Genomic DNA, 56,783 nt, shown 5'->3' on the forward strand with positions numbered 1-56,783 from the left:
GGCATCCTGATCCTGCATCACCAGGGTCTTGACCACTGCGTGCTCGTCCAGCCCCAGCTGGCGCGCTGACTCTTCAGTGCCGCCATGCTCCACATAGTCATAGGGGTGCTCGGTGAACTCCACCTTGTGGGCCCTGAGCATCTGCGTGGCTGGAGTCTCGCTCACATGGGCGTTTTTGTCTTTTTTTGCCATGATTCAATTTTGATAGCTAGTGGCGCATGCCCGATATGGGCCATCCGCCATTCTCCCTCAATAAAGCGATCAGACAGCGGGATCGCGCATCTCCCAGCGGATGCGGTCGATTTCGGCCAGCAGCTCGGCAGACAGCTTGGTTCCCCAGGCATCGAGATCCTCGTCGAGCTGGGCTACCGAAGTCACACCGATGATGGTGCTGGCCACCTGCCACTTGGTGTAGCAAAAGGCCAGTGCCAGCTGCGTGGGAGTGAGGCCGTGCTCGCGCGCCAGCGCGTTGTAGCGGCGCGCGGCGGCCAGCGCATCGGGGCGACCCCAGCGCTGTTTCTGCACGGATTCATACCTGGCAATGCGTGCCTCCTTGGGCGCACCGGCCTCGGTCGGTGCAAACTGATCGAACTTGCCCGTCAGCAGGCCGAAAGCCAGCGGCGAATAGGCCAGCAGCGACACCTCGAGACGGTGACAGCTTTCGTCCAGCCCGTTCTCATAGCTGCGGTTGATCAGGCAGTAAGGGTTCTGGATCGCAGCCACACGCGGCAGTCCATGCTGCTCGGCCAGGCGCACGAACTCGTGCACGCCATAAGGCGTCTCATTCGACAGGCCGATGTGGCGGATCTTGCCCTGCCTGACCAGACCGGCCAGTGCCTGCAACTGCTCGTGGATGGGCGTGAGCGAGCTTTCCTTCTGCGGGTCGTAATACATGGTGCCGAAGGCCGGTACATGGCGCTCGGGCCAGTGAATCTGGTAGAGGTCGATCACCTCGGTCTGCAGGCGCTCAAGGCTGGCGTCGCAGGAACGCACGATGTCCTGCGCCGACATGCCCGAGCCTTCGCGGATCCAGGGCATGCCGCGCGAGGGGCCGGCCACCTTGCTGGCCAGCGTGATCTGCTCGCGCATGCCGGGGCGGGCCTTGAGCCAGCGGCCGATAATGGATTCCGTCGCGCCAAAGGTGGCCTCACGGGCGGGCACGGCATACATCTCGGCCGTGTCGAAGAAATCCACGCCGCGCTCCACGGCTCGGTCCATGATGCGCCAGGCTTGAGCCTCATTGACCTGCTCGCCGAAGGTCATGGTGCCCAGACAGATGGGGCTGACGCGCAGATCGCTCTGCCCCAGAGCGACGGGATTCATGGAAAGACGGGAAGTGGATGCAGCAGAAGTCATGCTTCCAAGTTTAGAGCCTGACAGTACAAGATCAGGGCAGACTTTTTGTTTTTGCTGACACAGCTGTCCCGTGCACGACGGGCCATGCTGCAAGCGCAGCAATAATCAAAACAACGGAGACAATATGACAACGCACAACCCCACGCTGACCGGCCAGCTCACCGATATCCCGCCCTATCAGCCGCGCCGCCAGTGGCGCTCACAGATGCTGCCCGTGCGCAATATGCACTACCACCAGCGCAGCTGGGAGCCCGAGCCAGTTTCGGGAATCGATCCCGAGTTGCCCGTGCTGGTGCTGGCCCATGGCTGGATGGATGTGGCCGCCTCCTACCAGTTTGTGGTCGACGCCTTCAGCGACGCCTTTGTGCAGGGCCGCCGTATCCTTGCTCACGACTGGCGCGGCTTCGGCCTGAGCCGCAGCGCCGAGCCCTGCGACAGCTACTACTTCACCGACTACCTGGCCGACCTGGACATGCTGCTGGAGCAGATTTCGCCCGATCGGCCCATCGACCTGGTCGGCCACAGCATGGGCGGCAATATCTCCTGCATGTATGCGGGCGCGCGGCCCGAGCGCATACGCCGCTTTGTCAATCTCGAGGGCTTCGGCATGGCGCCCACAAGGCCCGACCAGGCCCCCGGGCGTCTGGCCCAATGGATGGATCAGCTGCGCGAGCAGCGGGCGGGCGCCATGGGTCTCGCCCCCTACGACAGCGTGGAGGCCGTGGCCAATCGCCTGCAGAAAACCAATCGCCGCCTGCCCCGCGACAAAGCCCTATGGCTGGCTCATCACTGGTCGGCCCCCGATGCCCAGGGTCGCTGGCATATTCTGGGCGACGCCGCACACAAGCTCTCCAACCCCTATCTGTATCGCGTGGATGAAGCACTTGCCTGCCTGGCCGCCATCAGCGCACCTACCTTGTCGGTCGAAGCCTCGGACGACAGCCTGGGCCATTGGCACCAGGGCCGTTACACGCTGGAGCAATACCACGAACGCATTCGCCACATCCCGCAATGCGAGATCGCCCGCGTGCAGGACGCCGGCCATATGCTGCACCACGACCAGCCCGAGGCCGTGGCCAGGCTGATCGAGGACTTTCTGCGCTGAAAGACTGCTACTGCTGAGACTACGACTACCGCTTGCTATCTATACAGGAGCTTGTAGCGCATACATTCATTGATTTTCAATATTATTTAAATATGAAATCAATATTACACATGCGCTACAAGCTCACTTATTTATAGCTATTCACGCCCTGTCCAGTCTGCAGTTCCAGCACATGGCGCCAGCGCCTCGGCTGCATTTGCAGCTTTCGGTAGCGGCCATCGGCCCACTCCGCACTCATGTCCGCATAGCGGGCCGACAGCGCCAGCCCGCTCTGCCCGGTCTGGTAGATGAACTGCGAGGACTCCGGATCGCCGAGGTCGTAGATGGCGCGCAGCGAGGGCGCATGGCGGCTGACAAAGCGCCCTCCCAGCGGACCTTTGGCATCGGCGGGCGACGGGTTGGCGTTGTACTGCCCGACGTTGACGCTATAGGTGTCACCGCCCGAGGCCACACTGACATTGAACACGCCGGCCAGCGCCGCCACCGCGCCCAGCGGCTTGTGCGCGCTGAGCGCCGGGTGCGCAGCGCCCCAGCGCCATTGGCGCGGATCATTGCCATAGGCCGACTGCAGCTTGTCCAGCGTGCGGGTCAGCGCCTGCCCTGACTGTTGCTCGCAGCTCAGCGGCGCGCACCACCAGGCGTCATTGCGCGCGAGGATTCCCTCCAGCCCGGCACGGAAGTCACGCTTGCCGTAGCTCATGGCAAAGCGCTGCTCGCCAATGCGCGCAATCACCAGGCCGCGCGTCAGCTCGTCGACCCATACCGAGAAGATCAGCGGCTCGGGCCTGTCCCGCTCCATCTGCCCCTCAAAGCCCGCCAGCAGTTGCTGCGCCTGCTCTGCCAGGGCGTGGCTCGATTGCGCCTTGCGCAGCACGGGCAGCAAGGCCTGGGTGGCCAGGGACTGCACATCGTTCTGAATCGCCGCCATGCTGGCCACGTCATGCTGGCTGCCTGCCGCCAGCAGTTGCTCTATGCGCTGGTGGCGGTAAGGCAGGCTCCAGTCCTGGGTCAGAAAATGCGCATAGCCGGCATCCGTCACGCGCTGGTTGGCCGTGGCCACAAAGCCGCGCGTGCCGCCATCGTCCTGCGGCGTCTGGTCGTATCCCAGCCAGCCCTGCCAGTCATACCGCGCATCCCAGCCGGGCGCCGGCGCCACGCCGCGCAAGTCATTGCCCGGCGCACGCACAGGCACCCTGCCCGCAGCCTTGAAGCCGATATGGCCCTGCACATCGGCCGCCACAATGCTTTGCATGGGCGAGTGGTAGATGGAAAATGCCTCGAACAATTCGGGCACGGTCTGCGCCCCGTTGGCTCTGAGGCCGGCCTCCACCGTGCGGTTGTCCGTGTCCAGCGCTGCCCAGCGCAGGGCCAGCGCATAGCGATCGGTGTTGATGACCTTGCCGTATTGCTGCTGCGCGTCGCTGATCACCGGGCCGTGGCGCGTGCTGCGCAGCGTCACCCTGACATCGCTCTGGCCCTTGACCTTGAAGACTTCCTCGCGCACGACAAACTTTTCCCAGCCCATGGGCGTGCGGTACTGGCTGGCATCGGTCGGGTTGATCTGCTCCAGATACAGATCCTGCACATCGGGGTTGGTGTTGGTAAAGCCCCAGGCCACCTGCGCCGTACGGCCCAGCACCACGAAGGGCATGCCGGGCAAGGTGGCACCCGTTACATCCAGCGCGCTCAGGACGCTGCCGTCGCCGGCCCGGCCCTCTGGCGACTGAAGACGCGCGAAGTACCAGATGGCAGGAGCGCTCAGCCCCAGATGCGGATCGTTGGCCAGCAAGGGCTTGCCGCTTCGGGTCTTGCTGCCGGCCACCACCCAGTTGTTGCTGCCCAATCCGTCGTTGCTGCCCATGTCCCTCGCCATGGAGGCCGCCCATTGCTGCAAGGCCGACTGAATCTGCCCGTCCGGTGCCGAGACCTTGGGCTTGGCATCCTCTTGCCGGTAGACACCGAGCTGCCGGTACAGACTGGCGAGGTCCAGCGCCGTCGCGGGCTGCTCGCCCGGATAGGCAGGCATCAGCTGCCACAGCTGCTCGGTGCTCAGGACCTGCAGCAGATTCAGCCGTGCGAACTCGTTGCCCCAGTTGCCGCCCAGATCCAGCGCCATCATCAGCGCCCAGCCCACGGTGTCTTCAGGCTCCCAGGCCGATGACCCTCCTGCTCCGGCCCTGGTGCCCAGCAGCAGGAACTCCGGCGCTGCAGCCTGCGAAGGCCTGGCGTAAAAGGCGGCGATACCCTGGCTATAGGCCTGCAAGGCCTCCTGCACCGAGGGCGGCAGCGCCGCGTACTGGCGACGCGCCGCGCCATGAATATCGAGAGCACGCATCAGCTTGTCCAGCTCCAGCGTAGCTGGCCCCAGAATCTCCGACAGCTGCCCCTGCATGAGACGGCGGTTGAACTCCAGCTGCCAGCCGCGCTCCTGCGCATGGACAAAGCCCAGGGCCCGCCAGACATCCTGCGGCGACCGGGCGCTGATATGCGTGATATAGGACTCGTCGCGCCTGACCCACACGCTGCGCTCAAGCCCGGCGAGGACCAGCTTGCCATCCATGCGCGGCTGGGCCCGCACGCCATAGACCGCCAACGCGGCCCCTGCCAGCAAAACCAGCCCGGTGGCCGCAGCCGCCAGATGCAGTGTGCACCTGAGCCAGGGACGGGCAGAGGGCTCTGCCGCCGAAGTGATGTCTCCCATATCGCCTCTTGTCATGCGTCCGGTGCGCAACATCCACATGCTGATCGCGTCCAGCCATGGGCGACAATACCTGTTTGGGCCCCGGCCCGTAGAACGTGTTTACGATCTCCTCGCGCCGCGACAGTGGCTTTGCGGGATGGAATGCTAGGCGCGATACCGCAGCAATAGCTCTGCTATTGCGAGGATTCGCAACAACGCAGACCGCCCCTGACCGGGCGTCCGCAAAGACACTGTCCCGAAGGGTTGGAGCGAAATCGGGCGATTTACTGCGCGCTGTCTCTTGCTTGCACCCCGGTGCAAGCGGCGAGCCATCGCTTCGAACTCATCCCGATTGCGCTCCAACGCGGCTGCGTAGAGATCGTAAACACGTTCTTAGTAAAACGACTTACGCAGATTCGGATCAGGCATGGCGCTCCATGCCTGTCGTGCTTCCCTGTTCGCGTCAGTCCCAAGGAATTCAACGCATGTGGCCCTTCAGTCTGCTCAAGAAACTCAGCCAGGACCCCGCCGTGGGTCAGACCCGGGGCGACTATATCGGCTGCTATCTGCTGGGCACGCATACCAGCGGGCGCGACGAGGACATCAGCTATATCTCGCTGGCCACCACGCGCGAGCAGCTTGAGCTGGATGCGCGCCAGTATCTGCAGGAGTTCCTGGAGCAGCATCCGCAGTTGACCGAAGCGGAGCGCCTTGCCCTTCAGGATCTGCTGGAGCACTGGAATGCGCGCGCCGATGCCCATCTGGCCAAAGCAGCCGGCAAGCCCAGTCAGCCCCTGGCCGTGCAGGGCGGCAGCGAGCTGTTCCTGCGCACCGGCATGCGGGCGCGCAAAAAGGAAAAAGGCGTCTATCTGGAATAGACGCCGGGGCGGCGGCGGCCCGGCGGCTGCCGCTACTGCGTGAAATTCATGTCGAAGCCGGCTTCTGTCAGGCGCACCTCGTCGCCTTCGGCTTTTTCCAGCCAGCCCTTGTCGACGGCCCAGTCCAACGCAGACTGGCGCTCGCCTTCGCCGATGCCATGCTTTTGCAGGTCGGCGGCAAGCGCTTTCTCGCTCATTCCTTCGCCGGCACGCAAGCTTTGCTCCACCACCAGGATGTAGACCATTTTGTGGGCTGCGATCTGAATGCTCTGCTCTGTCATGTTCACAAGTCCTTGTTCTTGAATGAAGGGAAAGCCGGGTGCCCGCCAGGCTCCAGGCCTTGCGCCCTGGCCTGCTGCTTGTGTTTTATGCCGCGAGCCATACCCACTCTGGCAGTGAGTTTGTAGCCATCTCTCTAGTATTTCCGATGCGTTTCCTCTGCTTGCCGGCTCCGCAACATGGTGCCGGCGCTTCAGTTTCAGAACTGTGTTTCAGGGAGGTCATCATGGCTCGCCACACGCCCATAGAACGCTATCGCAATATCGGCATCTCCGCGCATATCGATGCCGGCAAGACCACCACCACCGAGCGCATACTGTTCTATACCGGGGTCAACCACAAGCTGGGCGAAGTCCATGACGGCGCTGCCACCATGGACTGGATGGAGCAGGAGCAGGAACGCGGCATCACCATCACCTCGGCGGCCACCACGGCCTTCTGGTCGGGCATGGAGCACAACTTCCCGGCCCATCGCATCAATATCATCGACACACCCGGCCACGTGGACTTCACCATCGAGGTCGAGCGTTCCATGCGCGTTCTCGACGGCGCAGTCATGGTCTACGACTCCGTGGGCGGCGTGCAGCCACAGTCGGAGACCGTCTGGCGCCAGGCCAACAAGTACAAGGTGCCGCGCCTGGCCTTCGTCAACAAGATGGACCGCGTGGGCGCCGATTTCTTTCGTGTGCGCCAGATGATGGTGGACCGCCTCAAAGCCCACCCGGTTCCCATCGTCATCCCCATCGGAGCCGAAGCCGACTTTCATGGTCTGGTCGACCTCATCAAGATGAAAGCCATCTTCTGGGACGACGAGTCGCAGGGGGTGAAGTTCGAGTACCAGGAGATCCCCGCTGCACTTCTGGCCAGCGCACAGGAATGGCGCCAGAAGATGGTGGAAGCCGCTGCCGAGGCCAATGAAGCCCTGACCGAGAAATACCTGGACAGCGGCGACCTCGGTGCCGAGGACATCATCACCGGCCTGCGCCTGCGCACCATCGCCACCGAAATTCAGCCCATGCTCTGCGGCTCGGCCTTCAAGAACCGGGGCGTGCAGCGTCTGCTCGATGCGATTGTCGAGCTCATGCCTTCGCCGCTCGATGTCCCTGCCATCGAAGGGCATAGCGAGGACGACAGCGCCAGCACCACGCTGATACGCCATGCCAGCGATGACGAAAGATTCGCCGCCCTGGCCTTCAAGCTCATGACCGACCCCTTCGTGGGCCAGTTGACCTTTGTACGCGTTTACTCGGGCGTATTGGCCAAGGGCGATCTGGTCTACAACCCGACCCGCGGTAAAAAGGAGCGCATAGGCCGCATCGTGCAGATGCATGCCAACGCACGCCAGGAGATCGACGAAATCCGCGCCGGCGACATTGCGGCCTGCGTGGGCCTCAAGGACGTGAGCACGGGCGAGACGCTGTGCGATCCGCAAGCACCCATCGTGCTCGAAAAAATCTCTTTCCCCGAACCCGTGATCGCCCAGGCGGTGGAGCCCAGGAGCAAGGCCGACCAGGAAAAAATGGGCCTGGCACTGGCGCGCCTCGCGGCCGAAGACCCGTCCTTCAGAGTCAGCACCGACGAGGAATCGGGCCAGACCATCATTGCCGGCATGGGCGAGTTGCACCTGGAAATCATCGTCGACCGCATGAAACGTGAATTCAATGTGGCCGCCAATGTGGGCAAGCCCCAGGTGGCCTACCGCGAAACCATTCGCAAAATAGTCAGCGATGTGGACGGCAAGTTCGTTCGCCAGTCCGGTGGCAAGGGCCAGTACGGCCATGTGGTGCTGAGCGTGGAGCCGCTGGAATCGGGCAAGGGCTTTGAATTTGTCGATGAAATCAAGGGTGGCGTGATTCCGCGCGAGTTCATCCCCGCCGTGGAAAAAGGCCTGCGCGAAGCCATGAACTCGGGCGTTCTGGCCGGCTACCCGGTGGTCGATGTGCGGGTGCGGCTGACCTTCGGCTCCTACCACGAGGTGGACTCCTCGGAGCAGGCCTTCCGCATGGCCGCCATCCTGGGCTTCAAGGAAGCCTGCAAGAAAGCCGACCCGGTGATCCTGGAGCCCATCATGGCCGTCGAGGTGGAGACGCCCGAGGAATACGCAGGCGCCGTGATGGGCAATCTGTCCTCGCGCCGCGGCGCCGTGCAGGGCATGGACGATATCGCAGGCGACGGCAAGACCATCAGGGCCGAGGTGCCGCTATCGGAAATGTTCGGCTATGCCACGCATCTGCGCTCCATGACTCAGGGCCGCGCCACCTACACCATGGAGTTCAAGCGCTACGCACAGGCCCCGCAGCAGGCAGCAGCCGCGGCGACCGCGACGACCGGTCACCGAAAACAGGGCTAGGCGGATCCAGGCAACTCTGTCGCGGCTCGGCGGCAGAGTTGCCGGGCGGGTTCAGACAGACGACTCAGGCCGCATGCAGCCACTGCATGGCCATGGCATCTTCGGTAAAGGGGAAATGCCTGACCTCGGCATGCGTGATATGCCTGCCGACGAACTCGGCCATGCCCGCCAGATGACTGTCGGTCACCAGAGCGATCTGCTCCACCTGATGGCGATGATCTCTGACAAAGCCCATATGGGCGCTGAAGCCGGCCCAGTTTTCCCAGCCTGGAAAGTCCTTGGACTGAATCATCACCCCATGCAGTTTGGGATGCTCGGCCAGGAATTCGTCCACATCCTGGCTGACGCCGTCGAAATCCTGCTCGGTCAGGGGCCCATGGGGCTCCAGCAGCAAGATGCCTTCGGGTTTCATGAGGGAGTAATTAAGCATATGCAACTCCTGCAGCGAAACTTCACTGTACGCCTGCGCTCACTGGAATGCAGCCCTAGACAGCACCCGCAGCACAGGTTTTCTCTGCCCTTGCCGCCGCTCTGTACGGACTTGCTGAAACGCGACTGATTCGCTTACTGGCAGCCCATGGCCCGGCTCAGGCTCTGCATCTGCTCGCCCAGCGCGACACGCAGATCGGCGTGCATGGCATCGCGTGTCAGCAGTTCTTCGGCATAAAGTGCCGCCCAGTCAATCCCCACGCCCAGCACCACACCGGCGACCGCTCCCGCCACCGCCCCCACTGCCGTGCCGACACCGGGAACGACAGAGCCCACAGCCGCACCGGCTACCGCTGCCCCGGCCTTGCCCAGACCCTGCTTGGCAGCCGCCTTGGCCAGCACCTTGCTGGCGGCCTTCATCGAGGCCTTGGCCATGGCTTTGCCCGCGACGGCCGCGGCAAAAGCACCGCCCCCCGTGCCCACCAGGGCACTGGCCGTCAGACGCTGGCGTGCATCGCCCAGCAGCTCCAGCGCAGGCAGGCTGGCAACCTCGGCACGCACCAGACATTGCTCGGGACTCAGGGCCAGATGATGACGCGCCAGGGTTTGCTCGATGCGCTGCTGGCCCTCGGCCAGAGCGGCACCGCTGGTCAGCGCCTGTTTTTGCAGGGTCTGCACCCAGCCCTCCAGCCCTGGCGTGGCTCCCAGGGTTTCGCTGAGCTTGTTCTGCAGAAACTGACTCACATCGCCCGTGAGCAGACTGAGGATGCGGCCCCACTCCGCCCCCAGACTGAAATACCAGTCCAGATAGCGCTCGACGGCGGCATCCAGTTGCTGGTTCATCTCCGGGATGCTCTGGCACAGGGCCTGTCCGGCCTGGGCCCGGCCCAGCAGCTGCAGAACCTGCTGGCGTGTGGCCTCCAGCGTGCCGAGGCTGTAGAGCTGCTGCCCGATGCGCTCGCACTCGGGCAGGCGCTTGAGCGCCAGCGGGCTCTCCTGCGCACGCGCCAGGCCGTCAAGGGCTGCCGTGGTCTGCACCAGAATGCCCAGCACCAGCACGGCAACCAGGGCCAGCAAAGGTGCGGCCGGCGAAGGCACGTCATTGCGCACTGACCCCGAAGGCCTGGCCTGCAGCAGCAGGGCCGAGGAAGCCGATGCCCCCTGCATGGCGCGCCCCAGGCACAGCAGCACGCCTACCGGGCCGAACAGCGCCAGCAGCAACAGGCGCAGCATGGGCAACTGGGGCAGGTCGGCCATGGCGCCACTCGCCAGCTGCACGGCCAGCAGGGCATCCAGCCCCCAGCGCACCAGCCCCGAGGGCGCAGCATGAATCTGGGCCAGCGCATGATTCAATGCCTCGGGCTCCATGCCGGGGGCCAGCCCTCGCCCCAGATCCTGCTGACTGGCCATGGCGCATAGCCAGCTGCCGCCCCAAAGCACCAGCAGCAGCCAGGTGGCAGCGCGCTGGGTGAAGGCCCAGGCAAAGGCTGACGATGAAAACTCTCGCTTCAGGCCCGCCTGCATGCCACAGGCCAGCAAGGCATAAAGCAAGGGGGCCAGCGCCAGCAGCGCCCATTCCCAGGGCGCCAGAAACCAGGCCTGCCAGAGTGAGCTGGTGCACAACAGCAAGGCCAGTGTCAATGCCTTGCAGGCCGGCCACCAACCGCCGCCGAGCCATCGACCGATATGCCCCTGCGGCGCGAACTGCAAGCGCAGCAGCTTTTTGCGCAGCATCAGGAGCAGCCAATGCCCCCAGGCTGGCAACAGCACCAGCAGCAGGACTGCGAGCAGCCAGCCCCAGGGCGGCAGGCGCGTCAGCAGATGAGAAAAGCCGGCCAGGGCCGCCAGCCACAGCCAGCCCAGCAGTACCGCGCGCAGCAGAGTCCGCGGCCGGGTCGGCCCAAGCTCGGTCGCTGGCGCGCCAGCACGGTTCATGGTTCGCGGCTCTTGCCCGCAGCCCCCCGGCCTGCAGCAGCAATCCCCCTGGCGATGCGAGCGTTGTAGACCGTGAGGCGGCTAAGGCCCAGTTGCTCGGCAATCTTGGCGTCGGATGCGGTGCCAAGCAAGGCCACGGCCTCGTCGCTCCAGTCGAAAGCGCTGCTGGCAGCAGCTCCTGTCATCGAGTCAATACCGAGCTCGGTGCGCTTGGCCACCACGCTGGCCTTGCTGATGCCCAGCTGCTTCGCCACCTCGGCATCGGCCTCCCGGCCCAGCAGAGCCAGCGCTGGCTGCGTCCACTGGAAATGCCCGAAGGCGGGAATGCCCAGCGCATTGCGCTTGAGGTTGACCGTCTTGGCCGATGTGCCCCAGCGCTCGGCCAGCACGGCGTCTTTTTCCTGGCCCAGCAGGGCCAGCATTTCCTCGGTCCACGGCAGTGCAGCCTTGCCCATGCGTGCGTCCTTCCCGATCTCAAAAATACAAACCAGATTGGCACTCAGCCTATATTCAGTCTACGTTAACAGCTATTAAAACTGAATCATCTTAGGCACAGACACGAGGCGCAAGCCATGCTGGCGGCTCAACCTCAGCGGCAGTCTGCCGTCAGACATGTCCCCAGTAGATCAGCGCATCCCGCCCTTCCACAGACAGCGATACCTGCGCGCCCACGGGCAGCAGCACCTTGGTGGGCACATGGCCGAAGGGCAGGCCTTGCAGCACGGGGCGCTTGAGCTGCATGCGCAGCCAGTCGACAACGGTCTGCAGCTTGAAGCCCTTGTCGTGGGTGGTGAGTTTGAAGTCGGTGAACTGGCCAAAGATGATGGCTTTTTGCTTTTGCAGCACGCCCGCCAGCAGCAGCTGGGTCAGCATGCGCTCGATCTTGTAGGGGTGCTCTCCCACGTCTTCGATGAACAGAATGCCGCCGTCGACCTGCGGGAAGTAAGGCGTGCCCAGCAAGGACACCAGCACCGCCAGGTTGCCGCCCCACAAGGTGGCCCCGCCAGGAACATAGAAGTCCTTGAGTTGCGGCTTGCCATTGGGCAGCTCGCCAATCCTGGGCATCTGCCAGCCCGCGCCCTCGCCCTGGCCGCTGAGCAGGTCCTCGAAGCAGTCCAGCATGATGTCGTCCACGGGCTCGCCGGTCTTTTTGCTGTCCACACCGAAGTCGGCGTTGAGCGCGGGACCCGCCCAGGTGACCGAACCGGTCTGTGCCAGCATGGCCAGCTGAAAAGCCGTGAAGTCGCTCAGGCCGACAAACTTGGTGCCGCCCGCAATCGCCTTGGCCACGGTCTTGTACTTGATGCCCGGCAGAATGCGCGTGAGACCGTAGCCGCCGCGCGAAATCAGCGCCACGTCGGCTCCGCTGGCCGCTGCACGGTGGATAGCAGCCAGACGGGTGGCGTCGTCACCCGCAAAGCGCTGGCTGCTGGCCAGCGCATCGGCATCGACCTCCACCTCGTGGCCCAGGGCCTCCAGCTGCTTGATGCCGCGTTTGAAGGCTGCCTTGTCGCGCACCGCCCCCGAGGGCGAATAGATATAGACATGCTTGCCGCCATGGCTGTGATCATGGCCGCAGCAGCTGCCATCGGCGCTGTGCACATGGTCGTGATGATCGTGGTGACCGTGCTCATGGCTGCAGTGCTCGTCATGCACATGAGCCTGGTGGTCCGGCTCCTGCCCGTGCGAGTGGGCGTGGTGGGGATCTTGCTGCTGGGGCGCTGTAGTGGATCCAGGGGATTTGCGCGAGGTTGCCAAAGCCTTTTCATGCGGCCATCGGCCGCATGCTCCGTGAAAAGTGGGTGAATCCGCAGATTCAGAAGTTCATACGACTTCCGCAAAACAGGTTCAGGTCGGGCGACTGCCTCAGAAGGCGAGCCCTTGTTGCATTCTTGTTTGCGTAAGTCCTAGTTCAAATTCTTGCTCCGCCGGTCTGACCGATCGGGCTACGGCGCAAAGTATTCCACAGCCGCTGCACCACCGCCCTGCTGTGCTGCAGGAACCGGAGCGCCAGGCCGGGTTTGCCGCCAGACCCTGGCCTGAGCCGCCAGCTGCGGCACGGCCTGCAGCCAGGCTGCCTGCCATTGCACAGCAGACACGGGCTGCTGCGTGGCTGCGGGCTGCAGCCACAGCCTGCCGGCCTGCGCCCATTGCTGCAGCAGATCGGCGGGAGGCGCAGCCAGCTCGGTCTGCAGACGCGGCCAGGCCTTGAGTGCGGCCCGATGGCCGGGCTGCGCAAACGGTGCATTCCACGCGCGGTCCTCTTCGGCATTGCTGCGCCCTTCCAATTCGGCCATGGCCCTGGCCACGTCCCAGCCGGGCTTGCGCGCTGCCTGCTCAAACCATTGCTGACGCTGCTCTGGCTGCGCATTCAGCGGCCAGGTATTGATCAGCCACGCGCCGGCAAAGCGCTCTGGCAGGGCTTGCGCTGCAGCCAGACCCAGGCGGCCACCATCGCCCTGCCCGATCAGGACCAGCCGCCGCAGGTTGAGCGCTTCGATCAGCTCGGCGATAACCTGCAAATGCCACTGCGCGCTGTGCCGTTTGTCTTTCTTGGGTTGGTCGCTGCGCCCGAACCCTGGCAGATCGGGCACCACCACACGATGACCGGCGGCCAGCAAATCGGGCAGCAGATGCCGGAAGCCATAGCCCCAGCCTGGGCTGCCATGCAGGCACAGCCAGGTCAGTGCTGCATCCTCTGGCCCTTCATCGACCACTGCCAGACGCAGGCCCTGCAGCGCCGGCAGGTCGCTGCGCCACTGCGGCCGCCAGGGCCAGGCGGGAAGGTCGGCAAACGCCTCATCGGCATTGCGCAGCGCCCAGTCCCTGAGCGGATGCGGCTGCTGCGCCTTTTTTTCCTGGCGTCGCTGCTGGAAGAACTCGGCCATCAGCGCCGAGCATTGCGCGGCCAGCACGCCGCGCAGCACCCGCGTCTGGTGGTTGATGGCGGGGTAGCCGAAGACATCGAGCACCGAACCGGCGGCGCCGGTCCTGGGTTCGGCCGCGCCATAGACCACGGCATCCACACGCGCATGCAGCATGGCACCGCTGCACATGGTGCAGGGCTCCAGCGTCACATACAGCGTGCAGCCCTCAAGCCGGTAATTGCCCAGAGTCCGAGCTGCTTCGCGCAGGGCCAGCACCTCGGCATGGGCCGTGGGGTCCTGGGCAGAGAGCGGACTGTTATGACCGCGGCCTATGACCTGCCCGTCCTTGACGACCACGGCCCCCACCGGCACCTCGCCACAGGCAGCGGCGCGGCGCGCCTGCTCCAGCGCCTGGCGCATGAAGTGTTCGTGCACGGAAGCATCAGAATCCATAGCTATATGTGCCTGACAGACAAAGGCTTGGCAGATATTCCTTCAAGAAACACCGATACCGCTCAATGACCGCTGATCACCAGTTCCTTGCGCTCGCCAGAGTCATAGCCGTAGAGCGTGACCCGCGGGCTTTGCAACTCGCCCTGCGAATCAAAGGCAATCGTGCCCGTCACCCCTTCGTAGCGCGTCTGGCGCAAGCGGGGCAAATAGGCCTCGGCCTGGGCTGAATCGGCACTCAGCATGGCCCTGGCCAGCACCATGGTCGCGTCATAAGCGTAAGGGCTGTAAACCTGATATTGGCCGGGAAAATGCTGGTCGTATTTCTGCTTCCAGAGCAGACCGCCTGGCATATTGCCCAGGGAGCTGCCGCTCATCACGCAAACCACGTTTTTGAGCGCTGGCACCTTGTCGGCCATGGCAGGCAGGCGCTCCGAACATTGCGCATCACCGCCCAGGAATTTCACCTGATTCATGGCCAGCTGCGACATCTGACGCAGCATGAGACCGGCCTGCGCATCGAGCCCGCCGAAGAAGATCGCATCGGGCTTGCGGCCTTTGATGGCCGTGAGAATGGGCGAAAACTGCGTGGCCTTGTCGCTGGTGTACTGCTTGTCGACAATCTGCACATCGCGCTCGGCCGCAGCGGCTTCAAACAGCTTGACGATGCCCTGTCCATAGGCCGTGCGATCGTCCACGATCGCGATGCGTTTGACGCCCTGGTGCTTGACGGCATAGTCCAGCAGAGCATTGACCATGGCCCGGTCATTGGCGATGACGCGGAAGGTGTCGTCATAGCCTGCCTCGGTAATCGCGGGGTTGGTGGCTGCGGGGGTGATATTGGGAATGCCACAGTCGTTGTAGATCTTGGCAGCCGGCAAGGTCGTGCCCGACTGAAGATGCCCCACCACGGCCGCCACCTTCCTGTCGCAGAAGCGGCGTGCCAGCGCCGTGGCCTGGCCGGGGTCGCCCACATCGTCACCGGCCTCCAGCTTCCAGTGCACGGGACGGCCGCCCAGTTGCAGCTTGCGGGCGTTGAGCTCGTCAATCGCCATGCGCACGCCGTTCTCCTCATCCTTGCCCAGGGCTGCGATAGGACCGGAGACCGGGCCGCCATGGGCAATGCGCACCACCAGAGGCTTTTCCGCATCCGCCGCGTAAGCGGACGACAGGGATGCGGCGACCAGGGCCAGGCTCAGGGCAGACGAGGTGCGAACACAGCGGCTCTGGGCCGAGCGATCAGTCATGGACATGCTTTCTCCTTGATGAAGCGGAAGGCTGTGGCACGCAAGCCTACGCCAGGCCAAAGCCTCAAGCGTAGCGGCAAAGCCTGCGATACCAGCTCGATGTGCAAGCGAAGGGGCAAACCCTGGAGTCTAGGGACCAGAACTCCATTGGAGCAATTGCTAGCAAGCCCGAGCAGGCCCGACTCTTCCTGCGTTGAGCACAGACTCCGGCTGCTGGGGATATTTCGGATTTCGGCTGAAGCTGCCGACCATGCTCTTGCACCATCGCCGACTCAGCGTCTTGATTGTGCCGCGTTGACAGGGATGGTGCACGCTGCGCCGGACTTTCCTGGCTGCAGGGAAAGCCTTTTTTTGAAGGCCGGCAAGTTCACCACGGCCACAGGCACCCGCAGACCGTGCAGGCCCGGTACGGCTTTCGCGACCTCCGCGGTAACAATCAAGGATCTGTGACCTGCCTGCACGGTGTGAGCAGGTCCCGCGATGGGGAGCATGACCACGCGCAATCTATCGGGCCAGCACCTGATTCAGCGCATAAATCGATTGCGCCAGCGCGCGAATATCAGCCTGCTGATGCAGTCTTTCCAGCCAGTGCGCAGGAATGCCGCTGCGCCCCCAGAACGCCCCCGCGATCTGGCCGGCAATGGCCGCTGTGGTGTCGGCATCGTCACCCAGATTGGCCGCCTCCAGAACGACGGCTTCAAAGCTCTCAAGCCTGTCAAAACACCACAAAGCTGCTTCCAGACTGTGCACCACATAGCCCGAACTCTGGATCTGCTCGCGGCTTTTGCCGCGCCAGCTGCCTTGTGCAATCTCGGCAATGCGTGGGCTGCCAAACGGCAGCGCGGCAAGATCCAGCACCTGCGCCTTGTTGGCGCCCAGCAGGGCGCGGCTCAATATCACGGCAAACAGACGGCAGGCATCCAGGCACTCCGCAGCGGCATGTGTGGTGCGGGAGCTCAGCGCCGCCATCTCCTGCACCTCTTGCTCGTCATGGGCATACGCCATGGCCACCGGAGCCAGCCGCATCAGCGAGCCATTGCCAGCGCTGCGCGCATCTTCACTTCCCGCCAGCGCATTGCCGGTGCGCAGATAGTGCTGTATCGCCTCGCGTGTTGCCATGCCGATATCAAAGCAGTGACCGGTGGAGCTCCAGTAACCCCACTGATACCAGTTGGCGTAGCGCGTCATCTGGTCCCCAGGGTCGCAACCTCCCTTGACGACCAGGCTCTCGGCCAGGCACAAAGCCATGGACGTGTCATCCGTCCATTGTCCGGCCCTCAGTGAAAACGGCCCGCCCCCCACCATATCGGTCAGCGGCGCAAAGCTGCCGCGCGCCCGGAACTCCAGCGTCGTGCCCACGGCATCGCCGCAGGCCAGGCCCAGCAGAGCGCCTTCAAAACGGTCCAGCGTGTTCATTGTCCTGCCCTCAGCTGTGCACGCGCGGCCATCAGCGCGAAACCCAGCAGGTTCTGTCCGCGCCATTTGCGCGGCTGCTCGGCGTCGGGATTGGCCGCGCCCATGCCGATGCCCCAGATGCGGTCGCGCGGACTGGCCTCGACCAGCACACGCTCACCAGTTCTCAGCAGAAACTCCCCCATGGCAGGGTTCTGCGAGAACTTGGCCACACTGGCGCGCACCACGATGCCGAAGCACTCCGCCTTCCAGCGTGCCTCGTCAAAATTGCGCACGCTGCGCCCTATCTGCTTGGCACTGGCCGGAGACGGCGCAGCCAGCACCTGCGTGCGCGCGTCTTCATCCCCGAACAGCCGCGCCTTGGCTGCCATCATGAAATGCTCTGCCGTGGCAAAGCGGTCTCCTTCGACGGTAAATGGAGCAGAAAACCACTGGCTCAGGCAGCCTTTGCCCACCGAGCCATTCTTTTCGGGCTGATGGCCCCAGAAGCAAAGGAATTTGGGGCGGTAGCCTTGATCGAGCTGGACCAACAGGTCCGTCAGGGATCGAATTTCGTAATCTCGGTTCATGTCTGTTCTTCTTGATAATGGTTCAGCCACCAACGGGAAAAGCCCGCCAACGTGGCGTGAGTGGAGTCAATAGCCTGCAGACCCGGCCCGGTATTGGGCGACCCGCCTTGCTCGCGCAGCACCAGTGCCTTGTGAATCCGCTCGCCCACGCCTTCGAAATACGGCAGAAAGTCATCGACAAATGCCAGGGGCTGCAACTGGGCCAGGGCTTGAGCCTTGGGGCTGAGGCCCGGATCAGTACGGCTGCTGGTGGCGATCACACGCGATATGGGAAAGCCCAGCTTGCGCAGATTGGTCTGCCGAGCCTCGGCGAACTGCGGCTTGATCGCCGACACACAGACCAGCTCGTAACCGGCGGCGCACAGCTGCTCGCAAGCCTGTATCGCACCTGCAATCGCTGGAATGCCGGACCAGAACTGCGCATCAAAGCTGGCGCGGAAACGATTGAGAGCCTCGCCCTGCAAGTTGGCAACACCCCATCGCTCCATGGCCCAGTAGGCGTCAGGCTGCTTCAACACCGGACGCTCGCCAAATACCCGCTCCCAGGCTGAGGCATAGGCGAGGTTGTAGTCCAGCAGCACGCCATCTGCGTCGATAGCTATGATTTTTGAAACTTTCATGACGGCAGCTTCAGCAGATACCGGGCCGGGACGACATCGGTCAGCCACACGCCGTTGTCGGAGCGATAGAACACATGGCCCTCGCCCTGCATACGCGCGGCGTCCACCTGCAGCAAGGCCAGCTTGCCGTGACGACTGCCGACCTGAGCAGCCACTGCCTGGCTTTCCGACAAGTGGACATGATGGCGTGACTGCCGGTTCAGGCCCTCATGAAAGATCGCATCCAGAAAACGCGTGGCCGTGCCGTGGTAGAGCACTGCCGGAGGGCGCCTTGCCTCAAGACCCAGTTCTACCTTGATGGAATGGCCCTGATTGGCGCGTATGCGCTTGCCATCTGCGCTGAAGGAATAGCGTTGCTTGTTGTTGTCAGCCACCATGGTCTGCAAATCCTCCAGACTGGTGGGTCGGCCGGAGCGCGCCAGACAGGCCAGCAGTTCATCGGTCTGAGCCCAACCCGCATCGTCGAGCTTGAGGCCTATGGTCTCGGGACTGTGTCTCAGCACCAGGCTGAGGAATTTGCTGCGTGCGGTGGTGTTTTGATTTTTCATTTTCTTGTTCTCTTTGTTTGAAGCTGTCGACCTGGCTCATGACAGGTTCTAGCGCTGCCCAGCGCCCGACCTTGGCGTACTTTCCACGGTGCCACAGCCTGGTCGCAAACCCAGGCCCGGCTTTGTCGGCATGCGTCTGCATGCTTGGAGCGGGCTCCAGCTACAGGATATAAGTTGCATTGAACAACTTAAGCAAGTTGTACAATACAACCCATCATTCATCCCGTCAAGCCTGATTTATGAGCGTTACACAGCGTCACTCCAAGCCAGCGCCGGACTTTCCTCGCCCCTACACCACGGTGGATGTGGTGATCTTCACGATTGCGCAAGGCCGCTTGAATGTATTGCTGGTGCAACGCCCAGGTCACGACGATGATCCATTTCCCGGCCTCTGGGCCTTGCCCGGGGGGTTCGTGAATGTGGATCTCGATGCCGATCTGCAGGCCTGCGCCGCGCGCAAGCTCAAGGAGAAGACGGGTGTGGACAGCCCTTATCTGGAACAGCTTGGCAGCTGGGGCGGCGCGGCACGTGATCCGCGTGGCTGGTCGGCCACCCATGTGTACTTTGCGCTGATTCCCGCCCATGAACTGCAACTGACCAAAGGCGCCAATGCGGCCGATGTGGCCTGGTTCGAAGTGGATGAATTGCTGCGCCGGCCTGCACTGGCGTTTGACCATGGCAGCATCTTGCAGGCGGCGGTGGAGAGACTGCGCAGCAAGGTCGAATACACCTCGCTGCCCGCTTTTTTGCTGAACGAGCCCTTCACCCTGCCCCAGTTGCAGCAAGTCTATGAAACCGTGCTGGGTCGCAGCGTGGACAAAAGCGGCTTTCGCACCCGCATGCTGGCAGCGAACTTTCTGGTCGAAGCCGGCCATGTGGAAGGCGTGTCGAACCGCCCCGCCATGGGCTACCGGCTGGCGGACCGCAGCGGGCCCGTGGTATTTCCGCGCACATTCAGCCCACGCGGCCATTGATACAGGCGATTACCCGCCGCTGTGCCGAAACCGGGGCTTGCTGAGATAATCCTGCCCCTATGTCTCTCCTGCCCCACCAGCTCGAACTCCTGTCCCCGGCGCGCGACGCCGATATCGGCATCGAAGCCGTCAATCACGGCGCGGACGCCGTCTATATCGGCGGACCGGCCTTTGGCGCGCGAGCGACTGCAGGCAACGACATCCGCGATCTGGAGCGGCTCATCAAGCATGCCCACCGCTTTGGCAGCCGCATCTTCATCACGCTCAACACCATCTTGCGCGACGATGAGCTGCAGGGCGCACGCGATATGGCCTGGCAGATCTACAACGCCGGCGCCGATGCGCTGATCATCCAGGACATGGGTCTTCTGGAGCTCGATCTGCCACCCATCCAGCTGCACGCGTCCACCCAGACCGATATCCGCACGCCCGAGAAGGGCCGCTTTCTGCAGGACGCCGGTCTGTCGCAGATCGTGCTGGCGCGCGAGCTGGATCTGAAACAGATTGCCGCCGTGCGCGCCGCGACAGACCCGAGCCGCACCACCATCGAATACTTTGTACATGGCGCGCTGTGCGTGGCCTACTCGGGCCAGTGCTTCATCAGCCATGCCCATACCGGACGCAGCGCCAACCGTGGCGACTGCAACCAGGCCTGCCGCCTGCCTTATGAGGTGACAGACGCCAGCGGCCGCATCATCGCGCACGAAAAGCACGTGCTGTCCATGAAGGACAACAACCAGAGCGATAACCTGCGCGCCCTGATCGACGCCGGCGTGCGCAGCTTCAAGATCGAGGGCCGCTACAAGGACATGGGCTATGTGAAGAACATCACGGCCCATTACCGCAAGCTGCTCGACGAAATCATCGAGGAGCGCGAGTTCTCCGATCAGCCGCTGGCGCGCTCGTCGTCAGGCCGCACCACTTTCTCATTCGAACCCGATCCGGACCAGAATTTCAACCGCGAGTTCACAGACTACTTCGTCAATGGCCGCAAGGATGACATCGGCGCCTTCGACACGCCCAAGACACCGGGTCGTGCCATCGGCTGGGTGACACAGGTCGGCGACAAATGGTTCGAGATCGAAACCAGCGACAAGACCGCCGAGCTGCACAACGGCGACGGTCTGTGCTACTACGATCTGCAAAAGGAACTGGTGGGCGTGCACATCAACCGTGCTGAATGCGTGAGCGCCAAAAAAGGCATCTGGCGCGTCTTCCCCAAAAACGAGATTGCCGAATTCAAGGATCTGCGCAAGGGCCTGGAAATCAACCGCAACCGCGATATGGACTGGGTACGCACGCTGGAGAAGAAGTCCAGCGAGCGCCGTATCGGTCTATGGGCCGAGTTCAAGGAAGCTGCTGCCGGCTTTGCGCTGACGCTGACCGACGAGGACGGGTTTGTCGGGGCTGCCGCCATCGCGCATGAGCACCAGAGCGCCACCGACCCAGCCAAGGCAGAAGCCACGCTGCGCGAGCAACTGGGACGCTTTGGCGCGACGGTTTTCGAGGTGAACGATATTTCACTGAGCCTGAGTCAGCCCTGGTTTGTACCCGCCTCCGTGCTCAACCAGCTGCGTCGCGATGCCGTTGCCGCATTGGAACAGGCCCGCGCCGACGGCTTTGTGCGTCTGCCCCGCGCCAAGCCCGTGGAGCCGTCCGTGCCTTTTCCTGAAGACACACTGACCTATCTGGCCAATGTCTACAACCAGAAGGCCCATGACTTCTATGTGAAGCATGGTGTGAAGATCATCGACGCCGCCTACGAGAGCAAGGAAGAGGAAGGCGAAGTCTCGCTGATGATCACCAAGCACTGCGTGCGCTTCTCGATGAGCCTGTGCCCCAAGCAGGCCAAGGGCGTGATCGGCGTCAAGGGCACCATCAAGGCAGAGCCACTGCAGCTGATCAACGGCAAGGAAAAGCTCACGCTGCGCTTTGACTGCAAGCCCTGCGAGATGCATGTGGTTGGCAAGATGAAGAAGTCGGTGCTCAACCAGCATGCCAAGGAAATGAAAGAGTCTCCCATGCAGTTCTACCGCACACGCCCCACGCCTCAGCAACTTTCCTGAGCACGTTTGAGCCCACAAAAAAGCCCGCTACCGGCAACGGTTGGCGGGCTTTTTTACAGCCTCAGAACCACTGGTAAAAACCCTCGGTTCAATCCCTTTGCTCAAATCGTCTATTTTTTAGGCAATCCGTGCAAATCACCATCTGGCGCGGGTTTCAAGGCTTGAAAGCATAGTTTTCCACAAGAGCGTCCACATGATGCGGGGATAAAACTGAGGCATCCACCACACATAACTGTATACATGAACAGTTGCATGTATCAGGCTTGTCCAACAGCCGATATCTTGCCAAAAGACAGCTTTGTACAAGCCTCCTGCAGCAACTTTGCCACTGCCGGCACCAGGGTGCTGAAGTTGGCAAACCCATGCAACATGCCTTGCGCACGAAGGCTGGAAACGGGTACACCGGCCTGCTGCAGGCGCAGGCCAAAGGCCTCTCCTTCGTCGCGCAATATGTCCAGCTCCGCCGTCACCAGCACCGCTGCCGGCAAACCAGCGAGATCGGGGTACTGCATGATGGAGGCCAGTGGATGTGCAGGCCTGGCAGGGTGATAGTGACGCCACATCGCGGCCATGGCTTCGGTGGTGAGAAACGGCATCTGCCCATAAAGCGCATGCGATGGCGCATCCATATGCGCATCGCAGACCGGATAGAACAGCAGTTGCAGGGATATGCCTCTCCAGCCGTCTTCTTTTGCGCGCAGGCAGGTGGCGACGGCCAGATTGCCCCCCGCGCTGTCGCCCGCCACCATCAGTTGCCGCGCATCGCAATGCAGCTCGGCCGCATGCAGTGCCACCCAGCGCGTGGCGGCATAGGCGTCGTCCAGCGCGGCGGGAAAGACATGCTCGGGAGCCAGCCGGTAATCGACCGACACAATATTCATGCCGGTTATACGCGCCAGGTGGCGGCACAGATTGTCATGCGTTTCCAGCGTGCCTATGCACCAGCCACCGCCGTGAAAATAGACCATGACCGGCGCTGCCTGCGCGGTGCCGGGACGGTACAGGCGCAGCTTGAGCGGCTGGCCATCGCCACCGGGAATGTCGATCTCGCGCACCTCATGCATGGGCAGGTCGGCAGGCGGAAAGGCCATGTGGTCCATGAGCTTGCGGATTTCGGGCACCGGAGTGGCCACAAAATCCATGGGCGGAGCATCCTTGAACTGCTCCAGCACAGCAGCCATTTCTGGGTGTATCTGCATTGGGACTCCTTGAAGTTGATGGAGCGCGCCCGACCAGGACAGGCCAGGACGGGCGCAAGACGGCACTCAGGCCACAAGCTCTTCGGTCTGGTGGTGGATATAGTCCTGCCATACCGGCGCACTCATCTCCTGCCGGAAGCGCGACTGCGACCAGGGCCATGTGTTGGGCACACCGTTTCTGTCCAGGTACCAGCTGTTGCAGCCCGAGCCGAAGACCGAGCCTTTGGCGGCCTGCAAGCGCTCCTGGTCGTACTGAGCCAGGGCTTCGGGCCTGGCCGAAAGCCCTGCCACACCGGCTTGCTGACCACGCTCTATCAGCTGCGAGATATAGCCCCACTGCATTTCCGAAGTATCGATCAGCGAGAAGTTGCCCACGGGAGAGGTCGGCCCGTTCATGAAGTAAAAGTTGGGGAAGCCCGGCACCGAGATGGACTTGTATGCCGTGGGCACATCGCTCCAGGCCTGCTCCAGCGTGGCTCCGTTCAGGCCCGTCACATTCATGGGGCGCACATAGCGGTCGGCCTTGAATCCCGTGGCCAGGACGATGATGTCCACCTCATGCAGCACGCCGTCGCTGGTACGCACTCCCTTTTTCTCGACCTTGGCAATAGCTTCGGTGATCAACTCGGAATCGGGGTGCTGGATCGCCTTGTAATAGTCGGGAGAATAAATCAGGCGCTTGCAACCAGCCCGGTAATGAGGCTGCAGTTTTTCACGCAAGGCTGCGTCTGCAACAGAGCCATCCAGGTTGTCCTGGCAGATTTTCTGAATTTCCTGAATCTGCTCCGAATTCGGATCCAGCACACCCTCGGTAAAGCGCTCCACATTGGCTACATAAGTGGGTTCGCGCTGCAGATAAACCAGCAGATCGCGGTTGCTGCGGAATTCGGCACGCTGCTCTTCGCTGAAAGCTGGATTCTCGACCGGAAAAATCCATTGGGCCGTGCGCTGAAAATGTCGCACCCTGGCACGCGACGCCAGTGCCGAGACAATTTGCACGCCCGTTGATCCCGTGCCGATGACGGCGATCCTCTTGCCGTCCAGCGGTACAGAATGATCCCAGCGCGCACTGTGAATCGTGTCCCCCTCGAACTCCTCCAGGCCCTTGATCTGCGGATAGTTGGGGTGGTGCAGCACACCTGTGGCGGCAACCACCACCTTGCCCTGGTATTGCTTGCCATGCTGATCCTGCAGCGTCCATGCATCGCACGTCCATTCGGCACGCGTGATTTCGGTGCCGAACTGCGAAAAATCGGCAATACCGTGCTTCTGGAACACGCCTTCGAAATACTGCTGAATCTCGGCTCCGGGCGGAAGTACCCGAGACCATTCGGGGTTGGGCTCGAAAGAATAGGTATAGGCGTGCGATGGCACATCGCAAGTCAGGCCTGGATAAGTATTATCCCGCCAGGTCCCCCCCAATGTCCCGGCCTTTTCCAGAATAATGAATTTCTTCCCGCTATTCTTCAGATGAATACCAGCCAGAATTCCGGACATTCCGCAACCAATCACTATGACGTCATATTTCATTGGAAATCCTTAAATATTAATTACTTTTGCTGCAGAGAATCCACCATCCACCGGAAGATTGACCCCGGTAATAAATGAAGAAATATCGGAAAGCAAAAATGCCACGGCATTACCTACCTCTTGCGGCCTGCCCGCACGCTTGAGCAAATGCATGGCCTCGAAAGCCTGGCCTACAGGCAGTTCATCAAGCATGGTGGTCATGGGTGTATGGATATAGCCGGGGCTGATGCTGTTGACCCGGACGCCGTAAGGACCGAGATCCGATGCCAGACTGCGCACCATCTGGATCACGGCTCCCTTGGAGGTGCAATAGGCCAGATTGGTCGGGTTGCCCAGCATGCCGTTGATGCTGGCGATGGTGACGATGGAGCCCTGACCCCGCCGTTTCATGTGGCTGGCCACGGCACGAGCACTGAGCATGGTTCCCGTCAAATTGACCTGCAGTACCTGCTCCCACTCATGCAAGGGCATGCTCTCCAGATCACCCACGCGGGAAATGCCAGCCGAAGTCACCAGCCCATCAATCTGCCCATAGCGGTCCAGCATGTAAGCAACCAACTCATTGGTCAGCTTCTCGCTGCTCACGTCGAGCTTGCGAAATTCGCAGCCCTGCGGCAAATCCTGGCTTTGCTGAAGATCGGCACACACCACCTTGGCTCCGCTCGCTGCCAGGGCCTGGGCGCTGGCCAGGCCTATGCCCGAGGCACCACCTGTAACCAGAACCACTTTTCCTTCCAAACCACTGATGAATGGATTCATTTTCAAACCTCAATACTGGCTGACCGCCACCAATTGGCGATGAGGATTGAGATTCTTTGTTCTTTTCAAATTCAAATCACTCTGAGTTTTCCTCTTTACAAAATAAGTTTGTGTTTACAGTCCCTAGTGGAAACCATTAATTCATTTGGACGTACTGTGCCCGGATTTTTTATATGTCAAGCAGGTCTTTCCATTTAATAAATCAATAAAGACTGTAAACACCTTCAATAACTGTCAAGCGGGAATTCGTGAGAAATATAGATAAGCCGGAAATGCTTTAATTCATTCGTATTTAGCCAATGAGGAAATCATGAAAGTTGCAGTCATCACCGGTGCAGCCAGCGGAATTGGTGCAGGCCTTGCCAAAAAGGCAGTCACTCTTGGAATGAAAGTCGTGGTTGCAGACCGCGACCAGGCGGGTCTTGAGAAAGTCGCGCTGGAACTGGGAGATCAGGCATTGGCCGTGGCCACCGATGTCACCAGCCAGGCGTCGCTGGATACACTGGCCGACAAGGCCTATGCAGCTTTCGGTCAGGTTGATCTGCTGTTCAACAACGCAGGCGTTCTCAGCACCGGCAATAGCTGGGAGATCAGCGATGCCAAGTGGCAGCAGGCCTGGCAAGTCAACGTCAACGGCATTGTCAATGGCCTGCGCGCTTTTGTGCCGCGTCTGCTCAAGGCCAACCGGCCTGCCCGCATCATCAACACAGCATCGGTAGGCGGCTTTCTGCCCAGCGCCATGATGGCCCCCTACTCCGCCACCAAGTTCGCAGTGGTCGCGCTGACCGAAGGTCTGGCTGGCGAACTCGCGGCCATTGATCCGCAAATCAAGGTCTCGCTGCTGGCACCAGGCCCCGTCAGGACAGCCATCTTCCGAGAAGCGCCTGACGCGGCGTCGGCAAAGTTTCACGGCATGATGACCCATTTGCTAGACGAAAACGGTATGGACACCGAGGAGTTCGCCAACCGCGTCTTTGCAGCCATTGACCGTGGTGAATACTGGATCGTGCCTCAGCCGGAAATGCTGGACCCGCTGCTCAAGGCCCGCAACAAGCTCATTGAGACGCGCACCGACCCGGTGCTGTCCTGGACGCAGGAGATCGCAGAGTGAAACCAGGGCCTGCTTTAGCAGGCCCTGGCAGCATTTGCGGACACGCCCGGATATCAGGTGCCCCAAAGCTCTCTGGCCACCTGCTCGAACTGGCGTCGCATCACGTTTTTCTGCACCTTGCCCGTCGCCGTGGACGGGAAGGCCTCCACAAAATGGACCAGTTTTGGCACTTCAAAGCCGCTGAGATGATTGCGACAATGGGCCAGTATCGACTCCGAATCCACTTGAGCCCCCGGCTTGCGCATGACAAAGGCACAGACCGCCTCGCTCCAGTGAGGATGCGGCAGACCGAACACGGCGGCGGCAGCCACTTCCGGATGCGCCAGCACCACGGCTTCAACCTTCACGCTGGCCACGTTCTCGCCGCCGGTCTTGATCATGTCCTTCTTGCGATCTATGAACTCCATGCGCCCCTGCGCGTCCCACATGCCCAGGTCGCCGGTATGGTGCCAGCCAAACTTCTGTGCCTCTGCCGTCGCCTTTGGGTCCTTGAAATAACCCAGCATGACATTGGGGCCGCGATGCACGATCTCGCCGACCTGGCCCGCTCCCAGCAGATTGCCATCGTCGTCCATAACGGCGGTCTCACACGTGCTCAGAGAGCGCCCCCAGAAATTGGCATCGCATTCGGCATTGAGCAAGGGGTAGAAAGTCATGGTGGCCGGATATATCTCGGTCTGCCCCGTGGCTAGAGAGATATTGCGGCACATGCGCTGCGCAATCTGGGCGATCAAGGGTTTGGGAATGGGTGCCATGGCATAGATGCACTGCCGGATGGTAGTGGGCGCAAAACCCGGATCGGCCAGCACCGCTGCATACATCAGGGGCAGCCCGACAAAGATCGTCACACCCTCCTTCATCACCAGTTGCCCCACCTCCGCCGGCACAAACTGCCGCGTGAGCACGGTGCAAGCACCTGCCGCCAGCGCAGTCTGCACCAGCGCATGCTGGGCGCAATGAAACAGAGGCAACCAGCCGCTGAGCACATCGGCCTCGCCATATTTCATCTCGTCGATATTGCCCTTGACCGCCGCGTATACCGACAGATGGGAATGCACCACGCCCTTGGGATTGCCCGTGGTGCCGCTGGTGTACATGAGCAAGGCCGCCTGGTTGTCGTCAATATCAACCTCGGGCAAAGCATCGGACTGGCCTGCCTCGGACTGTGCCAACGATATGCCCGGCAGTCCTGGCTGTACTTGCTGCGTTTGCGGGCGCGTGATGATGAGCGGCACCTGCAATTGCTGCAGAATTTCGGCCAGCCCGGGCAGGGCCAGCAACTCCTGATCGACCACCACTGCCGACACCTCTGCATGCCGCAGGATGTAGTCAATGCTCGATACCTCCAGCTTGATATTGACGGGCACCCACACCTGCCCCGCCTTGTGAATGGCATTGCAGGCCACCACCATGTCTATGGAATTGGCGCACAGCATGCCGATCTGCTTGCCCGTCCCCTGCGTCGAGAGCAAATAATGCGCGAAGCGCGAACTTCGCGCATCCAGCTCGGCATAGCTGATGCGCTCAGCACCATCGACCAGCGCCGTGCGGCTGCCAGACTTGCGCGCACTGCGGTGGAGCAGGTCGCCCAGCGCAATGCGCCGGATGCGCCGTGCCTCCTTCGTCAGACTCATCTCGATCATGGTTTGTCTCCTTGATAGTGTGCAACCCGGAACCCATAACCCACGCTTTTTCTTGTTGTGTCTCTAATTCTGCTGCGGCATGGCCATCGCGGCGGCAGCAACCATGGGCGAAAGCTGGCCCTGCGCCCCGCCGTCACAGGCAATGACCGTGCCGGAGATATAGCTGGCCGCATCGCTGCCCAGAAACATGGCCAGTCGGGCAATATCCGCGGTCGTGCCCATGCGTCCCAGCGGCACCATGCTGCGTACCAGAGCATCTCCTTCAGCTCCCTGCGGGGCCAGCCGGCGCATGCCTTCCGTGCCCTCGATGGGGCCGGGGGAAATGGCGTTCACACGAATGCCCCTGCCACCCCACTCCAGTGCCAGTACCCGCGCCAGATGGTCCACTCCTGCCTTGGCTGCACAGACATGGGCCTGGTACATCATGGGCACGGTGGACTGCGGCGCGGTGATGAAGATCAGGCTCGCCCCCGGCTGCCGCAAGTGCGCCAGAGCCTGACGCGCGACATGAAAGCTGCCCAGCAGATCGATGTCCACCACCACCCTGAAAGCGTTGGACGACATCTGCTCCGCAGGTGCGAGGAAGTTGCCTGCCGCACCAGACACCAGCACGTCGAGCGGCCCCTGGCAAGCCACGGCCTGCGCCAGCGCCGCTGCCACCGCCGGTTCATCGCGCACATCGGCTACCACGCCAAAGGCCTGCGCCCCCAGCGTCGCCAGGGCCGCGTCCACATTGGCCTGCTTGCGGCTGACGACCGAGACCCGGGCTCCTGCCATCGCGTAGTGCTGAGCAATGCCCAGGTTGATGCCTGTGGTGCCGCCAAACACCATCACATGGCGGCCCGAAAAATCAAACTGCACATTCATGAACAGCACTCCTCTGCTCGCAACAAGGCTTTCTGGATCTTTCCTGCCGGGGTCAACGGCAACTCGGTGCGAAACACCAGCTGGCGCGGCAGCTTGTAGTCAGCGAGCTGCTGGCGGCAATGCGTGAGCAGTTCCTCCTCGCCCACGCTGGCACCGGGTCTGATCACGATGTAATAGCGCCCCACCTCGCCCAGCACGGGGTCCGGCACGCCTATGCCGGCGACCATCAGCACGCCTGCATGACCGGCAATCACGCCCTCCACCTCGCTGGGATAGACGTTGAAGCCGCCCTGTATGAACATGTCTTTTTGCCGCCCCTTGAGATGGATCAGGCCCTGCTCATCCACAAACCCCAGATCACCCGAATGAAGCCAGCCGCCGGAAAACACCTCTTCGTCCTGCTGCTGCCCCACATAGGCCGGAATCACCCCAGCACCACGAAACCACAGCTCCCCCACCTCGCCGCTGCGCAGCTCTTCGCCATCGGCCCCGGCCACGCGCAGTTGTACCCCTTGCAGCGGCTTGCCTATGCTGTGCAGCAGGGCTTGCTGATCCGCTTGCCAGGGTGTCATCGCGATGGCCCCAGAAGTCTCTGACAGACCGTAGAGATTCATGATGTTCACGCCCGGAAACTGCCGCTGCAGCCGCTGCAGCAACACCGGCTCCACATTCGATCCGCCCACCACAATCAGGCGCAGCCGGCTCATATCCACCTCTACCAGAAGCGGATGCATGAGCAGCAGCGTCAGCATGGTGGGCACGCCCACCAGCCAGGTCGGCGGATGCTTTTGCGCCATCCTCAACACGGATTCGGGGCTGAACATGGGCACCAGCTCGCAGCAACCGCCCGCCAGCAACATGGTCAGCACGCCGCAGGTAATGCCGCCCACATGGTTGAGCGGCATGGCCAGTTGCACCATATCGTCCGCCGCAGCCTTCACATGCGCATGCTGCGCCAGCGCTGAGCCCAATTGAGAGCGATGCGTCAGCCCCGCTGCCTTGGGCCTGCCCGTGGTGCCGGATGTGTAAATGATCATCAGCAGGTCATCCGGTGCAGGACCGTCGCCTTCATGCAAGGCTTTCGCGCCGGACTGCAGCGCTTGCTCGAATCCTTCATCCACCCACAGCAGATGCTCCAGCGCCGCAAAACGCCGACGGGCCTGCGCCAGATAGTTCTGGTAGTCGAAGCCGGCAAACTCGCGCGGCGCAAGCACGGCCTTGACCTGGCTGTCCTGCAGCATGAAGTCCAGCTCGGCATCGCGGTATCGGACGCTGAGGCCCACCACGACCAGCCCCGTCTTCGCCGCCGCAAGATAGCTCAGCACCCAGGGCAGACCGTTGGGCAGGATGATGCCGATGCGATCACCGGGTCGCAGGCCCAACGAGGACAGATGAGCAGCCCAGGCGCTGACCATGACATCCACCTGCTGCCAGCTGTAGCCGCGCCCCTGGTCGATATAGGCATTCCTGTGGGGATGGTCGGCCACGGTCTGCGCCAGTGCCTGCGCCACGGTCCGAGGAAGAGTACAAGCGTTCATCTGTAACTTCTCCCTGATTCAGGCCGCCAGGTGCAGCATCTGCCTGGCCTCCCTGGGAGTGGCGACTTCACGGCCCACATCACGCGCATAGCGAGCCAGCTGCTCGATCAGCGGAGCGTTGGATGTGACCTTGCTGCCGTCGGGCAGATAGAAGGTGTCTTCCAGTCCGCTGCGCAGATGTCCGCCGAGCTCGGCTGTGCGCAAATGGGTGGGCCAGATCTCGCTGCGCCCGATCAGCGTGGTCTGCCAGGGCGCGTCCTTGATCTTGAGCCTGAGCAGTATGGGCAGCAGATCGGGGTCTGCCGGCATACCGGACTCCACCCCCATCACGAAGTTGTATTCGGGCAGGCCTCGGTACATGCCGGTTTCCACATACATGCCCACGCAGCGCACGATGCCCACGTCAAAGCACTCGAACTCGGGTAATGTGCCGGTCTCTGCCATCACATCGAGAAAGTCCTGCACCTTGGCGGGCTGATTGTCGAACAGCATGGGGGGCCAGGCCCAGCTTCCATTGCTGCGGGTCTTGAGATAGTTGAGCGAGCCCGCATTGCAGGCCGCCATCTCGGGTCGCGTGGCACGCAGGCAGTCCAGCGGTCCCTGGTAGTCGGGGCCGACCACGCCGGTGGTCTGATTGATGATGAGCTCGGGGCAGGCTGCACGCATGGCATCCACGCAGGCCCTGGCCACTGCCGGATCCCAGCTGGGCAAATGACCCTTGCCCTCCTCCTGGCGCCTGAAGTGGACATGAACCACCGATGCGCCTGCGTCATAGGCTCGGCGCGCCTCCTGCGCCAGTTGCTCTGGCGTCACGGGCACATGATGCTGATTCGGATCGGTCAGTACCCCGGTAATGGAACAGGTAATAATGGCTTTGTCGGACATATCGCTCCTTGGATAGAAGCTGATAACGCTTCATTCACAAGCGTTTCAGGCTGATTTCGCTCAAATTTCCCGGTAACGGCTGAGGCCGCTGCAACAGCCGCGCTAGATACGCCACTGGCGCGCGGCCAGCTCTTTCATGATTTCCTCGGTGCCGCCGCCAATCGTCAGGACCTTGACTTCGCGGTAGATGCGCTCGCTCAGCGTGCCGCGCATAAAGCCCATGCCACCCAGAATCTGCACCGCCGTATCGGCGCAGAACTGCATGGTCTGGGTGGCGTGGTTCTTGAGCACGCAGACCTCGCCCACCCAATCCGCACCGCTATCGCCGCCATCGGCACGTGCGCAGACGGCGTTGAGCCAGGCTTCGGTGCTACGCAGGCGCTGCTGCATGTCCACCAGCTTGTGGCGTATGACCTGATGCTGATTGAGCGTCACGCCAAAGGTCTGGCGCTGCTGGGCCCAGGCCAGCGCCTCGTCATAGCAGGCCTGGGCAAAGCCCAGTGCACCACAGGCAATGCCCAGGCGCTCACCGTTGAAGTTCTGCATGATGGCGCGAAAACCCTCACCCTCGGCGCCGAGCAAATGGCTGGCCGGCACGCGCACACCATCAAATAACAGGTGGGCCGTGTCCGAGCATTGCCAGCCCATCTTGTGCAACGGGCTGCGTCTCAAACCCTTGCTGCCGCCAGGCACCAGGATCAGGGAGATGCCGGATGCACCTCTCTCCTCGCCCGTGCGCACTGCCACCGTGATCCAGTCCGCACGCATGCCCGAGGTGATGAAGGTCTTCTCGCCCTCGATCACATACTCGTGGCCATCGCGCCTGGCCCTGGTACGCAGCGCCGCTACGTCCGATCCGCCGCCGGGCTCGGTAATCGCCAGCGCCGCGATCTTGCGGCCCAGGAGCACATCGGGCACCACCTGCTGCTTGAGCGCATCGCTACCCAGAGCCAACACGGGCGGCAGGCCGATGTTGTGCGACAGCAAACTGGCCAGCACGCCCCCACTGCCGCCGTAGCGGCACAGCGCCAGCCACAGGGCTGCGCGCAGGCCGTGTGTAGCCGCAGTGCCACCGAGCTCCTCGGGGTAGCCGATGCCGAGCAGCCCCAGCTCGGCGGCCTGGCGATAGAGCTGGCGCGGGAACTCGCCCGCCTCGTCCCAGGCCGTGACATGGGGGGCGATTTGCTCGCGCGCAAAGCGACGCACCAGGTCATAGAGCATTTCGCGTTCAGCAGCATCCGTCATGCAGGACCTCCAGACATGGGCGCCAGCTTCAGCAGCACCTGACCCGGCGCCACCTGCTGGCCGGCATTGACCAGCACGGCCTCCACCCGACAGTCGGCCTTCACGCTCAGACTGTGCTCCAGCTTCATGGATTCGATGACCACGACCACATCGCCAGCCTTGAGCACCTGCCCGGCCACCGCCCCCAGTTGCACCACACGGCCGTTGAACGGCGCGCGCAGTTCTGCAGTCTGGCCCGCTGCTGCCGCATTCTCGGGCGGGGCATAGCTCACATCTTCGAGCCACCAGTCCACGCCGCCGGCCTGCAGATGCCAGCGCGAGCCGCCCTGCGCGCCGGGCAGCTCCACGGCCTGCACGGTTTGGGTCAGGCCCTCACATCTCGCTTGCCAGCCATCGCCCAGCAACTCGTCGACCTGCAGCAGCGCAGGCTCGGCGCCATGCCGCTGCAGCAGCCAGCTTTGTGCGGTCTCGGGCCTCAGGGTCAGCTCCTGCGTCCGGCCCCGGTGCTGCAGCTTGCGCAACTGGGCATAGCTGCAGGCCAGCGGCCCCGGCCGTTGGCCCACGGCGCACAGCGCTCCCCAATGCTGGTGTGCCAGGACTTCCTTGTCCCGCAGCAGCTGCTGCAAGCGTGGCGCATCGCTCGCCAGATAGGAGATCAGAGCCTGACCCCGCCTGAACACCTCGTCGTTCAGGCACTCAATCAGAAAGGCGCGATTGGTCGGCAAGCCCAGCACCGTGAGCCGGCCCAGCGCATGAATCAGCCGGTCGATGGCTTGCTCTCGCGTTGGCGCATGGACGATCAGCTTGCCCAGCATGGCGTCGTAATAGGGAGTGACTTCGCTGCCGGTGTGCAACGCGTGGTCAAAGCGCAGCGGCGCGCGACTGAAGACGACGGCCTCGGGTGCCGAGAAATGCCGCACCACGCCGGTATGGGGCTGAAAGTTCTCGTCTTCGGCGCACAGCCGCACCTCGATGGCATGGCCGTCAAGCCGAACCTGCTGCTGCGTCAGCGGCAAGGCTTCGCCGCGCGCCACGCGAATCTGCCATTCGACCAAATCCAGGCCAGTCAATGCCTCGGTCACAGGATGCTCGACCTGCAGTCTGGTATTCATCTCCATCAGATAGAACTGCCGGCCTTCGACCAGGAATTCCACCGTACCTGCCCCCACATAGCCTGCGGCCTTGGCCAGGGCCACGGCGCAACTGCCCATATGCTCGCGCTGCTCGGCATTGACGGCCGGACTGGGGGCTTCCTCGATGATCTTCTGGTGGCGACGCTGAACCGAGCAATCGCGCTCCCCCAGATGAATCACATGGCCATGCCCGTCCGCAAACACCTGCACCTCCACATGGCGCGGATGCATGACGGCACGCTCCACCAGCAAGTCACCGTTGCCGAAGCCAGCCAGAGCCTCCGAACGTGCGCTGTTCAGAGCGGCATGCAACTGGTTGGCACTCTCCACCAGCCGCATGCCGCGCCCCCCACCACCTGCCACGGCCTTGACCATGACGGGGTAGCCAATCATGGCGGCTTCATCGGCAAAGCGCGCGTCGCACTGGTCATCGCCTTCGTAGCCCGGCAGACAGGGCACGCCATGGGCCTTGGCCAGTTGCTTGGCTGCGGCCTTGCTGCCGAGCTGGCGAATCGCCGCCGGCGGCGGGCCAATCCAGATCAGGCCCGCTTCCTGGACGGCCTGGGCAAAGCCGGCATCCTCGCTGAGAAAGCCGTAGCCGGGGTGCACGGCATCGGCCCCTGTTGCCTTGGCGGCCGCCAGCAGCTTGTGCATGTCCAGATAGCTCTGTGCCGATGTCAGCCCGCCCAGTGCATAGGCCTGCGTGGACTGTTGCACATGGAGGCTTCCCGCGTCCGCATCCGAGTACACCGCCACGGTATCTATGCCCATGCGCCTGGCCGTAGCCATGATGCGCAGCGCAATCTCGCCACGATTGGCAATCAGAATGCGCTTCATGATGTGCCTCCTGCAATACAGGTCCAGGGCGCGGGCTGCTTGCTGGAAAAGGCCTTGAGCCCCGCCCCCGCCTCAGCGCTGCGCAGTGCACTGGCAAAGGCCTGCGCGCCCTGGTTCAGCGATGTATCCAGACTTTGCCCGCCAATGGCTGCCAGCAATTTTTTGGTGGCTGCCACCGCCTGCGGTGCAGCCAGTGCGCAGATTTCAAGCTGATGCTGCAACTGCTCGCGCCAGTGGGCAGCGTCTGTGGCCTGGATCACGGTCTGCACCAGGCCGACCTTCTGCGCCTGGCTTGCGGACCAGCGCTGACCGCCCAGCAGCCATTGACGCCCAGAACCATCGCCCAGCCTGCGCAGCACAAACGGCGCGATCTGCGCGGGCACAATGCCCAGCGTCACCTCGGGTGTGGCAAAGACGGCCTGCTGATCCGCCACCACCCAGTCGGCCACGCAGACCAGCCCTACACCGCCGCCCATGGCTGCGCCCTGCACGGCAGCGATCAGCAACTGGGGCAGCTCTGCCAACTGCTGCAGCAGATGACCAAACTCGCGGTTGACCTGAACCAGCGGGTCCTGCGCGCCCGCAGGCAGCGGAGAGCCTATGCTGCTGGCAAAGCCTCCGAGGCTGCCGCCCGCACAGAAATGCCCGCCGTTGCCGCACAGCACGACCACGCGCAGCAGTGAATCCTTCTGCGCTCTGGCGGCGTGTTCGCGCAAGGCCCGCACCAGCTCGTCGGTCAGGGCATTGCGGGTTTGCGGCGAATTCAGCCGCCACCATTCCACAAAACCGTTGCCCAAGGGAAGACGTTCGATTTCAAGCACCTGAGTCATGCGCCGCTCCTCAGTGCGCCTGGCGCTTGATCAGCCCCATGGTCTTGCCGATGATGCCCAGCATGACCTCGTCGGCACCGCCGCCTATCGAGCCCAGACGCCCGTCGCGGTACAGGCGCGAGACGCGGTTGTCCCAGGTAAAGCCCATGCCACCCCAGAACTGCAGACAGGTGTCGGCCACTTCGCGCGTCAACCGCCCCGACTTCAGCTTCGCCATGCTGGCCAGCTGCAGCGCATCCTGGCCCGCCATATATATCTGTGCGGCACGGTAGGTCAGCGCGCGCAGCGCCTCGACTTCGGTCTGCAGCTCGGCCAGCTTGAACTGCACCCATTGCTGATCGATCAGGGTGCTGCCGAACATCTGTCGCTGCTGTGCCCACTCGATAGTCTGCTGAATGCAGTCCTCCATGGCGAGCAAGCCGCTGGCCGAGGCCCAGAGCCGCTCTTCCTGAAACTGCTGCATCTGATAGATAAAGCCCTGCCCCTCCTGACCCACCAGATAGCGCTGCGGCACGCGCACCTCGTCAAAGAACAGCAGGCCCGTGTCCGAGGAGTTCATGCCGATCTTGCGCAGCTTCTGCGCCACTTCCACGCCTTTGGTCAGCTTGCCGCGCGGGCCCTCCCGCAGCGGCACCATGATGAGACTTTTATTCTTGTGCACCGGTCCATCACCGGTGTTGACCAGCATGCACATCCAGTCCGCCTGAATGCTGTTGGTGATCCACATCTTCTGGCCGCTAATGATGTAGTCATCGCCATCCTTGCGGGCATGGCTTTTGATACCCGACACATCGCTGCCCGCACCGGGCTCGCTCACGCCTATGCAGCCCACCATATCGCCCGCGATGGCGGGCGCCAGAAACTGATCGCGCAAGGCGTCGCTGCCAAAGCGTGCCAGCGCGGGCGTGCACATATCGGTCTGCACGCCAATGGCCATGGGCACGCCGCCGCAGCGGATATGACCCAGAGTCTCGGCCATCATCAGGCTGTAGGAATAGTCCAGCCCCGAGCCGCCATAGGCTTCGGGCTTGGTCAGGCCCAGCAGGCCCAGATCGCCCAGCCCCTTGAAGACCTGGTGAGCGGGAAAGATTTCCTCTTCCTCCCATGCGTCGACATAGGGATTGATCTTCTCGTCGATATAGCGCTTGAGGGTCTTGCGCACTTCCAGATGTTCATGGGTCCATTGCATGGCTTGTCTCCGTCGAGTTCTGTTTGGAAGAAGTGGGGGAAGAGGCGCGGCACTACATGCGTGCGACCCCGAACTGCATGGGGCGCACCGTGCGCTGCTGCGCTTCGTGCAAGGTCTGCAGGCAGAAGGAGAGCACTGCGCGCGTGTCGCGCGGATCGATCACGCCGTCATCCAGCAGCAAGCCGCTGGTGACCAGCGCATCGGCCTGGGCTTCGAACATGGCCACGATCTGGTCGTACTGCTTTTGCATCAGCTCGGCATCGACGGGCAAGCCCTTGCGTGCCATGGCGGCCTCGGTGACCTGGCGCATGGTGCTGGCCGCCTGCTCGCCGCCCATCACCGCCGTCTTGGCACCGGGCCAGCTGAAAAGAAAGCGCGGCGCATAGCCGCGGCCGCACATTCCGTAGTTGCCCGCACCGAAGCTGGCCCCGCACTGAATAGTGATCTGCGGCACGGTGGCATTGGTCACGGCCTGGATCATCTTGCTGCCGTGCTTGATCATGCCGGCCTGCTCGCTGTCCTTGCCCACCATATAGCCCGTGGTGTTCTGCAGATAGATGATGGGATGACCGAGCTGGCACATCCATTGGATGAAATGCGCAGCCTTGTTGGCACCAGCCACATCGATGGGACCGTTGTTGGAGATCAGGCCCACGGCATGGCCCCCGATATGCGCCTGCGCACACAGCGTGGCCGCACCGTAGCCGGACTTGAACAGCAGCAGCTCGGAACCATCGACCAGCCGCGCCATGACTTCGTGCATATCCACTGGCTCGCGATGGTGCGCCGGCATCAGCCCCAAGAGCTCATCGGCCTCGTAACGCGGCTCGACGATTCCTGAACCGGCAGCCTCCCGTTTGGATATATCAAGCGCTTCAGGCCTTTTCCACTGGGACAGCTGAGACACCACAGCGCGTGCCATGCCCAGGGCTTGGCGGTCGTCCTCCGCGAGATACTCGCCCAGCCCCGAGACACTGGTGTGCATCTCGGCACCACCCAGCTCTTCCTCGGTCGCAATTTCACCAGTCGCCGCCTTGAGCAAGGGCGGTCCAGCCAGAAAGGCACGCGAGCGACCGCGCACCATGATGACCACATCCGACAACCCCGGCATATAGGCACCGCCAGCCGTGCCCGAACCATGCTGCACGGTGATGACAGGCAAACCTGCGGCCGACAACCGCGCCAGGTTGCGAAACAAGGCTCCGCCCATCACAAAGCCCTCGACGCGGTAGCGCATGAGATTGGCTCCCGCGCTTTCGACCAGATGGATGAAGGGCAGCTTGTTCTGCAGCGCGATCTCCTGCACGCGCAGCATCTTGTCCAAGCCTTTTTCCTGGATGGCTCCCGCCTCGATGCCCGAGTCGCTGGCCACGACCATGCAGCGCACGCCGCTGACAAAGCCAATGCCGGCTAGCATGCCGCCGCCGGGCACGGATTTTTCAGGGTCTGCCCTGTCCTGCAGATAGCCTGCCAGTGAGCACAGCGGCAACCAGGGGGCCCCCGGGTCCAGCAGCAAGGCCACGCGCTCGCGCGGCAGCAACTGGCCACGCTTTTCAAACTGCGGCTTGGAGCGTTGCGATGCCTGCGCGGCGCGCTGCTCCAGCTCACGCAGCGCGGCGATGCGCGCCAGCGTGGCGGCCCGGCGCTGCTGCGCCTGCTCGCCAGCTGCATTCCATTGCGATGCAAAGACGCTCATGACTGAAACACCTTGGGAGTCTGGTAGAGAGAAAAGCCATCAAATGCACGCACTGCGCCGCGTTGCTGCACCTCGGCACTGGCGGCCACCGGCCCCATGCCCATGCGCACCTGGGGACGGGCGCCATCGACGCGCAGCACCGTGCCGCTGATGAAACTGGCTGCGGGACTGAGCAAAAACACGATGGAGGCGGAAACCTCGGCCTCGTTACCAAAGCGCCCCGCCGGCACGGTAGCGGGCATCTTGCGCAACATGGCAGCCGCTTCGGGTGGATAGTGATCCATGCCGCTGGAGGCGATGTAGCCGGGTGCGATGGCATTCACACGCACGCCATGGGGCGCCCATTCCGCAGCCGCCGTCTCGGTAAGGCTGACCATGCCTGCGCGCGCCGCGCCGCTGTGCCCCATGCCCGGCATGGAGCCCCACATATCGGCCACCATATTGACGATGGAGCCGCCATGCTCTGCCATGTATTGCACAAAGCATTCGCGCGCCATGAGGAAGCCGCCTGTGAGGTTCGTGTCCAGCACGGCCTGCCATCCCTTGGCTCCGATGCTGGCCAGGGGCGCAATGTATTGCCCACCCGCGTTATTGACCAGGGCATCGATGCGCCCGTGGCGGGCCAGAACCTCGGCCACCAGCGCTTTGACGGCAGCCTCATCCCGTATATCCGCTCCGTGCCGGCTGACTCTGTCTGCCGGTACTCCGGCCTGCTGCAACTCGGCTTGGACAGCAACCAGCTTGTCCTGATTACGTCCCACCAGGGCAACTGTGGCGCCCAAGGATGCCAGCTCGTGCGCAACACAGCGGCCGATGCCCGAGCCGCTACCGGTCACCACAACCACCTGCCCCGCAAACAATGCGGCACGGAATACGGATTGGTACATCAACGCTCTCCAATGAATAAAGCCAGGGCTTGCTCGGTCAACTCATCCAGCGTCAGCCCCCGGCCCTCGGTAAACCATTGAGCCGTCCAGTTCAATGCGCCAAAGATCAGCAGTCGCGCGATTTCGGGACGGGCCTTGAGCTTTCCCGTGCGGTGCAGCGCCTGCAGTGCAGGCATCCACTGCGCTTCGTAGGCATCCTTTTGTGCGCTCACCTCCATGCGCTGCGCATCGCTGAGCAGCCGCCATTCGTAAAGCATGACGGGGATGAAGTCGCTCTCGCCGCCGACCATGATTTGCAGATGATTGCGCACCAGAGCGCTCAGTCGTTCCACGCCGTTGGCACGTGCCCCCAGTGCTTGCAGCGCAGCGTCCTGACTCACCGCAGCCTGAGTCATTCCATCTTGCATCACCGCGTGCAGAATGGCTTCCTTGCTCTCAAAAAAATAGAAGATAGACCCCGACTGCATACCTGCAGCGGCGGCGATGTCACGGGTGCTGGTGCCGTGAAATCCGCGCTGCCTGAACAGCTGCGCCGCGACCTTCACCAGCTCGCCACGACGCATGCTTTCATTGCGCTCATCGGCCGACTTCGGAGGCCTGCCGCGACCGCGCTTTTTTACTATGACTGCTTCATGACTTGTTTGCATGAGACGCAGCATATCGGCCTTTGTTATTTTTACCAATCATTTGCTTTTTAAAAATAACTAGGGCTTGTACGCAAGGGTTTTCAGGAAATCAGCTCTCGACCCGCCTGGCACGGTAAAGGCCGGGCGAGCTGCCCGTCCAGCCCTTGAAGGCACGCTGAAACGCCGCTGCGTCGGCAAACCCCAGGTCTGCCGCCAGCTCCGTAAAACTGACTTTGCTGGTGCCCAGTCGGGAGACCGCGATGTCTCGGCGAAGCTCATCCTTGATGGCTTGAAAGGAGGTGCCCGCAGCAGCCAGCTTGCGCTGCAGCGTGGGGGCCGACATGTTCAGCTCGGCGGCCGTAGCTTCCAGCCCCGCCCATCGCGGACGCGACTGCAGCAAATGAGAATGCACGCGGGCATCCACACCTTCTCCGGTACGCGGCGGCATGATGGCCGCCGCCGGCCAGCTGGCCACAAAGGTCTGCAACGCCTGCTCGTCACGACTGCAAACACGCGCGAGCTTGCGCGCATCGAACCAGAATGCCGAAAACGGCAAACCGAAATGCAAAGGCGCCGGAAAGGTATCGCCATAGTCGTTGGCGTAATCAGGCTGCCCGAAGGCAAAGTCAAAGTGCTGCACCTTGAGCGTACCGCCCATCAGCCAGGCAGTAAGCCGCCACAGCACGCGCAGGGAAAACTCATAGAGGAAATTGGGCAAGGGCTCATCGCCCACAGGGCGCAGCACAATGCCCGCCAGCGCTCCATCACGCACCAGTTGCACATCCACCTGATCCTGCAGCAGCACATGGGCCTGGCACATGCGTTGCAACGCAGTCTCCATCCCGTGCCCTGAAAGGGCCTGACGCGCAATCAGCTCCAGACTGCCACGCTTGAGCGGTCTGGAGAACTGGCACATGGCCTCATCCCCCAGCATCTCCACCACTCGCCACATCAGCGCCACATACTGGTCTGCCGTGACTCTGGCGCCGTCCTGCGCCAGCAGCAAAGGGGCTATGCCGGCACGCAGCAGCAGCTCCTCGCAGTCATGCCCGTGTCTTCTTACCCCGGCAGCAATACCCCGCACCAGCGCCATGGAGATCGTGAAAGGAACGATGGAAGCAGCAGCCATGAACAGATCACCTTGAGGTCTTTTGACATACGAAAGATGCGCTCGGCAATGGGTTTGCGCATCGGTAATTCCTACGATGGATCTCATTGCCCAGCACCTGTTTGCCACTTTCCCAAGGAGCCCCCATGAGTCGCGATGTGTATGTTGCCGGCGTAGGCATGATTCCATTTGCCAAGCCCGGAAAGAGTGATCCCTACTTCCAGATGGGCTCCAGCGCCACGTCCCTGGCGCTGGCAGATGCAGGCCTCGCGTATGACGCAGTGCAGCAAGCCTATGTGGGCTATGTCTACGGTGACTCCACCGCCGGTCAGAGAGCGCTGTATGAGGTGGGCATGTCCGGCATTCCCATCATCAATGTCAACAACAACTGCTCCACCGGCTCCACCGCACTGTTCCTGGCACGTCAAGCCGTGGCCAGCGGCGCTGCCGACTGTGTGCTGGCTCTGGGGTTCGAGCAGATGACCCCTGGCGCACTGGGCTCGGTCTTTAGCGACCGGCCCAGCCCCTTTGACCGATTCGAAGCGGAAACCGATGCCCTGGTCGGCGACAACGGCGTTCCGCTGGCCCTGCGCTACTTCGGCGGAGCAGGCAAGGCACATATGGACCAGTACGGCACGCAGCTTTCCACCTTTGCCAAGATCCGTGCCAAGGCCAGCCGCCATGCAGCGCGCAATCCCCTGGCCCTGTTCCGCACCGAGGTGTCAGAGGAGGAGGTCATGGCCTCTCCCGTGATGTGGCCGGGCGTCATGACCCGACTCATGGCCTGCCCACCTACCTGCGGCGCGGCGGCGGCCCTGCTGGTGTCCGAAGCCTATGCGCTCAAGCATGGCCTGGACCACAGCGTGCGCATCCGCGCCCAATCCATGACCACGGACAGCCCCAAGACCTTCGAGGCCCATGATATGCGCGAAGTGGTGGGCTTCAGCATGGCTCAGGACGCTGCCCGTCAGGTCTATGAACAGGCCGGCATCAGCCCCCAGGACGTTGATGTAGTGGAGCTGCACGACTGCTTTGCACAAAACGAATTGCTGACCTACGAGGCTCTGGGCCTGTGCCCTGTGGGCGGTGCGGAAAAATTTGTCTGCGACGGCGACAACACCTACGGCGGCAAGTTTGTGACCAATCCATCGGGCGGTCTGCTATCCAAGGGACACCCGCTGGGCGCCACCGGTCTTGCCCAGTGCACAGAATTGGTACAACAGCTGCGCGGCCGGGCCGATCAGCGCCAGGTTGCCAATGCCCGCCTGGCGCTGCAGCACAACCTCGGCCTCGGTGGCGCCTGTGTGGTCACCCTCTACGAGCGCGTCTGAAGGAGCGGCCAATGATTGACACCCAATGGATAGGGCATGACCTGCCCCCTTCTGAGCTCAGCCTGGACCGCAGCCGCCTGCGCTTCTTTGCCAAGGCCATCGGTGAAAACAACGCCGTCTATACCGACCTGGAGGCCGCCCGCGCAGCGGGCTACCCGGACCTGCCCGTGCCCCCCACCTTTTTGTTTGCGGCGGAGATGGACAGCGGCGCGTCCGACCTGCTCCTGCAAACCCTGAACATCCCGATCGCCAAGATCCTGCATGGCGAGCAGAGCTTTTGCTATCACCGGAGCGCCTGCGCCGGAGACCGCATCACGGTGCAGTCCAGGATCGATGACATCTACAGCAAGAAGAACGGCGCACTGGAATTTGTCGTGAAGTCATCGCGCGCCATCAATCAGAACAACGAGCTGGTGGCCGAGATGCGCTCCGTCATCGTGGTTCGCAACTAGAAAGGACCGGCAATGAACATCCCTCGCTACGACAAGGTCCAGGTTGGAGATGCACTGCCGACCCTCGACCTGCCCCCGATCAGCCGCACCACGCTGGCCCTGTTTGCCGGAGCCTCGGGCGACCACAACCCGATTCATATCGACACCGACTTCGCGCGCAAGGCCGGCATGCCTGATGTGTTTGCCCACGGCATGCTGGGCATGGCCTGGCTGGGGCGACTGCTGACCAACTGGGCGCCGCAATCCAGGCTGCACCGTTTCGACGTACGCTTTCAGGGCATTACCCATCTGGCCAATGCGATCTCGTGCACGGGCCGCGTTATGGAAAAACGAGATGCGGACCGCAGCGTCCGGGTCGAGGTGCAAAGCAGCAACCAGCATGGCCAGACCAAGATCGCGGGCGATGCCTGGATCAGCCTGCCCTGAGAACGTATTGATTCGCCCAAGGAGACAGCAATGACAAGAAAACTCGACGGCAAGGTAGCCCTGGTTTCAGGATCGGGCCGCGGCATAGGCCGCAGCATCGCCCTCAAGCTGGCCAGCGAAGGCGCACGCCTGGTCATCAACGACCTCGATGCCGAACCCGCCAATGAAACCCTGGCCCTGATACGCGAGATGGGCGGCGAGGCCGTTGCCTGCGTGGGCAATGTCACCCACACCGACTTTGCCGAGCGCTTTGTCGGCGCCGCCGTCCAGCAGTACCAGGGATTGGACATCATCGTCAACAACGCCGGCTACACCTGGGACAACGTCATCCAGAAGATGAGCGACGAGCAGTGGTACGCCATTCTCGACTGCCATCTGACCGCCCCGTTTCGCATACTGCGTGCGGCTCAGCCCGTCATCAAGGCCTTGTCCAAGGCCGAGCTGGAAGCTGGCCAGCGCGTCATGCGCAAGGTGGTCAATATCTCCTCGGTGGCGGGCCTGTTCGGCAATGCGGGCCAGACCAACTACTCCGTGGCCAAGGCCGGAATCACGGGCATGACCATGACGCTGGCCAAAGAGTGGGGACGCATGAACGTCAATGTGAACTGCGTGGCATTCGGACTCATCAAGACCAGGCTGACCAACTCCGCCGCCAATGGCGAGACGGCCCACATCGAAGGCCGCGACATCAAGGTAGGCGTGAACCCCGGCCTGATGGCAGCCATGGAACAGACGATTCCCCTGGGTCGCGCTGGCACGCCCGACGAAGCGGCGGGTGCGGTCTACCTCTTTTGCCAACCTGAGTCGAACTACATCAGCGGCCAGACCTTGATGTGTACCGGCGGCCTGACCGGGGTCTGAACATGCTGCTGCCCAAACCCTTTCAACATGCCTGGATGAATGCAGATATCGATGCTTTCAGAGAGCAGGTGCGCCGCTACATAGTGCGCGAACTGACACCCCATGTACCCGCCTGGCGCGCTCAGGGCTATGTGCCGCGCGAGATCTGGAGCGGCTTTGGCGCGCATGGCTTTCTGCTGCCCGAGATGGACGAGCAATGGGGCGGCGGTGGCGGCAATCTGGCCTACCAGTTGGTGGTTCAGGAAGAGCTGACCAAGGCCGAAGTACATGCCATCACCAGCGTGCACACCATCGCCTCGCACTACCTGCTGGCCTATGGAACTGAAGAACAAAAGCAGCGCTGGTTGCCCAGGCTTTGCAGCGGCGAATTGCTGGCCGGCATTGCCATGACCGAACCCAGCGTGGGCTCCGACCTCAAGGCCATGCGCACACGGGCCCAGCGCGATGGCGAGCACTACGTTATCAATGGCTCCAAGACCTTCATCACCAATGGCTACACGGCCAATTTGCTGGTGGTGGCCGTGCGCACCGGAGATGCCGGAAGCGGCGGCGTATCGCTGGTAGTGCTGGAGACGGAAAACCTGCCCGGCTTTCGCGTGGGTCGCAGGCTAGGCAAGATCGGCCAGCATATTTCGGACACCGCCGAGCTGTTCTTTGAAGACCTGCGCATACCCGCCAGCCACCTGCTGGGAGGCACCGAGGGGCAAGGCTTCAAGCAGCTGATGAGCCAATTGCCCTATGAACGCATGCTACTGGGGGTCAGCGCCGCTGCAGCCATCGAGATGGCTGTTGCACTGACCGTGGACTACACCCAGCAACGCAAGGCATTCGGCCAGACGATTGCAGATTTCCAGAACACGCGCTTCAAGCTGGCCGAATGCGCCACCACGGCCCATGTGGTGCGCAGCTTTGTCAACGACTGCATACAGCGCCTGCTCGACGGCACTCTGGATAACGAGGCCGCCTATATGGCCAAGTGGTGGTGCAGCGAGCAGCAGTGCAAGGTGATGGATGAATGCCTGCAGCTGTTCGGCGGCTACGGGTATATGGAGGAATATCCCATCGCGCGGCTGTACACCGATGCCCGGATCCAGAAGATCTACGGAGGCGCTAACGAGATCATGAAGGACCTGATCGCCAGACGCCTTTTCGCCCAATAGCTCTCGCATTGATCGCTTTCTCTGTTTCAAGAAAGGCCAGTCATGTATCTCACGCAAAGCTTGCGTCGCGCCGTGCAGCAGACGCCTCATGCCACAGCCAGCATCTACAACGGTCGCAAACGCAGTTTTGCGCAGCTAGGGGAGCGAGTCGCCCGCTTCGCCGGTGCGCTGCAAGCGCTGGGCACCCAGGCCGGGGACCGGGTCGGGATTCTGAGCCTCAACTCAGACTGGTATCTGGAGTACTACATGGCCTGCTACTGGGCAGGCGTGGCCGTCAATCCCATCAATATCCGCTGGAGCGCCAACGAGATCGCCTACTCCCTCGATGATTGCGACACCCGCATTCTGCTGGTGGATGACAGTTTTGCGCCTTTGACACCGGAACTCCTCAAGCTATCCCGCTCTCTGCAAACGCTGATCCACCTGGGCGATGGTCCTGCCCCGCAGAACATGCTCTCCTATGAAGCGCTGGTGGCAGACAGCAGCCCGGTTGAAGACGCCATGCGCAACGGCGACGATCTGGCCGGCGTCTTCTATACCGGTGGCACCACGGGCTCCCCCAAGGGGGTCATGCTCTGCCATCGCAATCTCTATACCAATGCCATCTCGAGCGTGTCGTCACAGATCGTGCGCGCAGGCAGCATTGGCCTGCACGCAGCCCCCATGTTCCATCTGGCTGACGGTGCGTTCATGAATGCCCTGTTCGCCGCAGGCGGCTGCCATGTCATGGTGCCGCGCTTCGATCCTCTCGCGGTACTGCAGGCCATCGCCAGCACCGGCGTGACCGATACGCTGCTGGTGCCCACCATGATTCAAATGCTGGTGGACCACCCCGATCTGCACAAATATGATCTGAAGTCGCTGCGTCAGATGGCTTATGGAGCCTCACCCATCTCCGAGGGCCTGCTGGACCGGGCCATGCGGACCATCCCCGACGTGGATTTTGTGCAGGCCTATGGCATGACGGAGGTATCCCCCATCGCCACCATTCTTTCCCCCGAGATGCACCGCGAACCAGGCCGGGCCAAGGGCCGCCACCGCAGCGCCGGACGCGCCACGGCCTGCACCGAGGTGCGCATCGTCGATCCCGAAGGGCGAGAGGTGCCGCGTGGCGAGGTCGGTGAGATTGCGGTTCGGGGCCCCGGAGTGATGCTGGGCTACTGGAACAAGCCTGCCGAAACCGAAGCCGCCATCCGTGATGGCTGGATGCATACGGGCGATGGCGGCCGCATGGATGACGAAGGCTACGTCTTTGTCGTGGACCGCATCAAGGACATGATCATTACCGGTGGCGAGAACGTCTACAGCATTGAGGTGGAGAGCGTTATTGCCACCCATCCTGCCGTGGCCTCGTGCGCCGTCATAGGCATTCCCCATGAACATTGGGGCGAGCAGGTCCATGTCTTCATCGTGCTTAAGCCCGGACAGAGCCTGGAAGCCCAGGAGCTGATCCATTTCTGCAAGGAGCGCATCGCCGGCTACAAATGTCCCCGTGATGTTTCCTTTGTCGAGGCCATGCCGCTATCCGGTGCAGGCAAGATCCTCAAGACCAGCTTGCGGGCCCCGTTCTGGGCCCATCATGAAAGAAAGGCCACCTGATGTCTGATCTGGTTCTCTGGGAAGTTCGCAACGGCGTAGGTCATATGGTTCTGAACCAGCCCGAGCGGGGCAACGTGATCAGTACGGCCATGGCTCACAACCTGAAGGCGGTGGTAGGGCTGGCCTGCAACACGGATATCGGTGCCCTGCTCATTTCCGCAAGCGGTAAGCAATTCTGCGTCGGGGGTGATATCAGCGAGTTTGGCGAACATCGCGAGCGACTGGCACCGCTGATCGGCGCCATGCTTGATCTGCTCAACCCTGTCATGCATCAGCTGGCCAGCTTGCCGCTGCCAGTCATCAGTGCCGTGCAAGGCCCTGTCGGAGGTGGCGGCATCGGGCTCGCACTGTGTGCGGACCTGGTACTGGCCAGCCGTCACATGTTTTTGCGCGGCGGGTACTCCGCCATCGGCCTGAGCCCGGATCTTGGTGTATCGGGCTATCTCACCCGCCGTGCCGGTGCTGCCAGGGCCAAATACATTCTGATGAGCAACCGCGCTGTCGCGGCCGAGGACTGTCTGCGCATGGGCCTGGTCGACGAGCTGCACGAGCCCGAACAGCTGCTGGCGGCGGCAACCGCGCTGGCCGAAGAGCTTGCCGGCGGCCCCACAAACTCCTTGGCGGGCATCAAAAGCCTCTGTGACTCGGCACATCGGCAAGATCTTCAGCAGCAACTGGGTGCCGAGCGCGAAGCCATGCTGGGCTGCGCCCGCTCCGGCAACAGCCTCGAAGGCGTGACTGCCTTTTTGCAAAAGCGCAAGCCCGTGTTTCAGCGTCGCTGAATCGTTTGCCTGTTTTTTAGGCGCAACAGGCAAAGCCTTGCCAGTCAAGGCTTTGCGCATTTATTCCGATATTTACCCACAGGCCAGACCACATGTTCTGGGGATAAGCACGAAGCTGGTGTGTAATTGCCGACATGCCCCGATTGATTGCACCCAGCAAGGACGAAAGTGCCCTGCTCCCTCCGTTTCTGGAATTGCCCGAACATGCAATCCACATACCGCAGTCCGAAACCGAATTTGAAGCCGCCTTCAAGGCCATGAATGCCGAGCCCGTGCTCGGCTTTGACACTGAAAGCAAACCCATCTTCAATATTGGCCAGCAAGACAGCGGCCCTCATCTGGTGCAGCTTGCCACGGCCAGTCAGGTCTGGCTACTGCAACTGCATAGGCCCATGGCTCTGGAAGTGTCGCGCATGGTGCTGGCTGCAGAACATATCTGCAAGGTCGGCTTCGGGCTCGATAACGATAAACACTCCCTGCCCCGCAGGCTGGGGGCGCCGCTGATCAATATTCAGGATCTGGACAGCCGCTTCAAGCGGCTCGGCTATGGCCCATCAGTGGGTGTGCGCGCCGCCGCGGCGCTGGTGCTCCAGCAAAGCTTTCGCAAGTCCAAGCGCACCACCACCTCCAACTGGGCTGCCACAGAACTCAGCCCGGCCCAGCGACGTTATGCCGCCAATGACGCCCATGCTCCGGTCGTGATCTATGCCCGCCTTCCCGCCTGGGAAAGCACACAACCAGTCCTTCCCCGACGCGGCCCCAGGAGTCCGAGGTCGTAAACGTTCAGCCCTCAGATCGCGAAAAGAAGCCAATCGTCAAAGCACCATAAGCTCTGCGCCCGACAGCGGGATTCAGGCAATCATTCTCCATTGCAGCTCGCTCTCGTCCTGCGCAGAGCTCATGACACAATCCCGCCCTGCCTTCTTGGCCTGGTATAGCAGCGCATCGGCCCGAGCCAGTGCCTGCTCGAAATCCTGTGCGGAACTGAGTGCAGCAATGCCAAAACTGGCTGTTACCTTGAGTTGCGCAGCCAATCCTCCGAGCACCTGGCTTTGCAAGCGCTCACGCACACGCTCCACAATGGCTTGCGCTTCGAACAGCTGTACTCGCGAGAGCAGCAAGACAAACTCCTCTCCGCCGAAGCGGGCAACCAGATCGCAGTCTCTGACCTGCTGAGTCAGCAACTGTGCCAGTTGCTGTAGCACCTGATCGCCGGCCGCATGGCCCCAGTTGTCGTTGATGTATTTGAAATGATCGATGTCCACGGCAACCACGGCCCAGGGCACCAGCCGCTGATCGGCCAAGCGCGACTCTGCGGCCTCCATGAAGGCGCGGCGATTGAGCAGGCGCGTCAAAGAGTCACGGTTGCGCTCTTCGCGCAATGTCGTCATCACATCCCTGACCGAGCAGGCCAGCAATCCAACGGCAAACCACATCGCAAACAGAAGCGCTATGGCCTGGGTGAGCAACCAGTATCCAGATCGGGTCAGCTCCTGCACTTCGTGAACGGGCAACAGACTTACGGCCGCCGGCCTGAACAAGGCATAACAGACGTTGAGCCCATAGGCCCAGCGCACGCCACGCTCCAGCCAGTCCTTTGACGAATCGGCCTTGAGAAACGCCGGCATGGCCAGGGTCAGCTGCAAGGCCATGGCCAGAGCCAGGCACTGCACGCGGACCCATAAATCATTCTCGATCCGGGAAAAATAGAACAGCACGGACAGGGCGACGACAGCGATCAACAGGCCGCCGGCCACGCTTGCCCCTGCCGACCCCAGCCGCAAGGACATGCCCTGCGCCAGCGACCAGGTTCCCAGCAAATACAGGCATGCCGTCATCAGGGCGAAATGACTCAGTTGCGCATTGCTCATCAGGCTTTGCGCAGCCAGAGCTGTCGCGAGCAGCACATAACCGCCCACCAGCCAGAGCAGGAACAGCGCACGCGGCTGTCGGCGCTGCACATACCAGCAAGCCAACAAGGCAAACCCGAACAACACCACGCAAGCCGGCGCAATCAAGGCAAAGTACAAATCTGCAGGCTGGCCCAATTTAGGTTCTCCGCGCAGGAAACTGTGAATTCAACGTCGTCCATTCTCCGGCGAGAAGTATCTCCAATATTCCAATACAGCGCTCGCTTTCACTCTGGCATAAGCACATAGCCATTAGGTCGTTCTCCTGAGTCGGCGTCCTGCCCATAATCAATGACGCCAAAGCTCTGGCTGTGGCGTTCGAATAACTTGCCAAAGAGACACACACATGCGCATAGAGACACTCGCCGTACATGCCGGCTATTCCCCCGACCCCACCACCAAGGCTGTGGCCGTGCCCATCTACCAGACGGTGGCCTACGCGTTTGACAGCGCCCAGCATGGCGCCGATCTGTTTGATCTGAAGGTCCCGGGCAATATCTACACGCGCATCATGAATCCCACCACCGACGTGCTGGAAAAGCGCGTCGCGGCGCTCGAAGGCGGCATTGCAGCGCTGGCCGTGGCATCGGGCATGGCAGCCATCACCGCCGCCATCCAGACCCTGGCCGAAACGGGTGACAACATCGTGTCGGCCAGCACGCTCTACGGCGGCACCTACAACCTGTTTGCCCACACCTTCCCGCAGCAAGGCATCGAGGTGCGCTTTGCCGATCCACGCGACCCGGCCAGCTTCGGCAAGCTGATCGACGCCAGGACCAAGGCGGTATTCATCGAGTCCATCGGCAACCCTCTGGGCAATGTGACCGATATCCGCGCTCTGGCCGATGTGGCCCACCGGCACGGCGTGCCGCTGATCGTCGACAACACCGTGCCCTCTCCCTATCTGCTGCGCCCGTTCGAACATGGCGCTGACATCGTCGTGCATTCGCTGACCAAATACCTGGGCGGCCACGGCACCAGCGTTGGCGGGGCGATCGTGGACAGCGGCAAGTTCCCCTGGGCGGAGCACAAGGCCCGCTTCAAGCGCCTGAACGAACCCGACGTCAGCTACCATGGCGTTGTCTATACCGAGGCCCTTGGCCCCGCCGCATTCATAGGCCGCGCCCGCGTCGTGCCGCTGCGCAACATGGGCGCCGCCATCTCGCCGCAGAACGCCTTCCAGATTCTGCAAGGCATCGAAACCCTGGCCCTGCGCATGGACCGCATCTGCGAAAACACGCAGAAGATTGCAGAAACGCTGCAAAAACACTCCAAAGTGGAATGGGTGCGCTATGCAGGCCTGAAAGACCACCCCGACCACGCCATCGTGCAAAAACAGTCTGGCGGCCGCGCATCGGGCATTCTGTCGTTCAGCCTCAAGGGCAGCGAAGGCCGTGCGGCCGGTGCGCGTTTCCTGGACGCCTTGCAGCTGTTCACGCGCCTGGTCAATATCGGCGATGCCAAGTCGCTGGCCACCCACCCTGCTTCAACCACGCACCGTCAGCTGGATACGGACGAACTGGCCAAGGCCGGCGTGACCGAAGGCATGGTGCGCCTGTCCGTGGGCATCGAGCATATTGACGATCTGCTGGCCGACCTGAACCAGGCGTTGGAACAGGTCTGAAGCGGGCTGAGACTCCGGCGCGCGACTTCAGGCATCGCGCGCCAGCCGCAGCCCCGTCATCTGCCATCGAGCCGTTGCGGGAAAGAAGTTGCGATAGGTCAGCCGCGCATGACCGGCAGGCGTGAGGCAGGAACCTCCGCGCAGCACATACTGGTTGACCATGAATTTTCCGTTGTACTCCCCCACGGCACCCTCGGCCACGCGAAAGCCCGGGTAGGCGGCATAGGACGAATGCGTCCACTCCCAGACCTGGCCAGTTGCCACCCCATGATGAGCGCCCGAGACTTCAGGGTGCAGGCTGGCATGACCCACTGACGAGGACACAGGCCAGTCATGCGCACCCATTGCCACCTCCCACTCCATCTCCGTCGGCAGGCGCGCACCGGCCCAGCGCGCATAGGCATCAGCCTCGAAATAGGAGATATGGCAGACAGGCCTCAGCGCATGCAGAGCCGTCACGCCATACAGGCTGAACTCCTGCCAGCCCGCATCACCCGCAGCATCCTCAGCTTGCCTCCAGTACCAGGGGTGGCTCAGTTGCTGGGCCTGGCACCAGTCCCAGCCTTCGGCCAACCACCATTGAGGCTGACCGTAGCCGCCATCCAGCACAAAACGCAGAAACTCGCCATTGCTCACGGGCCTCGATGCAATCTGCGCAGCTTGCACATAGACACTGTGCCTGGGCATTTCATTGTCAAACGCAAAGCTGCCGCCGCCATGACCTATGCTGTAGATGCCCGCCTCAAGTGGCAGCCATGTGAGATCGGCATAGGCCTGCACGCAATTCTCCTCTGCCACCCCATCTGACGCATAAGCAGGCCAGAGCGGGTGACAAGAAAGCAAATGCTTGATATCGGTGAGCATCAACTCCTGATGCTGCTGCTCGTGCTGCAAGCCCAATGCGACGAGCTGAGCAACGACCTGCTGCGTCGTCGGACTTTTCTCTTTCATGGCGGCCATCAGCGCCAGCATCTGCTCATCCACCACAGCGCGATAGGCCATGACCTGCGCCAGAGCCGGTCTGGTCAGCAAGCCCCGCTGGGCTCTGGGATGGCGTTCACCCACCTGCTGGTAGTAGGAGTTGAACAGCATGCGAAAACTGCCGTCAAAAACCTGATGCCCTGGCTGGTGCACGGCCAGTACAAAGGTTTCAAAGAACCAGCTGGTATGGGCCAGATGCCATTTGGCAGGACTGGCGTCCGGCATGGATTGCACGCAGGCGTCTTCTGCAGACAAGGGCGCAGCCAGCTTTTGCGTGCAGGCCCTCACCCGCTCGAACTGCTGCGCCAGCACTATCCAGTCCCTGGCAGCAGGTGCCATGAAAAATGGCCGCTCCATGGTTTCAGGCTTGGGCATGAATGACGGCAAACCATTGCTGCTCATCGGTCCAGACCCTGGGTTCGGCAAATCCCGCGCATGCCAGCATGGAGAGGAAATCGGACAGCGGGTATTTGTAGCTGTTCTCCGTATGGATGGTCTCGCCCTGAGCAAAATAGCGCAGGCCCTGAGGCCAGCACACCATGACGGGGCGACGGGCGCGCAAATGCATCTCTATCCGCGATGTCCGACTGTCGAAGCGCGCCTCATGCGCCCAGTCCTGAAGATTGAAATCGCTGCCCAGCAGACGGTTCACATGATTGAGCACATTGAGATTGAATTCGGCTGTGACGCCCTGCTCATCGTCGTAAGCGGCTATCAGAACCGGTACCGGCTTGGGCAGATCAATGCCAATCAGCAGCCCGCCGTCGCCCCCCAGAAGTGAATGCATATGTCCGAGCATATGCAAAGCCTGCTGCGTATCGAAGTTGCCGATCGAGGAGCCAGGATAGAACAGCTCACGCCGTGTCTGTGGCACGCCTGACGGCAAATGCCAGTCCCCCGTGAAATCCGCCGCAACCGCACGAGCCGTAAGTCGCGGGAAGTCATGCTCCAGCCTAGCCACAGCGGCCTGCAGAAACTCGACCGCAATATCCACTCCCAGAAACTGCTGCGGCCCCACGCTGCGGCACAGGCGTCGCACTTTTTCGCAATTGCCCGCTCCCAGCTCTATCAACACCTGGCAACCCGCCATGGCCTGGGCGATCTCCAGGTCGTAGCGGGCCATGATGGCAGCCTCGGTTCTTGTGGGGTAGTACTCGGGCAGCTCGGTTATCTGCTCAAACAGGGCGCAGCCATGCGCGTCATATAGGAACTTGGGAGAAATCTGCGCCTGCAGCTGCATCAGCCCCTGCGCCAGTTCATAGCGCAGATGCGTCGGGGGGGCATACGCGTCCATGAAGCTACAACTCTCCCCCTGAAGCGATGGAGGTCTCAACGAGGACGCCAGAGGCAATGGAATGCGCCCTGCGCGTGATGCAAACTCTATCGATGCTGCCTGCCTGTCCGGTGTCGCGCGCATGCTGATCCTCCTGATGAGCTGATCGCGCGATGCAGCCATTGCCCGCGCCATCACTGCCAAGCCTGCTTTAGAACGTGCTTACCGCGTTGGAGAGCAAGGAGATCGTAAACACGTTCTTAGACCCTCAGCCTAGCGCGGCCGGCAATCGGCAGAAGTAGGACTGAAGCCAGCGATCCTTTTACTGCATGCGCATGCAGCAATGCTGACAAAGTCAATACTGGCCAAAGAATTCAGCAAAAAAAATCGGTACCCCGCGCTGGCGGAATACCGATCTAAACATACACCCTAGCCTCCGAAGTCATCAGGCCATGCCGACCTGCTGACTCCGATGCACCGCAGAGCCTGCGGTGCGTGCCTCGCCTGCGGGAAGAAGGCCGCAGACAAGAACACTCTTTGCCGTGAAGCTATCAGAAGCGATAGCCCACGCCCACACCCACCAGCCATGGGTCAACCTTGAACTTGGTGTTTTCAAACACGCCTGCACCTGTGACCTTGGTACCCAGATACACCTTCTTGATGTCGAAGTTCAGCGACCAGTTCTTGTCCAGCGCATAGTCGAAGCCGACCTGCAGCGCGCCGCCAAAGCTGTTCTTCTTCACGGTCACGGCACCATCCAGGATGTCCACGTTCGAGAAGCGTGTGTAGTTCACGCCTGCCCCCACATAAGGCTTGAAGGCCCCGAAGTTGGTGAAGTGGTACTGCGCCAGCAAGGTGGGGGGCAGATGCTTGAGCGAACCGATCTTGCCGCCATTCAGGCGCACATCATGCTTTTGGGGATAGGTCAGCACCAGCTCTGCCGCAATGTTGGGCGTGAAGAAGTAGGACACGTCCAGCTCAGGCATCCACTTGTTGTTGATGCTCACGCCTGCGTCTCCGGCAGCGCCACCGTTGTCGCTGTCCAAATGCAGAGCGCGCACGCGAACCTGCCAAGGGCTGGAGCCGTCAAACGAAGATTGGGCAAAAGCGGTACCGGCCGTCAGGGCGCTGGCAACAGCAGCAATCGCGATCAGAGTCTTTTTCATGGGTTCTTTCCTTGAAGAATTGGGTGAGTGCAATGCTTTGCATCCCTTGGCATCCATTGAAGCAAAGCCACTGCCACACGGGTTTGTCCCAGGTCAACCCGCACACCAACACCGCAAAGAAAAAAGCGGACGTTGCCCATCGGCCACGTCCGCCCAGGACACTGATGAAGCGCAAAAATTTGCTTCAGCAGTGATGGTAGTCGTCAATTCGGATGAGCCGCCCTGGCTGGTCGCAGCTTGTGCCACAACTCCATGCACACCACAACCGCACCGCCAATGACGGCCCCAACCAGCACATGTACCAACACCGGTCCCAGCGCTGCAACAATACCGCCCGTGGGCACAATCACCTGCTCTATCCAATGTTCGACAGGCTCTATGCCGTGCACCAGCAAGCTACCGCCTACCATGAACATGGCAGCCGTGCCCACGATGGACAGCCCGCGCATCAGCCACGGGGTAAAAGCAATCAGACGACGGCCCATGGCCTTGGCAGCGCTGCTGCTCTTGGCCATCAGCCAGCCGCCCACATCATCCATGCGCACGATCCCGGCCACCAGTCCATAGACGAACACGGTGATGGCCAGAGCTACTGCGATCAGCACCGAGGCCTGCTCCCAGATGGGTTTGGCGGACACCGTACCCAGCGCAATCGCCATGATTTCGGCCGACAAGATAAAGTCCGTGCGCACGGCCCCCTTGACCTTCTGCTTTTCGTACTCCATCGGGTCCATCTGCTTTTCACGCGCGGCACGCACCGATGAAGGCGCAACACCTTTATGGGCAGCCTCCTCGGCATCCACCACGGCATCATGCGCATCATGCTTTTTGTGCTTGTGAAACAGCTCAAGGATCTTTTCCACGCCTTCGAAGCACAGAAAAGCGCCCCCCACCATCAGCAAAGGCGTGATCAACCAGGGCACAAAGGCGCTGATCAATAGCGCTGCGGGCACCAAGATGGCCTTGTTCATCAACGAACCTTTGGCCACCGCCCAGACCACTGGCAACTCCCGATTGGCCTTCACTCCCGTGACCTGCTCGGCATTGAGAGCCAGATCATCGCCCAGCACGCCGGCCGTCTTCTGCACCGCCACCTTGGTCTGTGTGGCCACATCATCCAGGATTGCTGTGCTCTTGCCCGCAGCGGTCTTGGTCATCAAGGCCACATCGTCGAGCATGCTTGCAATATCGTCTAGCAGCATCAAAAGGCCGGCACCTGCCATCGCACTCCCCAGTTGGTTTCAATGTCCACTATCATGCCTGCAAACCGTGCAGCGACTGCAGCAGGAAGTTGCCAATCGCCTACGCGATCAGCACGGCCAAGGCTTTGCAGCGACAATGAGCGCCCTCATCGAACGGAAACCCTGTGACTCAAGCCATCGCTCATGCCGAACTGATTGCCAGCTACCGCAAACTTGCCGCAGAGGCCGCCAAGAAGGCGGAACTGGTCAAGGCCGCAGCGGGCAAAGGCCCCAAGACCATTGCAACGGTCAGCGAAACCGCTGCCAAGGCCGCGCGCCGCCGCGATGTGATGGCCGCCAGACTGGCCAAGCTTGGTATCGATCTGCCGGGCTGAGCCTCAACAAGCAGCCTTCTTCGGGCAGTCTTCTTATTTGCTGGTCTTGAAGCCCTGTGTCGCCGCCCAGGCGGCCACATCGTCGCGGCGGATGGCCGCTGCCATGAGCTGTGGAAAGGCATCGGGGGTACAAGCAAACGAGGGCACGCCCAGTGCCGCCAGCTTGGCCGCCAGTTCCGCGTCATAGGCCGGCGCCCCCTCGTCGCTGAGCGCCAGCAACGTGATGAACTGCACGCCTGCTTCCACCAGCTCGTTGGCGCGGCGCAGCAGGCCCGACTCCACACCGCCTTCGTAGAGGTCGGAGATCAGCACCAGAATGCTGTTGCGCGGCTCGCTGATCAGCCCCTGGCAATAGCCGACCGCACCGTTGATATCGGTGCCGCCACCCAGTTGCACGCCAAACAGCACATCGACGGGATCGTCGAGTTTTTCCGTCAGGTCAACCACTGCCGTATCAAACACCACCAGCTTGGTGGCCACGGCCGGCAGGCTGGCCATCACCGCACCGAAGATGCTGGAATAGACCACCGAGTTGGCCATGGAGCCGCTCTGGTCAATGCACAGGATCACCTCGCGCTGCGGGCGACGCGCCTTGCGCCCATAGCCAATCAGCGTCTCCGGAACAATGGTCTTGTATTCGGGCTGCCAGTGGCGCAGGTTGGCGCGTATGGTGCGATTCCAGTCGATCTCGGCATGGCGCGGGCGTCGGTTGCGCTGGCTGCGATCCAGCGCCCCGGCCACGGCATTGCGCATGGGCTCCTCGAGCTCTTTCATCAGCTCGTCCACCACCTTG

The 56,783-nt window shown here is 62.1% G+C and carries 51 protein-coding genes (2 of these 51 cut by a window edge); 16 read left to right on the plus strand and 35 right to left on the minus strand.

Going from position 1 to position 56,783, the window contains the following annotated elements; all coding sequences use genetic code 11:
- Both ybaK and Cth01_RS10135 read right to left on the minus strand, forming a co-directional pair.
- A protein-coding gene (gene ybaK, locus Cth01_RS10130; protein WP_045839082.1) for a Cys-tRNA(Pro) deacylase crosses the window boundary here: on the minus strand, positions 1-192 show its start. 309 nt of this gene lie to the left of the window's left edge; 192 of the gene's 501 nt are visible here — the first part of the coding sequence; its start codon is at positions 190-192; the stop codon falls past the left edge of the window.
- A gap of 69 nt (positions 193-261) precedes the next feature.
- Positions 262-1,323, minus strand: coding sequence for an aldo/keto reductase (locus Cth01_RS10135; RefSeq protein ID WP_045839083.1), 1,062 nt, complete (start codon positions 1,321-1,323; stop codon positions 262-264).
- A 157-nt stretch (positions 1,324-1,480) separates the two neighbouring features.
- Here Cth01_RS10135 and Cth01_RS10140 point away from each other — a divergent pair, with 157 nt between their 5' ends.
- Positions 1,481-2,461, plus strand: a complete 981-nt coding sequence (locus tag Cth01_RS10140) for an alpha/beta fold hydrolase (RefSeq protein ID WP_003063257.1) — start codon at positions 1,481-1,483, stop codon at positions 2,459-2,461.
- Between the two features lie 127 nt (positions 2,462-2,588).
- On the opposite strand, the gene Cth01_RS10145 is transcribed toward Cth01_RS10140, so the two are convergent.
- Positions 2,589-5,162: a penicillin acylase family protein gene (locus Cth01_RS10145; RefSeq protein WP_233425147.1), complete on the minus strand. Its 2,574-nt coding sequence runs from the start codon at positions 5,160-5,162 to the stop codon at positions 2,589-2,591.
- 464 nt (positions 5,163-5,626) lie between these two features.
- Between Cth01_RS10145 and Cth01_RS10150 the strand changes: the two genes are divergently transcribed.
- Positions 5,627-6,019, plus strand: a complete 393-nt coding sequence (locus Cth01_RS10150; protein WP_045839085.1) for a hypothetical protein — start codon at positions 5,627-5,629, stop codon at positions 6,017-6,019.
- 32 nt (positions 6,020-6,051) lie between these two features.
- On the opposite strand, the gene Cth01_RS10155 is transcribed toward Cth01_RS10150, so the two are convergent.
- Complete coding sequence (locus Cth01_RS10155; RefSeq protein WP_045839086.1) at positions 6,052-6,300, minus strand: hypothetical protein; 249 nt, start codon at positions 6,298-6,300, stop codon at positions 6,052-6,054.
- Between the two features lie 224 nt (positions 6,301-6,524).
- Between Cth01_RS10155 and fusA the strand changes: the two genes are divergently transcribed.
- Entirely contained in the window at positions 6,525-8,648 is a 2,124-nt protein-coding gene (gene fusA / locus Cth01_RS10160) for an elongation factor G (RefSeq protein WP_045839087.1), read from the plus strand.
- Between the two features lie 64 nt (positions 8,649-8,712).
- Here fusA and Cth01_RS10165 read toward each other — a convergent pair whose 3' ends face one another.
- From Cth01_RS10165 to Cth01_RS10210, 10 genes are all read right to left on the minus strand, one after another.
- On the minus strand, positions 8,713-9,078 hold the full coding sequence (locus Cth01_RS10165; RefSeq protein WP_003063270.1) for a SpoIIAA family protein: 366 nt from the start codon (positions 9,076-9,078) through the stop codon (positions 8,713-8,715).
- A 134-nt stretch (positions 9,079-9,212) separates the two neighbouring features.
- Positions 9,213-11,012: a hypothetical protein gene (locus Cth01_RS10170; protein ID WP_045839088.1), complete on the minus strand. Its 1,800-nt coding sequence runs from the start codon at positions 11,010-11,012 to the stop codon at positions 9,213-9,215.
- Complete coding sequence (locus tag Cth01_RS10175) at positions 11,009-11,467, minus strand: hypothetical protein (RefSeq protein ID WP_034383772.1); 459 nt, start codon at positions 11,465-11,467, stop codon at positions 11,009-11,011. Before Cth01_RS10175 ends, Cth01_RS10170 begins: the two co-directional genes overlap by 4 nt.
- A gap of 151 nt (positions 11,468-11,618) precedes the next feature.
- Positions 11,619-12,668 (minus strand): LD-carboxypeptidase, encoded by a 1,050-nt coding sequence (locus Cth01_RS10180; RefSeq protein ID WP_003063276.1) that lies wholly within the window; start codon positions 12,666-12,668, stop codon positions 11,619-11,621.
- Between the two features lie 290 nt (positions 12,669-12,958).
- Entirely contained in the window at positions 12,959-14,332 is a 1,374-nt protein-coding gene (gene tadA / locus Cth01_RS10185) for a tRNA adenosine(34) deaminase TadA (RefSeq protein WP_072248279.1), read from the minus strand.
- A gap of 62 nt (positions 14,333-14,394) precedes the next feature.
- Positions 14,395-15,582 (minus strand): branched-chain amino acid ABC transporter substrate-binding protein, encoded by a 1,188-nt coding sequence (locus tag Cth01_RS10190; RefSeq protein ID WP_045839089.1) that lies wholly within the window; start codon positions 15,580-15,582, stop codon positions 14,395-14,397.
- 498 nt (positions 15,583-16,080) lie between these two features.
- A complete protein-coding gene (locus tag Cth01_RS10195) occupies positions 16,081-17,058 on the minus strand; it encodes an ADP-ribosylglycohydrolase family protein (protein WP_428839336.1) in 978 nt (325 codons plus the stop codon).
- A complete protein-coding gene (ybiA, locus tag Cth01_RS10200; protein WP_045839091.1) occupies positions 16,989-17,558 on the minus strand; it encodes a riboflavin biosynthesis intermediates N-glycosidase in 570 nt (189 codons plus the stop codon). Before ybiA ends, Cth01_RS10195 begins: the two co-directional genes overlap by 70 nt.
- Positions 17,555-18,178 (minus strand): 5' nucleotidase, NT5C type, encoded by a 624-nt coding sequence (locus Cth01_RS10205; RefSeq protein ID WP_034407744.1) that lies wholly within the window; start codon positions 18,176-18,178, stop codon positions 17,555-17,557. Before Cth01_RS10205 ends, ybiA begins: the two co-directional genes overlap by 4 nt.
- Positions 18,175-18,726, minus strand: a complete 552-nt coding sequence (locus Cth01_RS10210) for an RNA 2'-phosphotransferase (RefSeq protein ID WP_034383754.1) — start codon at positions 18,724-18,726, stop codon at positions 18,175-18,177. Before Cth01_RS10210 ends, Cth01_RS10205 begins: the two co-directional genes overlap by 4 nt.
- Before the next feature lie 239 nt (positions 18,727-18,965).
- Between Cth01_RS10210 and Cth01_RS10215 the strand changes: the two genes are divergently transcribed.
- A complete protein-coding gene (locus tag Cth01_RS10215) occupies positions 18,966-19,700 on the plus strand; it encodes an NUDIX hydrolase (RefSeq protein WP_045839092.1) in 735 nt (244 codons plus the stop codon).
- A gap of 59 nt (positions 19,701-19,759) precedes the next feature.
- Positions 19,760-21,766: a peptidase U32 family protein gene (locus tag Cth01_RS10220; RefSeq protein ID WP_045839093.1), complete on the plus strand. Its 2,007-nt coding sequence runs from the start codon at positions 19,760-19,762 to the stop codon at positions 21,764-21,766.
- Between the two features lie 257 nt (positions 21,767-22,023).
- Here the strand turns inward: Cth01_RS10220 and Cth01_RS10225 are convergent, their stop codons facing one another.
- From Cth01_RS10225 to Cth01_RS10235, 3 genes are all read right to left on the minus strand, one after another.
- Positions 22,024-22,965: an alpha/beta hydrolase gene (locus Cth01_RS10225; protein WP_045839094.1), complete on the minus strand. Its 942-nt coding sequence runs from the start codon at positions 22,963-22,965 to the stop codon at positions 22,024-22,026.
- Positions 22,966-23,031: 66 nt separating this feature from the next.
- The gene (locus Cth01_RS10230; RefSeq protein WP_034383745.1) at positions 23,032-24,495 is read right to left on the minus strand and encodes a flavin-containing monooxygenase; all 1,464 of its coding nucleotides are present in this window, start codon (positions 24,493-24,495) and stop codon (positions 23,032-23,034) included.
- A 9-nt stretch (positions 24,496-24,504) separates the two neighbouring features.
- Positions 24,505-25,254, minus strand: coding sequence for an SDR family NAD(P)-dependent oxidoreductase (locus Cth01_RS10235; RefSeq protein ID WP_034351710.1), 750 nt, complete (start codon positions 25,252-25,254; stop codon positions 24,505-24,507).
- Positions 25,255-25,564: 310 nt separating this feature from the next.
- On the opposite strand from Cth01_RS10235, the gene Cth01_RS10240 reads away from it, so the two are divergent.
- Positions 25,565-26,365, plus strand: coding sequence for an SDR family oxidoreductase (locus Cth01_RS10240; RefSeq protein WP_045839095.1), 801 nt, complete (start codon positions 25,565-25,567; stop codon positions 26,363-26,365).
- Positions 26,366-26,418: 53 nt separating this feature from the next.
- Here Cth01_RS10240 and Cth01_RS10245 read toward each other — a convergent pair whose 3' ends face one another.
- The 12 genes from Cth01_RS10245 to Cth01_RS10300 all read right to left on the minus strand — a co-directional run bounded on the left by Cth01_RS10245 (position 26,419) and on the right by Cth01_RS10300 (position 40,870).
- Positions 26,419-28,008, minus strand: a complete 1,590-nt coding sequence (locus tag Cth01_RS10245; protein WP_045839096.1) for a class I adenylate-forming enzyme family protein — start codon at positions 28,006-28,008, stop codon at positions 26,419-26,421.
- A gap of 63 nt (positions 28,009-28,071) precedes the next feature.
- The gene (locus Cth01_RS10250) at positions 28,072-28,875 is read right to left on the minus strand and encodes an SDR family oxidoreductase (protein ID WP_045839097.1); all 804 of its coding nucleotides are present in this window, start codon (positions 28,873-28,875) and stop codon (positions 28,072-28,074) included.
- Positions 28,872-30,413: a class I adenylate-forming enzyme family protein gene (locus Cth01_RS10255; RefSeq protein WP_045839098.1), complete on the minus strand. Its 1,542-nt coding sequence runs from the start codon at positions 30,411-30,413 to the stop codon at positions 28,872-28,874. Before Cth01_RS10255 ends, Cth01_RS10250 begins: the two co-directional genes overlap by 4 nt.
- 18 nt (positions 30,414-30,431) lie before the next feature.
- On the minus strand, positions 30,432-31,298 hold the full coding sequence (locus tag Cth01_RS10260) for a beta-keto acid cleavage family enzyme (RefSeq protein ID WP_003069778.1): 867 nt from the start codon (positions 31,296-31,298) through the stop codon (positions 30,432-30,434).
- 102 nt (positions 31,299-31,400) lie between these two features.
- Entirely contained in the window at positions 31,401-32,543 is a 1,143-nt protein-coding gene (locus Cth01_RS10265) for an acyl-CoA dehydrogenase family protein (protein WP_045839099.1), read from the minus strand.
- On the minus strand, positions 32,540-34,513 hold the full coding sequence (locus Cth01_RS10270) for an acetyl/propionyl/methylcrotonyl-CoA carboxylase subunit alpha (RefSeq protein ID WP_045839100.1): 1,974 nt from the start codon (positions 34,511-34,513) through the stop codon (positions 32,540-32,542). The genes Cth01_RS10265 and Cth01_RS10270 overlap by 4 nt, the downstream gene beginning before the upstream one ends.
- Complete coding sequence (locus Cth01_RS10275) at positions 34,510-35,343, minus strand: enoyl-CoA hydratase/isomerase family protein (protein ID WP_045839101.1); 834 nt, start codon at positions 35,341-35,343, stop codon at positions 34,510-34,512. Before Cth01_RS10275 ends, Cth01_RS10270 begins: the two co-directional genes overlap by 4 nt.
- A 10-nt stretch (positions 35,344-35,353) precedes the next feature.
- The gene (locus tag Cth01_RS10280) at positions 35,354-36,532 is read right to left on the minus strand and encodes an acyl-CoA dehydrogenase family protein (protein ID WP_045839102.1); all 1,179 of its coding nucleotides are present in this window, start codon (positions 36,530-36,532) and stop codon (positions 35,354-35,356) included.
- A 52-nt stretch (positions 36,533-36,584) separates the two neighbouring features.
- Entirely contained in the window at positions 36,585-38,228 is a 1,644-nt protein-coding gene (locus Cth01_RS10285) for an acyl-CoA carboxylase subunit beta (RefSeq protein WP_045839103.1), read from the minus strand.
- Complete coding sequence (locus tag Cth01_RS10290) at positions 38,225-39,115, minus strand: SDR family oxidoreductase (protein WP_034351693.1); 891 nt, start codon at positions 39,113-39,115, stop codon at positions 38,225-38,227. The genes Cth01_RS10285 and Cth01_RS10290 overlap by 4 nt, the downstream gene beginning before the upstream one ends.
- The gene (locus Cth01_RS10295; RefSeq protein WP_233425148.1) at positions 39,115-39,762 is read right to left on the minus strand and encodes a TetR/AcrR family transcriptional regulator; all 648 of its coding nucleotides are present in this window, start codon (positions 39,760-39,762) and stop codon (positions 39,115-39,117) included. The genes Cth01_RS10290 and Cth01_RS10295 overlap by 1 nt, the downstream gene beginning before the upstream one ends.
- Positions 39,763-39,850: 88 nt before the next feature.
- On the minus strand, positions 39,851-40,870 hold the full coding sequence (locus Cth01_RS10300) for an AraC family transcriptional regulator (protein ID WP_034407720.1): 1,020 nt from the start codon (positions 40,868-40,870) through the stop codon (positions 39,851-39,853).
- A gap of 125 nt (positions 40,871-40,995) precedes the next feature.
- Between Cth01_RS10300 and Cth01_RS10305 the strand changes: the two genes are divergently transcribed.
- From Cth01_RS10305 to Cth01_RS10340, 8 genes are all read left to right on the plus strand, one after another.
- Complete coding sequence (locus Cth01_RS10305; RefSeq protein WP_034407718.1) at positions 40,996-42,180, plus strand: lipid-transfer protein; 1,185 nt, start codon at positions 40,996-40,998, stop codon at positions 42,178-42,180.
- Positions 42,181-42,191: 11 nt separating this feature from the next.
- Complete coding sequence (locus tag Cth01_RS10310) at positions 42,192-42,632, plus strand: MaoC family dehydratase N-terminal domain-containing protein (protein WP_045839105.1); 441 nt, start codon at positions 42,192-42,194, stop codon at positions 42,630-42,632.
- 12 nt (positions 42,633-42,644) lie between these two features.
- Positions 42,645-43,058: a MaoC family dehydratase gene (locus Cth01_RS10315; RefSeq protein ID WP_034351685.1), complete on the plus strand. Its 414-nt coding sequence runs from the start codon at positions 42,645-42,647 to the stop codon at positions 43,056-43,058.
- 30 nt (positions 43,059-43,088) lie between these two features.
- Positions 43,089-43,919 (plus strand): SDR family NAD(P)-dependent oxidoreductase, encoded by an 831-nt coding sequence (locus Cth01_RS10320; protein WP_034383712.1) that lies wholly within the window; start codon positions 43,089-43,091, stop codon positions 43,917-43,919.
- A 2-nt stretch (positions 43,920-43,921) separates the two neighbouring features.
- The gene (locus Cth01_RS10325; protein ID WP_080747246.1) at positions 43,922-45,079 is read left to right on the plus strand and encodes an acyl-CoA dehydrogenase family protein; all 1,158 of its coding nucleotides are present in this window, start codon (positions 43,922-43,924) and stop codon (positions 45,077-45,079) included.
- A gap of 42 nt (positions 45,080-45,121) precedes the next feature.
- The gene (locus tag Cth01_RS10330; RefSeq protein ID WP_045839106.1) at positions 45,122-46,678 is read left to right on the plus strand and encodes an acyl-CoA synthetase; all 1,557 of its coding nucleotides are present in this window, start codon (positions 45,122-45,124) and stop codon (positions 46,676-46,678) included.
- Complete coding sequence (locus tag Cth01_RS10335; protein ID WP_045839107.1) at positions 46,678-47,460, plus strand: enoyl-CoA hydratase/isomerase family protein; 783 nt, start codon at positions 46,678-46,680, stop codon at positions 47,458-47,460. Before Cth01_RS10330 ends, Cth01_RS10335 begins: the two co-directional genes overlap by 1 nt.
- A 134-nt stretch (positions 47,461-47,594) precedes the next feature.
- The gene (locus Cth01_RS10340) at positions 47,595-48,239 is read left to right on the plus strand and encodes a 3'-5' exonuclease (RefSeq protein WP_034351677.1); all 645 of its coding nucleotides are present in this window, start codon (positions 47,595-47,597) and stop codon (positions 48,237-48,239) included.
- A gap of 72 nt (positions 48,240-48,311) precedes the next feature.
- Here Cth01_RS10340 and Cth01_RS10345 read toward each other — a convergent pair whose 3' ends face one another.
- Positions 48,312-49,508, minus strand: coding sequence for a GGDEF domain-containing protein (locus Cth01_RS10345; protein ID WP_034351676.1), 1,197 nt, complete (start codon positions 49,506-49,508; stop codon positions 48,312-48,314).
- 208 nt (positions 49,509-49,716) lie between these two features.
- Between Cth01_RS10345 and Cth01_RS10350 the strand changes: the two genes are divergently transcribed.
- Positions 49,717-50,994 carry an O-acetylhomoserine aminocarboxypropyltransferase/cysteine synthase family protein gene (locus tag Cth01_RS10350; RefSeq protein ID WP_034351674.1) on the plus strand — a complete coding sequence of 426 codons (1,278 nt, stop codon included), beginning with the start codon at positions 49,717-49,719 and terminating at the stop codon, positions 50,992-50,994.
- A gap of 27 nt (positions 50,995-51,021) precedes the next feature.
- Here the strand turns inward: Cth01_RS10350 and egtB are convergent, their stop codons facing one another.
- From egtB to Cth01_RS10370, 4 genes are all read right to left on the minus strand, one after another.
- Positions 51,022-52,350: an ergothioneine biosynthesis protein EgtB gene (gene egtB, locus Cth01_RS10355; RefSeq protein ID WP_082085648.1), complete on the minus strand. Its 1,329-nt coding sequence runs from the start codon at positions 52,348-52,350 to the stop codon at positions 51,022-51,024.
- A complete protein-coding gene (egtD, locus tag Cth01_RS10360; protein WP_045839108.1) occupies positions 52,337-53,269 on the minus strand; it encodes an L-histidine N(alpha)-methyltransferase in 933 nt (310 codons plus the stop codon). Before egtD ends, egtB begins: the two co-directional genes overlap by 14 nt.
- 530 nt (positions 53,270-53,799) lie before the next feature.
- On the minus strand, positions 53,800-54,414 hold the full coding sequence (locus Cth01_RS10365) for an OmpW/AlkL family protein (protein ID WP_003080665.1): 615 nt from the start codon (positions 54,412-54,414) through the stop codon (positions 53,800-53,802).
- Positions 54,415-54,617: 203 nt separating this feature from the next.
- On the minus strand, positions 54,618-55,637 hold the full coding sequence (locus tag Cth01_RS10370; protein ID WP_045839109.1) for a DUF808 domain-containing protein: 1,020 nt from the start codon (positions 55,635-55,637) through the stop codon (positions 54,618-54,620).
- Between the two features lie 143 nt (positions 55,638-55,780).
- Here Cth01_RS10370 and Cth01_RS10375 point away from each other — a divergent pair, with 143 nt between their 5' ends.
- A complete protein-coding gene (locus tag Cth01_RS10375) occupies positions 55,781-55,990 on the plus strand; it encodes a hypothetical protein (RefSeq protein WP_034351667.1) in 210 nt (69 codons plus the stop codon).
- A 33-nt stretch (positions 55,991-56,023) separates the two neighbouring features.
- On the opposite strand, the gene Cth01_RS10380 is transcribed toward Cth01_RS10375, so the two are convergent.
- Positions 56,024-56,783: the 3' portion of a VWA domain-containing protein gene (locus Cth01_RS10380; RefSeq protein ID WP_045839110.1), read on the minus strand. The gene runs 446 nt beyond the window's last position; the window shows 760 of its 1,206 coding nt (coding positions 447-1,206); its start codon lies beyond the right edge, outside the window; its stop codon occupies positions 56,024-56,026.

It is taken from the genome of Comamonas thiooxydans (assembly GCF_000964545.1).
Taxonomy (GTDB): Bacteria; Pseudomonadota; Gammaproteobacteria; order Burkholderiales; family Burkholderiaceae_C; genus Comamonas; species Comamonas thiooxydans.

Excerpts from the sequence above, each read along its gene's own strand:
- Cth01_RS10150 (WP_045839085.1), top strand. The coding sequence starts at position 5,627 with ATGTGGCCCTTCAGTCTGCTCAAGAAACTCAGCCAGGACCCCGCCGTG.
- Cth01_RS10270 (WP_045839100.1), bottom strand. The coding sequence starts at position 34,513 with ATGAAGCGCATTCTGATTGCCAATCGTGGCGAGATTGCGCTGCGCATC.
- Cth01_RS10135 (WP_045839083.1), bottom strand. The coding sequence starts at position 1,323 with ATGAATCCCGTCGCTCTGGGGCAGAGCGATCTGCGCGTCAGCCCCATC.
- Cth01_RS10300 (WP_034407720.1), bottom strand. The coding sequence starts at position 40,870 with ATGGCTGCTGCTTCCATCGTTCCTTTCACGATCTCCATGGCGCTGGTG.
- Cth01_RS10290 (WP_034351693.1), bottom strand. The coding sequence starts at position 39,115 with ATGTACCAATCCGTATTCCGTGCCGCATTGTTTGCGGGGCAGGTGGTT.
- egtD (WP_045839108.1), bottom strand. The coding sequence starts at position 53,269 with ATGGACGCGTATGCCCCCCCGACGCATCTGCGCTATGAACTGGCGCAG.
- Cth01_RS10310 (WP_045839105.1), top strand. The coding sequence starts at position 42,192 with ATGATTGACACCCAATGGATAGGGCATGACCTGCCCCCTTCTGAGCTC.
- Cth01_RS10235 (WP_034351710.1), bottom strand. The coding sequence starts at position 25,254 with ATGAATCCATTCATCAGTGGTTTGGAAGGAAAAGTGGTTCTGGTTACA.
- Cth01_RS10250 (WP_045839097.1), bottom strand. The coding sequence starts at position 28,875 with ATGAATGTGCAGTTTGATTTTTCGGGCCGCCATGTGATGGTGTTTGGC.
- Cth01_RS10260 (WP_003069778.1), bottom strand. The coding sequence starts at position 31,298 with ATGTCCGACAAAGCCATTATTACCTGTTCCATTACCGGGGTACTGACC.
- ybiA (WP_045839091.1), bottom strand. The coding sequence starts at position 17,558 with ATGAACCGAGATTACGAAATTCGATCCCTGACGGACCTGTTGGTCCAG.
- Cth01_RS10165 (WP_003063270.1), bottom strand. The coding sequence starts at position 9,078 with ATGCTTAATTACTCCCTCATGAAACCCGAAGGCATCTTGCTGCTGGAG.
- Cth01_RS10365 (WP_003080665.1), bottom strand. The coding sequence starts at position 54,414 with ATGAAAAAGACTCTGATCGCGATTGCTGCTGTTGCCAGCGCCCTGACG.
- Cth01_RS10335 (WP_045839107.1), top strand. The coding sequence starts at position 46,678 with ATGTCTGATCTGGTTCTCTGGGAAGTTCGCAACGGCGTAGGTCATATG.
- Cth01_RS10220 (WP_045839093.1), top strand. The coding sequence starts at position 19,760 with ATGTCTCTCCTGCCCCACCAGCTCGAACTCCTGTCCCCGGCGCGCGAC.
- Cth01_RS10175 (WP_034383772.1), bottom strand. The coding sequence starts at position 11,467 with ATGGGCAAGGCTGCACTGCCGTGGACCGAGGAAATGCTGGCCCTGCTG.
- Cth01_RS10275 (WP_045839101.1), bottom strand. The coding sequence starts at position 35,343 with ATGACTCAGGTGCTTGAAATCGAACGTCTTCCCTTGGGCAACGGTTTT.
- Cth01_RS10255 (WP_045839098.1), bottom strand. The coding sequence starts at position 30,413 with ATGAACGCTTGTACTCTTCCTCGGACCGTGGCGCAGGCACTGGCGCAG.
- tadA (WP_072248279.1), bottom strand. The coding sequence starts at position 14,332 with ATGGATTCTGATGCTTCCGTGCACGAACACTTCATGCGCCAGGCGCTG.
- Cth01_RS10325 (WP_080747246.1), top strand. The coding sequence starts at position 43,922 with ATGCTGCTGCCCAAACCCTTTCAACATGCCTGGATGAATGCAGATATC.
- Cth01_RS10170 (WP_045839088.1), bottom strand. The coding sequence starts at position 11,012 with ATGAACCGTGCTGGCGCGCCAGCGACCGAGCTTGGGCCGACCCGGCCG.
- Cth01_RS10225 (WP_045839094.1), bottom strand. The coding sequence starts at position 22,965 with ATGCAGATACACCCAGAAATGGCTGCTGTGCTGGAGCAGTTCAAGGAT.
- egtB (WP_082085648.1), bottom strand. The coding sequence starts at position 52,350 with ATGCCCAAGCCTGAAACCATGGAGCGGCCATTTTTCATGGCACCTGCT.
- Cth01_RS10195 (WP_428839336.1), bottom strand. The coding sequence starts at position 17,058 with ATGGCGCGGACAGAACCTGCTGGGTTTCGCGCTGATGGCCGCGCGTGC.
- Cth01_RS10320 (WP_034383712.1), top strand. The coding sequence starts at position 43,089 with ATGACAAGAAAACTCGACGGCAAGGTAGCCCTGGTTTCAGGATCGGGC.
- Cth01_RS10215 (WP_045839092.1), top strand. The coding sequence starts at position 18,966 with ATGAGCGTTACACAGCGTCACTCCAAGCCAGCGCCGGACTTTCCTCGC.
- Cth01_RS10245 (WP_045839096.1), bottom strand. The coding sequence starts at position 28,008 with ATGATCGAGATGAGTCTGACGAAGGAGGCACGGCGCATCCGGCGCATT.
- Cth01_RS10350 (WP_034351674.1), top strand. The coding sequence starts at position 49,717 with ATGCGCATAGAGACACTCGCCGTACATGCCGGCTATTCCCCCGACCCC.
- Cth01_RS10330 (WP_045839106.1), top strand. The coding sequence starts at position 45,122 with ATGTATCTCACGCAAAGCTTGCGTCGCGCCGTGCAGCAGACGCCTCAT.
- Cth01_RS10230 (WP_034383745.1), bottom strand. The coding sequence starts at position 24,495 with ATGAAATATGACGTCATAGTGATTGGTTGCGGAATGTCCGGAATTCTG.
- Cth01_RS10280 (WP_045839102.1), bottom strand. The coding sequence starts at position 36,532 with ATGCAATGGACCCATGAACATCTGGAAGTGCGCAAGACCCTCAAGCGC.
- Cth01_RS10190 (WP_045839089.1), bottom strand. The coding sequence starts at position 15,582 with ATGTCCATGACTGATCGCTCGGCCCAGAGCCGCTGTGTTCGCACCTCG.
- Cth01_RS10140 (WP_003063257.1), top strand. The coding sequence starts at position 1,481 with ATGACAACGCACAACCCCACGCTGACCGGCCAGCTCACCGATATCCCG.
- Cth01_RS10240 (WP_045839095.1), top strand. The coding sequence starts at position 25,565 with ATGAAAGTTGCAGTCATCACCGGTGCAGCCAGCGGAATTGGTGCAGGC.
- Cth01_RS10340 (WP_034351677.1), top strand. The coding sequence starts at position 47,595 with ATGCCCCGATTGATTGCACCCAGCAAGGACGAAAGTGCCCTGCTCCCT.
- Cth01_RS10295 (WP_233425148.1), bottom strand. The coding sequence starts at position 39,762 with ATGCAAACAAGTCATGAAGCAGTCATAGTAAAAAAGCGCGGTCGCGGC.
- Cth01_RS10370 (WP_045839109.1), bottom strand. The coding sequence starts at position 55,637 with ATGGCAGGTGCCGGCCTTTTGATGCTGCTAGACGATATTGCAAGCATG.
- Cth01_RS10155 (WP_045839086.1), bottom strand. The coding sequence starts at position 6,300 with ATGACAGAGCAGAGCATTCAGATCGCAGCCCACAAAATGGTCTACATC.
- Cth01_RS10285 (WP_045839103.1), bottom strand. The coding sequence starts at position 38,228 with ATGAGCGTCTTTGCATCGCAATGGAATGCAGCTGGCGAGCAGGCGCAG.
- Cth01_RS10305 (WP_034407718.1), top strand. The coding sequence starts at position 40,996 with ATGAGTCGCGATGTGTATGTTGCCGGCGTAGGCATGATTCCATTTGCC.
- Cth01_RS10315 (WP_034351685.1), top strand. The coding sequence starts at position 42,645 with ATGAACATCCCTCGCTACGACAAGGTCCAGGTTGGAGATGCACTGCCG.
- Cth01_RS10205 (WP_034407744.1), bottom strand. The coding sequence starts at position 18,178 with ATGAAAGTTTCAAAAATCATAGCTATCGACGCAGATGGCGTGCTGCTG.
- fusA (WP_045839087.1), top strand. The coding sequence starts at position 6,525 with ATGGCTCGCCACACGCCCATAGAACGCTATCGCAATATCGGCATCTCC.
- Cth01_RS10265 (WP_045839099.1), bottom strand. The coding sequence starts at position 32,543 with ATGACGGATGCTGCTGAACGCGAAATGCTCTATGACCTGGTGCGTCGC.
- Cth01_RS10145 (WP_233425147.1), bottom strand. The coding sequence starts at position 5,162 with ATGGGAGACATCACTTCGGCGGCAGAGCCCTCTGCCCGTCCCTGGCTC.
- Cth01_RS10210 (WP_034383754.1), bottom strand. The coding sequence starts at position 18,726 with ATGAAAAATCAAAACACCACCGCACGCAGCAAATTCCTCAGCCTGGTG.